The organism is Nocardiopsis oceani (genome assembly GCF_054777395.1).
On the sequence record NZ_BAAHAR010000017.1, the window covers coordinates 1 to 57040 of the forward strand.

The 57040-nt window shown below is 69.9% G+C and carries 51 protein-coding genes and 1 pseudogene (1 of these 52 cut by a window edge); 37 read left to right on the forward strand and 15 right to left on the reverse strand.

The genetic code is table 11. From position 1 onward, the window contains the following. Positions 1-718 precede the first annotated feature (718 nt). Entirely contained in the window at positions 719-1336 is a 618-nt protein-coding gene (locus ACYVDG_RS11630; RefSeq protein WP_460749478.1) for a TetR/AcrR family transcriptional regulator, read from the reverse strand. 287 nt (positions 1337-1623) lie between these two features. On the opposite strand from ACYVDG_RS11630, the gene ACYVDG_RS11635 reads away from it, so the two are divergent. Then, positions 1624-2766 carry an acyl-CoA dehydrogenase family protein gene (locus ACYVDG_RS11635; protein ID WP_460749481.1) on the forward strand — a complete coding sequence of 381 codons (1143 nt, stop codon included), beginning with the start codon at positions 1624-1626 and terminating at the stop codon, positions 2764-2766. Positions 2767-2775: 9 nt separating this feature from the next. Beyond that, the gene (locus ACYVDG_RS11640; RefSeq protein ID WP_460749484.1) at positions 2776-3795 is read left to right on the forward strand and encodes an NAD(P)H-dependent flavin oxidoreductase; all 1020 of its coding nucleotides are present in this window, start codon (positions 2776-2778) and stop codon (positions 3793-3795) included. 105 nt (positions 3796-3900) lie between these two features. Here ACYVDG_RS11640 and ACYVDG_RS11645 read toward each other — a convergent pair. Continuing rightward, positions 3901-5721 (reverse strand): annotated as a pseudogene (locus ACYVDG_RS11645) (AMP-dependent synthetase/ligase). 268 nt (positions 5722-5989) lie between these two features. On the opposite strand from ACYVDG_RS11645, the gene ACYVDG_RS11650 reads away from it, so the two are divergent. Both ACYVDG_RS11650 and ACYVDG_RS11655 read left to right on the forward strand, forming a co-directional pair. Then, positions 5990-7201 (forward strand): acetyl-CoA C-acetyltransferase, encoded by a 1212-nt coding sequence (locus tag ACYVDG_RS11650; RefSeq protein WP_460749488.1) that lies wholly within the window; start codon positions 5990-5992, stop codon positions 7199-7201. Between the two features lie 44 nt (positions 7202-7245). Then, positions 7246-9411 carry a 3-hydroxyacyl-CoA dehydrogenase NAD-binding domain-containing protein gene (locus ACYVDG_RS11655; RefSeq protein WP_460749492.1) on the forward strand — a complete coding sequence of 722 codons (2166 nt, stop codon included), beginning with the start codon at positions 7246-7248 and terminating at the stop codon, positions 9409-9411. 65 nt (positions 9412-9476) lie between these two features. Here ACYVDG_RS11655 and ACYVDG_RS11660 read toward each other — a convergent pair whose 3' ends face one another. Continuing rightward, entirely contained in the window at positions 9477-10148 is a 672-nt protein-coding gene (locus ACYVDG_RS11660; RefSeq protein WP_460749495.1) for a TetR/AcrR family transcriptional regulator, read from the reverse strand. Positions 10149-10418: 270 nt separating this feature from the next. Between ACYVDG_RS11660 and ACYVDG_RS11665 the strand changes: the two genes are divergently transcribed. From ACYVDG_RS11665 to ACYVDG_RS11685, 5 genes are all read left to right on the forward strand, one after another. After that, positions 10419-11639, forward strand: a complete 1221-nt coding sequence (locus ACYVDG_RS11665) for an oxygenase MpaB family protein (protein ID WP_460749498.1) — start codon at positions 10419-10421, stop codon at positions 11637-11639. Positions 11640-11818: 179 nt separating this feature from the next. Continuing rightward, entirely contained in the window at positions 11819-13054 is a 1236-nt protein-coding gene (locus ACYVDG_RS11670) for an oxygenase MpaB family protein (RefSeq protein WP_460749501.1), read from the forward strand. Positions 13055-13193: 139 nt separating this feature from the next. Then, positions 13194-15506: a molybdopterin cofactor-binding domain-containing protein gene (locus tag ACYVDG_RS11675; protein WP_460749504.1), complete on the forward strand. Its 2313-nt coding sequence runs from the start codon at positions 13194-13196 to the stop codon at positions 15504-15506. Positions 15507-15522: 16 nt separating this feature from the next. After that, entirely contained in the window at positions 15523-15999 is a 477-nt protein-coding gene (locus tag ACYVDG_RS11680; RefSeq protein ID WP_460749507.1) for a (2Fe-2S)-binding protein, read from the forward strand. 230 nt (positions 16000-16229) lie between these two features. Further along, positions 16230-16859 (forward strand): GyrI-like domain-containing protein, encoded by a 630-nt coding sequence (locus ACYVDG_RS11685; protein WP_460749510.1) that lies wholly within the window; start codon positions 16230-16232, stop codon positions 16857-16859. Positions 16860-16898: 39 nt separating this feature from the next. Here ACYVDG_RS11685 and ACYVDG_RS11690 read toward each other — a convergent pair whose 3' ends face one another. Further along, on the reverse strand, positions 16899-18524 hold the full coding sequence (locus ACYVDG_RS11690; protein ID WP_460749513.1) for an FAD-dependent monooxygenase: 1626 nt from the start codon (positions 18522-18524) through the stop codon (positions 16899-16901). Positions 18525-18726: 202 nt separating this feature from the next. Between ACYVDG_RS11690 and ACYVDG_RS11695 the strand changes: the two genes are divergently transcribed. After that, positions 18727-19458 carry a GbsR/MarR family transcriptional regulator gene (locus ACYVDG_RS11695; RefSeq protein WP_460749516.1) on the forward strand — a complete coding sequence of 244 codons (732 nt, stop codon included), beginning with the start codon at positions 18727-18729 and terminating at the stop codon, positions 19456-19458. A 9-nt stretch (positions 19459-19467) separates the two neighbouring features. Here the strand turns inward: ACYVDG_RS11695 and ACYVDG_RS11700 are convergent, their stop codons facing one another. The 5 genes from ACYVDG_RS11700 to ACYVDG_RS11720 all read right to left on the reverse strand — a co-directional run bounded on the left by ACYVDG_RS11700 (position 19468) and on the right by ACYVDG_RS11720 (position 25254). Continuing rightward, entirely contained in the window at positions 19468-20343 is an 876-nt protein-coding gene (locus tag ACYVDG_RS11700; RefSeq protein WP_460749521.1) for a shikimate dehydrogenase, read from the reverse strand. 50 nt (positions 20344-20393) lie between these two features. Then, a complete protein-coding gene (locus ACYVDG_RS11705; RefSeq protein ID WP_460749524.1) occupies positions 20394-22292 on the reverse strand; it encodes a TIM barrel protein in 1899 nt (632 codons plus the stop codon). A gap of 87 nt (positions 22293-22379) precedes the next feature. After that, positions 22380-23375 carry a DctP family TRAP transporter solute-binding subunit gene (locus ACYVDG_RS11710; protein ID WP_460749527.1) on the reverse strand — a complete coding sequence of 332 codons (996 nt, stop codon included), beginning with the start codon at positions 23373-23375 and terminating at the stop codon, positions 22380-22382. 68 nt (positions 23376-23443) lie between these two features. Beyond that, on the reverse strand, positions 23444-24718 hold the full coding sequence (locus tag ACYVDG_RS11715) for a TRAP transporter large permease (RefSeq protein ID WP_460749534.1): 1275 nt from the start codon (positions 24716-24718) through the stop codon (positions 23444-23446). Beyond that, entirely contained in the window at positions 24715-25254 is a 540-nt protein-coding gene (locus tag ACYVDG_RS11720; protein WP_460749537.1) for a TRAP transporter small permease, read from the reverse strand. Before ACYVDG_RS11720 ends, ACYVDG_RS11715 begins: the two co-directional genes overlap by 4 nt. Before the next feature lie 152 nt (positions 25255-25406). Here ACYVDG_RS11720 and ACYVDG_RS11725 point away from each other — a divergent pair, with 152 nt between their 5' ends. Beyond that, positions 25407-26432, forward strand: coding sequence for a LacI family DNA-binding transcriptional regulator (locus ACYVDG_RS11725; protein ID WP_460749540.1), 1026 nt, complete (start codon positions 25407-25409; stop codon positions 26430-26432). A gap of 60 nt (positions 26433-26492) precedes the next feature. Here ACYVDG_RS11725 and ACYVDG_RS11730 read toward each other — a convergent pair whose 3' ends face one another. Next, complete coding sequence (locus ACYVDG_RS11730) at positions 26493-27392, reverse strand: Vgb family protein (protein ID WP_460749543.1); 900 nt, start codon at positions 27390-27392, stop codon at positions 26493-26495. A gap of 234 nt (positions 27393-27626) precedes the next feature. On the opposite strand from ACYVDG_RS11730, the gene ACYVDG_RS11735 reads away from it, so the two are divergent. Beyond that, positions 27627-28034 (forward strand): YciI family protein, encoded by a 408-nt coding sequence (locus ACYVDG_RS11735; protein ID WP_460749546.1) that lies wholly within the window; start codon positions 27627-27629, stop codon positions 28032-28034. 8 nt (positions 28035-28042) lie between these two features. Next, positions 28043-29188, forward strand: a complete 1146-nt coding sequence (locus ACYVDG_RS11740) for an RNA polymerase sigma factor (RefSeq protein ID WP_460749817.1) — start codon at positions 28043-28045, stop codon at positions 29186-29188. A 43-nt stretch (positions 29189-29231) separates the two neighbouring features. Here the strand turns inward: ACYVDG_RS11740 and ACYVDG_RS11745 are convergent, their stop codons facing one another. Next, on the reverse strand, positions 29232-29651 hold the full coding sequence (locus tag ACYVDG_RS11745) for a hypothetical protein (RefSeq protein ID WP_460749548.1): 420 nt from the start codon (positions 29649-29651) through the stop codon (positions 29232-29234). A gap of 538 nt (positions 29652-30189) precedes the next feature. Between ACYVDG_RS11745 and ACYVDG_RS11750 the strand changes: the two genes are divergently transcribed. From ACYVDG_RS11750 to ACYVDG_RS11770, 5 genes are all read left to right on the forward strand, one after another. Further along, complete coding sequence (locus ACYVDG_RS11750) at positions 30190-31011, forward strand: helix-turn-helix domain-containing protein (RefSeq protein WP_460749820.1); 822 nt, start codon at positions 30190-30192, stop codon at positions 31009-31011. A 159-nt stretch (positions 31012-31170) separates the two neighbouring features. Next, a complete protein-coding gene (locus tag ACYVDG_RS11755; protein ID WP_460749551.1) occupies positions 31171-32196 on the forward strand; it encodes an iron-siderophore ABC transporter substrate-binding protein in 1026 nt (341 codons plus the stop codon). Continuing rightward, complete coding sequence (locus ACYVDG_RS11760; RefSeq protein ID WP_460749554.1) at positions 32193-33236, forward strand: FecCD family ABC transporter permease; 1044 nt, start codon at positions 32193-32195, stop codon at positions 33234-33236. Before ACYVDG_RS11755 ends, ACYVDG_RS11760 begins: the two co-directional genes overlap by 4 nt. Next, positions 33233-34267, forward strand: a complete 1035-nt coding sequence (locus tag ACYVDG_RS11765) for a FecCD family ABC transporter permease (protein ID WP_460749557.1) — start codon at positions 33233-33235, stop codon at positions 34265-34267. The genes ACYVDG_RS11760 and ACYVDG_RS11765 overlap by 4 nt, the downstream gene beginning before the upstream one ends. After that, the gene (locus ACYVDG_RS11770) at positions 34264-35076 is read left to right on the forward strand and encodes an ABC transporter ATP-binding protein (protein WP_460749561.1); all 813 of its coding nucleotides are present in this window, start codon (positions 34264-34266) and stop codon (positions 35074-35076) included. The genes ACYVDG_RS11765 and ACYVDG_RS11770 overlap by 4 nt, the downstream gene beginning before the upstream one ends. A 125-nt stretch (positions 35077-35201) precedes the next feature. Here ACYVDG_RS11770 and ACYVDG_RS11775 read toward each other — a convergent pair whose 3' ends face one another. Further along, the gene (locus ACYVDG_RS11775; protein ID WP_460749564.1) at positions 35202-36575 is read right to left on the reverse strand and encodes an APC family permease; all 1374 of its coding nucleotides are present in this window, start codon (positions 36573-36575) and stop codon (positions 35202-35204) included. A 231-nt stretch (positions 36576-36806) separates the two neighbouring features. Here ACYVDG_RS11775 and ACYVDG_RS11780 point away from each other — a divergent pair, with 231 nt between their 5' ends. Further along, complete coding sequence (locus ACYVDG_RS11780; protein ID WP_460749567.1) at positions 36807-37817, forward strand: LacI family DNA-binding transcriptional regulator; 1011 nt, start codon at positions 36807-36809, stop codon at positions 37815-37817. 34 nt (positions 37818-37851) lie between these two features. Here the strand turns inward: ACYVDG_RS11780 and ACYVDG_RS11785 are convergent, their stop codons facing one another. After that, positions 37852-38460, reverse strand: a complete 609-nt coding sequence (locus ACYVDG_RS11785; RefSeq protein ID WP_460749570.1) for a TetR/AcrR family transcriptional regulator — start codon at positions 38458-38460, stop codon at positions 37852-37854. 111 nt (positions 38461-38571) lie between these two features. Here ACYVDG_RS11785 and ACYVDG_RS11790 point away from each other — a divergent pair, with 111 nt between their 5' ends. Together ACYVDG_RS11790 and ACYVDG_RS11795 are read left to right on the forward strand one after the other, a co-directional pair. Continuing rightward, positions 38572-40179, forward strand: coding sequence for an amidohydrolase (locus ACYVDG_RS11790; RefSeq protein WP_460749573.1), 1608 nt, complete (start codon positions 38572-38574; stop codon positions 40177-40179). A gap of 195 nt (positions 40180-40374) precedes the next feature. Next, positions 40375-41085 carry a TSUP family transporter gene (locus tag ACYVDG_RS11795; RefSeq protein WP_460749576.1) on the forward strand — a complete coding sequence of 237 codons (711 nt, stop codon included), beginning with the start codon at positions 40375-40377 and terminating at the stop codon, positions 41083-41085. A gap of 46 nt (positions 41086-41131) precedes the next feature. Here the strand turns inward: ACYVDG_RS11795 and ACYVDG_RS11800 are convergent, their stop codons facing one another. Then, entirely contained in the window at positions 41132-41872 is a 741-nt protein-coding gene (locus ACYVDG_RS11800) for a GntR family transcriptional regulator (RefSeq protein ID WP_460749579.1), read from the reverse strand. Between the two features lie 195 nt (positions 41873-42067). On the opposite strand from ACYVDG_RS11800, the gene ACYVDG_RS11805 reads away from it, so the two are divergent. From ACYVDG_RS11805 to ACYVDG_RS11875, 15 genes are all read left to right on the forward strand, one after another. Beyond that, positions 42068-43072: a Gfo/Idh/MocA family protein gene (locus tag ACYVDG_RS11805; protein ID WP_460749582.1), complete on the forward strand. Its 1005-nt coding sequence runs from the start codon at positions 42068-42070 to the stop codon at positions 43070-43072. A 37-nt stretch (positions 43073-43109) separates the two neighbouring features. After that, entirely contained in the window at positions 43110-44087 is a 978-nt protein-coding gene (iolC, locus tag ACYVDG_RS11810) for a 5-dehydro-2-deoxygluconokinase (RefSeq protein ID WP_460749585.1), read from the forward strand. After that, positions 44077-44952: a Cgl0159 family (beta/alpha)8-fold protein gene (locus tag ACYVDG_RS11815; protein ID WP_460749588.1), complete on the forward strand. Its 876-nt coding sequence runs from the start codon at positions 44077-44079 to the stop codon at positions 44950-44952. Before iolC ends, ACYVDG_RS11815 begins: the two co-directional genes overlap by 11 nt. Continuing rightward, positions 44949-45836 carry a 5-deoxy-glucuronate isomerase gene (gene iolB, locus ACYVDG_RS11820; RefSeq protein ID WP_460749592.1) on the forward strand — a complete coding sequence of 296 codons (888 nt, stop codon included), beginning with the start codon at positions 44949-44951 and terminating at the stop codon, positions 45834-45836. The genes ACYVDG_RS11815 and iolB overlap by 4 nt, the downstream gene beginning before the upstream one ends. Next, on the forward strand, positions 45833-47722 hold the full coding sequence (gene iolD, locus ACYVDG_RS11825) for a 3D-(3,5/4)-trihydroxycyclohexane-1,2-dione acylhydrolase (decyclizing) (protein WP_460749597.1): 1890 nt from the start codon (positions 45833-45835) through the stop codon (positions 47720-47722). The genes iolB and iolD overlap by 4 nt, the downstream gene beginning before the upstream one ends. Positions 47723-47761: 39 nt before the next feature. Then, complete coding sequence (locus ACYVDG_RS11830; RefSeq protein WP_460749601.1) at positions 47762-48712, forward strand: TIM barrel protein; 951 nt, start codon at positions 47762-47764, stop codon at positions 48710-48712. A gap of 118 nt (positions 48713-48830) precedes the next feature. Beyond that, positions 48831-49811, forward strand: coding sequence for a substrate-binding domain-containing protein (locus tag ACYVDG_RS11835; RefSeq protein WP_460749606.1), 981 nt, complete (start codon positions 48831-48833; stop codon positions 49809-49811). 2 nt (positions 49812-49813) lie between these two features. Further along, positions 49814-50881 (forward strand): ABC transporter permease, encoded by a 1068-nt coding sequence (locus tag ACYVDG_RS11840; RefSeq protein WP_460749610.1) that lies wholly within the window; start codon positions 49814-49816, stop codon positions 50879-50881. A 19-nt stretch (positions 50882-50900) separates the two neighbouring features. After that, positions 50901-51812, forward strand: coding sequence for an ATP-binding cassette domain-containing protein (locus ACYVDG_RS11845; RefSeq protein WP_460749825.1), 912 nt, complete (start codon positions 50901-50903; stop codon positions 51810-51812). After that, positions 51809-52819 (forward strand): Gfo/Idh/MocA family protein, encoded by a 1011-nt coding sequence (locus ACYVDG_RS11850; protein WP_460749613.1) that lies wholly within the window; start codon positions 51809-51811, stop codon positions 52817-52819. Before ACYVDG_RS11845 ends, ACYVDG_RS11850 begins: the two co-directional genes overlap by 4 nt. Before the next feature lie 2 nt (positions 52820-52821). Then, positions 52822-53190: a sugar phosphate isomerase/epimerase family protein gene (locus ACYVDG_RS11855; protein WP_460749617.1), complete on the forward strand. Its 369-nt coding sequence runs from the start codon at positions 52822-52824 to the stop codon at positions 53188-53190. A gap of 30 nt (positions 53191-53220) precedes the next feature. After that, positions 53221-53355 (forward strand): hypothetical protein, encoded by a 135-nt coding sequence (locus tag ACYVDG_RS11860; protein WP_460749620.1) that lies wholly within the window; start codon positions 53221-53223, stop codon positions 53353-53355. A gap of 69 nt (positions 53356-53424) precedes the next feature. Continuing rightward, a complete protein-coding gene (locus ACYVDG_RS11865) occupies positions 53425-53895 on the forward strand; it encodes an RrF2 family transcriptional regulator (RefSeq protein WP_460749623.1) in 471 nt (156 codons plus the stop codon). Positions 53896-53988: 93 nt separating this feature from the next. Further along, on the forward strand, positions 53989-55200 hold the full coding sequence (locus tag ACYVDG_RS11870) for an MFS transporter (protein WP_460749626.1): 1212 nt from the start codon (positions 53989-53991) through the stop codon (positions 55198-55200). A gap of 49 nt (positions 55201-55249) precedes the next feature. Next, on the forward strand, positions 55250-55639 hold the full coding sequence (locus tag ACYVDG_RS11875) for a RidA family protein (RefSeq protein ID WP_460749629.1): 390 nt from the start codon (positions 55250-55252) through the stop codon (positions 55637-55639). Here the strand turns inward: ACYVDG_RS11875 and ACYVDG_RS11880 are convergent. After that, on the reverse strand, positions 55629-56861 hold the full coding sequence (locus tag ACYVDG_RS11880; RefSeq protein ID WP_460749632.1) for a cysteine desulfurase-like protein: 1233 nt from the start codon (positions 56859-56861) through the stop codon (positions 55629-55631). The two genes, ACYVDG_RS11875 and ACYVDG_RS11880, sit on opposite strands and share 11 nt — an antisense overlap. A 118-nt stretch (positions 56862-56979) precedes the next feature. Here ACYVDG_RS11880 and ACYVDG_RS11885 point away from each other — a divergent pair, with 118 nt between their 5' ends. Next, positions 56980-57040, forward strand: the 5' end (the start) of a protein-coding gene (locus ACYVDG_RS11885) for a PQQ-binding-like beta-propeller repeat protein (RefSeq protein ID WP_460749636.1). The gene runs 1331 nt beyond the window's last position; only the first 61 of its 1392 coding nucleotides appear in the window; it begins with the start codon at positions 56980-56982; the stop codon falls past the right edge of the window.

Sequence of the window (57040 nt, forward strand, 5' to 3'; positions counted from 1 at the left end):
CCAGGTAGTCGGTCAGCAGCCCCTGCGGGGTGGTATCGGTTTCGTGGTGGTGCGGCACATAAGCGAAGCTACCGGTCCGGGGTGGTAGTTCTAATCGCACCGCCGTGAGCAGCCAAAACACACAAAATTAGCGGCATTGGGCCAGGGCTGCGGCACCGGTGGCGAGGAACTTGGTGACCTTCATGGAATGCCTTTCTGTTCCCGGTTCACTGAAAGGATCCTGACCAAATATTGGTCGATGCAGTATTTCCGGGATCTCTGGTTTCTGATGGTTTCCGCGGCCCCTGCATCGGATCGGTGCGAAGCGAATGAAGGGCATTAGGTTTCAAGGTTGGATCAGGATAGGGAAAAGGGGAGTTCGTTCATTCGTGTGGTTGATCGAGGGCCGTGCACAGATTGCAATGCCGGGCAAGGTGAAGGCAAGGAACTGGACTGTCCTCATGCGGCCAGAACCTCGGTGTGCTGTTGCATCCGCGGTGAAGTAGCCGACCACGAACCCCGGATCAGTTCATGACAGAAGCCCTGAACTGCATTTTCAAGGTGTATCGGGTCGGTGGTGGCTTCTCATTTTTTTCGACGGTAGGAGGTCCGAATCCGGCCAGAACCTTTTCCATGGGCCGTACTCGTGCGGGCGAAACCCGTCGGCGGACTCCGGGATTGCGGCACGGAGAACCGAGGCCGGGCGGTCGTCCTCGGCTGCCGGGCGGCGTACCTCAGGTCAGTCGTCCTCGCGCACTGCGGGGAACACGCTCTGCAGCAGGTACAGGACGGACTGAACCAGCATCACGTGTAGGTCGGCGCGGCTGAGCGCGCCGCGCACGAGCCACTCCCGGGATGCGGCCTTGAGCATGCTTCCGTACACGCGGATCATGGCGCGGAGCTTCTCGCGGCCTTCTACGACGTCGGACATCATGGCGGCTTGCAGGATGTGGTCGGTGGCCACCTCGTCGGCCTCGAGCATGATCTGCTCCGTGTCGCGGTCCTGTCCGATGGCCTCGGAGCCGATCGCCGACAACCACAGTTCCTCGTTGCGTTCGACGAAGTTGAGCCAGCGGTCCACGCAGATCGACACCCGCTCCTCGACCGTGGTCCGGGGCAGGTTGTCAGCCACGGAGGTCGGCACGATGAGCATCTGCCGCACGATCTCCAGGTAGAGCTGCCGCTTGCCGCCGAAGTAGTGGTTGACCAGCCCTCGGGCTACCCCCGCCTCCTGGGCGATCTCGGACACCGATACGGCCGAGTACGTGCGCTCGCCGAACAGCGTGCGAGCCACGGCGAGGATCTCGGAGCGCCTCTGGTCGGGCTCGAGCCGCCGCCGCTGCGCAGGAGGTTGCATGGTCTTCCATCCCTTCCTCGGATTGGCGAGGCGCCAATACCAGCCGCAAAAGTATCACCCGCCCGGGTCGCCTGCAGGTCGGGGCGGGGTGCTGCTCGGCAGCTGTGCCGGTCCACGGTCCGGTGTAGTGGTTCCCAGTGCCGAACAGGCGTCAATGATACCGGGAAGGTTTTCGGTGACGGGACCCTTGACGGCCTGCCAGTGCGGGCGTGAGACTCTATTGGCACATGGACAATAGCTTGATGGGATGAGCTCTTGTTTTCGGAGACTACGCAGGAAGGCCCGGCATGCCGAGAGTCCTGACCGACGAACAGAGAGACCTGGTCGATGCGATCAACCGGTTCTGCCACCGCGAATGCGGAACCAAGGACCAACGAGACGAGCTGACCGCCCACGGTCAGGAGCCGCACAACCAGGCGCTCTACGCCAAGATGGCCGACCTGGGCTGGCTGGGGATCGCCGTCCCGGAGGAGTACGGCGGTGCGGGCCTCGGAATGCGGGACCTGTGCCTGTTCCTGGAGGAGACCGCCTACGGCCGGGCGCCGATCAGCGGTTTCGGGACCACGATCATCGCCGCCGCGGCCTACGAGAAGTTCGGTACCGAGCAGCAGAAGCGCAAGGTCCTCGAAGGCATCGTCCAGGGCCGGGTCGAGGCCATCTCGATGTCCGAACCCGGCGCCGGATCCGACGTCGGGGCGCTGGCCTGCCGCGCCGAACCGGTCGAGGGCGGGTACGTGGTCAACGGGCAGAAGACCTGGTGTTCCAACGCGCACATCGCCGACCACATCCTGCTCATCGCGCGCACGTCTAAGGAGGGCTCCAAGCACGAGGGCCTGACCCAGTTCATGGTGCCCGCCGACGCCGAGGGCCTGAAGATCAGCGGTATCGACACCATGGGCGGCCGCGAGGTCAACGACCTCTACTTCACCGACTGCTTCCTGCCGGACTCGGCCGTGATCGGTGTGCCGGGGCAGGGCTGGGCACAGCTCATGGCCGGGCTGAACCTGGAACGCATGATGCTCGCCGCCCTGATGCACGGCACCGCGCGCCGGGCCTTCGACGACACCCTCGACTACGTCCGCCAGCGTGAACAGTTCGGTCGGCCGATCGGTTCCTTCCAGGCGCTCAAGCACCGCATCGCGGACATGGCCACCGAGCTCGAGTGCGCCCGGCTCCTGCTGGACGACGTCGCGGCCGCCATCGACGCCGAGCCGGACCGGGTCTTCGCCCGCGAAGCGTCGATGGCCAAGCTCAAGTGCACCGAACTGGCCAAGCACGTCACCCTCGAAGGCATGCAGATGCTGGGCGGCTACGGTTACGCCACCGAGTACGGCATGGAGTCCCTGCTCCGCTCGACCGTGGTCTCCACCGTGTACGGGGGCACGAGCGAGATCCAGCGGGACATCGTCGGCAAGACCTACGGTCTGTGAGGTGCGGGGGTGCTGAAAACCCGGTTCTGTGAGGCCTTCGGCGTCGAACACCCGATCGTCCAAGGCGGAATGCAGTGGGTGGGCAGGGCAGGCCTCGTCTCGGCCGTGGCCGAAGCGGGCGCGCTCGGGTTCCTGACCGCCCTGACCCAACCGACCCCGGAAGCACTGGTCCGTGAGATCCAGCGGTGCCGGGAGATGACCGACAGGCCGTTCGGCGTCAACCTCACCATCCTGCCGTCCATCGACCCGCCGCCCTACGACGAGTACCGGCGGGCGATCATCGAGAGCGGGATCGAGGTGGTGGAGACCGCCGGTTTCAACCCGGCCGACCACATGCCGGAGTTCCGCGCGGCCGGCGTGAAGGTCCTGCACAAGTGCACCAGCGTGCGGCATGCGCTCACCGCCGAGCGGGTGGGTGTCGACGCGGTGAGCATCGACGGTTTCGAATGCGCCGGGCACCCGGGCGAGGACGACATCCCCGGGCTCGTTCTCATCCCGGCGGCGGCGAGGAGGCTGTCGATCCCCATGATCGCCTCCGGCGGGTTCGCGGACGGCCGGGGGCTGACCGCGGCCCTCGCGCTGGGCGCCGACGGCGTCAGCATGGGTAGCAGGTTCCTGTGCACGGCCGAGTCGCCGGTGCACGAGCGGGTCAAGGAGCAGATCGTCGCCGGCAGTGAGGTGGAGACCGAACTGATCTTCAGGTCCCTGCGCAACACGGCGCGGGTGGCGAGCAACTCCGTCAGTAGGAAGGTCGTCGAGATCCTGGACGACGGCGGCGGGTTCCCCGACGTTCGGGAGCTGGTCGCCGGAGCCCGGGGCCGCAGGGTGTTCGAGGAGGGCGACCTCGAGGCCGGGATCTGGAGTGTCAGCCTGGCTCAGGGCCTCATCGACGACGTTCCTACGGTCAGGGACGCCGTCGACCGTATCGTGGCCGAAGCCGAGGAGCTGGTCTCCCGACGGCTGCCGGCACTCGTGCCGAGCGGCGGCTGGGCCCGGCACACCCACGAGGACATGGGACGGCACGTGTAGTCCCGCTGGCGGCCACCGGTAGCCGCGCCGCGCGCAGGGGGATCGGGTGCCCTCCCGGGAGGGCACCCGATCCCCCTGGCTGACGTGCCCAGTTGGCTGGAGCGCTCAGTACAGCGAGTCGACGACGTCGGCGTACTTCTCCCCGATGACCCTGCGCTTCAGGCTCAGCTTGGGTGTCAGTTCACCGGACTCCGCGGTCCACGGGCCCGCCAGGACCCGGTACTTCTTCACCTGCTCGACGTGTGAGAGGGCCGCGTTCGCCTGTTCGACGGTCTCGTCGAGCGCCTTGAGCACCTAAGGGTGGTCGGCCAGCTCGTCCAGGTCCTCGGTGCCGATCCCCTGCGAACGCGCCCAGGCCGGCGCCCCCTCGTCGTCGAGGACGAGCAGCGCGGTGACGTAGGGCCGGGCGTCACCGATCGCCACCGCCTGCGCGATGAGGGGGTGGGACCTCAGGGAGGACTCGATCTTGGTGGGGGCGATGTTCTTGCCCCCAGAGGTAATGATGATCTCCTTCTTGCGGTCGGTGACGGAGACGATCCCCCGGCCGTTCACCGCGCCGATGTCACCGGTCGCCAGCCAGCCGTCGTCGTCGGTGGCCGAAACGATGGTTCCGTCGCCGTCCAGGTATCCGGGGAAGACCACGGGGCCCCGTACGAGGAGCTCCCCGTCGTCGGCGGTCGTGACCTCCATCCCCGGCCCGGGCCTGCCCACCGCGCCCAGCTGGAAGTCCTCGGGGGTGCTCACGGTCGCGGCTCCGGTGGTCTCGCTGAGACCCCACACCTCGTAGACGGAGAGCCCCACGCCGGCGAGGGACTCCAGGACCGCCGTAGGGATGGGCGCCGCGCCGCTGAAGGTCCGCTCGCACTCGTCGAGGCCGATGGCGGCCCGGATCGGTTTGAGTACCTCCCGGTCGAGGAGTTCGCGCTTCGCGGCCAGCTCCGGCGGCACCTCCCGGCCTTCGGAGCGGAGCCGGAAGACCTGCAAGGCGGTCTCCCGGGCCTGGTCCACGGTGGTGGCGGCCTCCGCGGGGAGCTGGTCGAGCCTGGACCGCAATCCAGCGGCCAGTTTCTCCCACACGCGGGGAACACCGAAGAAGCCGTTCGGCCGGACCGCGAGCAGGGCCGGGAGGAGCTCCTTCTGGTCCGCGCAGATGGTGACGTGTCCGGTGTTGCAGATCGGCATGTAGATGCCGAGCACGCGTTCGGCGATGTGCGCCAACGGCAGGTAGGCCACGGATCGCGGGTGCTCGGGCACCTTGAAGAGCTGGTCCTGCATGAAGGACTCGTGGATGACGTTGCGGTGGGACAGCACGACGCCCTTGGGGTTGCCCGTGGTGCCCGACGTGTAGACGAGGGTCAGCGGCTGGTCCGTGGTGACGGCGTCGGTCAGCTCCTCGAACTCCGGGCTGTCCGACGTGGGCACTGTGTCCCCGCGCAGTCCGGCGTAACTGATGAACCGTCGGTCCTTGGGCTGGAGCAGGTCGCTGTCGAGGACGACGACGGCCCGCAGGTCCGGCAGCTCGTCCAGGACGGGCTGCCAGCGCAGCCACTGGTCCCGGCTTTCCAGGACGATGACTGCGGCCGCGCTGTGATGCGCGATGTAGCGGATCTGTTCGGTGCTCAGAGTCTCGTACGTGGTGCACGCCAGGGCACCGAGATGGATCGCGGCCAGGTCGACGACCCAGTGTTCGGGCCGTTTGGACATCGCGATCAGGACCCGGTCGTTGGGTTGGAGGCCGAGAAGCGCGAAACCGCGCGTGAGGGAGGCGACCTCGTCCCGCAGCCGTGACCAGGTCCACGTGGTCGCTTCGGGGCCGGGGCCGCTGGTGAGGGCGGGGTGGTCGGGGAAGTGCTGGGCGTTGCGGCGCAGCAACCGGGGGATCGTCTGTCCCTCAACGGCGTGCAGCACCTGGTCCGCGGTCGTCACGGATCGGTCCCTTCGTCGTGGGCCGCCAGTGTGAATGGCACCACACTGTATGCCTGTTGTCCTGATGTCAATAGATCAAAATCGATCCCCGTCCAATGTTCAGTAGTGATGCGGAATCATCAGGAAGTCAGGCGCAAGAGACCTTCTTGTTCCTATTGACAATCAGGCAACAAGGGTGATCATGGGTGGAACCATGCGCGCGTCGGCCGTTGCGTCACGCGGACACACAAGCCCGGGCTGGCCCTCGGGAGGAAAGGACGGCACACCAGTGACGACCGAGGTATTCATCTACGACGCGATCCGGACACCGAGGGGCCGGGGCAAGAAGGGATCCCTCCACCGGGTCAAGCCCCTGTCACTGGTGACCGGGCTCATCGACGAGCTGCGTCGGCGCCACCCCGCACTGGACACCGACCGGATCGACGACGTCGTCCTGGGCGTGGTCTCACCAGTGGGCGACCAGGGCATGGACATCGCCAAGACCGCCGCGTTGGCCTCCGACCTGCCCGACCACGTCGCCGGGGTGCAGGTCAACCGGTTCTGCGCCTCCGGGCTCGAAGCGGTGAACACGGCCGCGCAGAAGGTCCGCTCCGGATGGGAACAGCTGGTGCTCGCCGGCGGCGTGGAATCCATGTCGAGGGTGCCGATGGGCAGCGACGGCGGGCCGATGAGCGACGACCCCGAGACCAACTACGACACCTACTTCGTCCCCCAGGGCACCGGCGCGGACCTGATCGCCACCATCGAGGGCTTCTCCCGGGAAGACGTCGACTCCTACGCGGTGGGTTCGCAGGAGCGGGCCGCCCGGGCCTGGTCGGGCGGCTACTTCGAGAAGTCGGTGGTCCCGGTCCGCGACCGCAACGGTATTCCGCTGCTGGCCCAGGACGAACACATGCGCCCGGACACCACCGTGGACGGTCTCGCCGCGCTCAGGCCCTCCTTCGCGGACATCGGCGACATGGGCGGCTTCGACGCCGTAGCGCTGCAGAAGTACCACTGGGTCGAGCGCATCGACCACGTGCACACACCGGGCAACTCTTCGGGGATCGTCGACGGCGCCGCGCTGGTCCTGGTCGGGTCCGAACAGGTCGGGAAGGACCTCGGGCTCGAACCCCGCGCCCGGATCGTGACCGGCGTGGTCAGCGGCGCCGACCCGACGATCATGCTCACCGGCCCGGCGCCCGCCACGAGGAAGGCCCTTGATCTCGCCGGGCTGACCGTGGCCGACATCGACCTCTTCGAGATCAACGAGGCCTTCGCCTCCGTCGTGCTCAAGTACGTCAGGGATCTCGACCTGCCCTGGGACAAGGTCAACGTCAACGGCGGAGCGATCGCCATGGGGCATCCGCTCGGTGCCACCGGGGCGATGCTGGTCGGCACCGTCGTGGATGAGCTGGAGCGCCGAGAGGAACGACGTGCCGTGGTCAGCCTGTGTGTGGGCGGCGGCATGGGGATCGCCACGGTGATCGAGCGCCTGTGAGCCCCGCACCCGTGAAAACGATGTCGAAAGGATGCACCGTGCCGATGCCCGACACAGACATGTTCGCTTGGGACCGGGGGGAGGACGGCGTCGTCGTGCTGACGATGGACGACCCGGACCATCCGGTCAACACCATGAACGGGACCTACGTGGACTCGATGGCGGCCGTGGTCGACCGGTTGGAGGCCGAACGGGAGTCCATCACCGGTGTCGTGCTCACCTCCGCGAAGAAGAGCTTCTTCGCCGGCGGTGACGTCGCCGCCATGATCCGGGCCCGACGGGAGGACGCGGCGGACCTCAGCGAGCTGTGCGCCACGATGAAGGCCCAGTTGCGCCGTCTGGAGACGCTCGGCCGTCCCGTGGCCGCGGCGGTCAACGGTACGGCCCTGGGCGGTGGGTTCGAGATCGCGCTCGCCTGTCACCACCGGGTCGCGTTGGACGTGTCGGACAGCCGCATCGGCCTGCCGGAGGTGACTCTCGGCCTGCTCCCCGGGATCGGGGGCGTCAGCCGAACGGTCCGGCTCCTGGGGCTGGAGAAAGGGCTGACGGACGTCCTCCTGCGGGGTCAGCGGTACAGTCCGGCCGATGCGCTGGCCGAAGGCCTGGTGCACGAGCTGGCCGACTCGCCGGAGGAACTGCTGGCCAAGGCCCGGGAATGGGTTCTGGCACACCCGGAGGCCGCGCAGCCGTGGGATCTCCCGGGCTACCGCATGCCCGGGGGCGCACCGACGCACCCCAAGGTCAGGGCCATGCTCCCCGCGTTCCCTTCGAACCTGCGCAAGCAGATCAAGGGCGCGAACATGCCGGCCCCGCGCAGTATCCTCGCCGCCGCGGTCGAGAGCGCGCAGCTGGACCTCGAGACGGGCCAGGAGGTCGAGACGAGCTACCTGGTGGAGCTGATGACCGGCCAGGTCGCGAAGAACATGATGCAGGCCTTCTTCTACGACATGCAGCACATTGAGAGCGGCGGCAACCGACCGGCCGGGCACGAGGAGTTCCGGCCCCGGACGGTGGGGGTCCTGGGCGCGGGCATGATGGGGGCCGGTATCGCCTACGCGTGTGCGCGGTCCGGCCTGCGGGTCGTGCTGAAGGACGTCGAACAGTCAGCGGCCGAACAGGGGAAGCGGTACTCCGAGAAGCTGGTCGCCAAGGCCGTGGCCAAGGGCCGGATGTTCGAGGAGGACGCCGCCGACCTCCTCGCACGGATCCTTCCGACCACCACCGTGACGGACCTGGGCGACTGCGACCTGGTGATCGAGGCGGTCTTCGAGGACCCCGACCTGAAGCACAAGGTCTTCGGCGAGGTCGAGTCCGCCGTCACCTCCGGCGCGGTCCTGGGCTCCAACACCTCCACGCTGCCGATCACCGGGCTGGCCGAAGGGCTGGAACGCCCGGAGGACTTCATCGGCCTGCACTTCTTCTCTCCCGTGGACAGAATGCCGCTGGTGGAGATCATCACCGGGAGCCGCACCAGCGACGCCACCCTCGCCAAGGCCGTCGACGTCGCCCAGCGGATCGGCAAGACCCCCATCGTGGTCGGTGACGGCCGGGGGTTCTTCACCAGCCGCGTCATCGGCACGTTCGTCAACGAGGCCGTCGCGATGCTCGGTGAAGGACTGCACCCCGCCTCCATCGAGCAGGCAGGGGCGCAGGCGGGCTACCCGGCACCGCCGCTGCGCCTCATGGACGAGCTGACCCTGTCCCTGCCGCGCAAGATCCGGGAGGAGACCAAGGCCGCGGTCCTGGCCGAAGGTGGACAGTGGCGGCCGCACGCATCGGATGCCGTGGTGGACCGCATGATCGACGAGTTCGCCCGGGGAGGGCGCGCGTCCGGGGCGGGCTTCTACGAGTACGTGGACGGCGAACGCGTCGGGCTCTGGCCCGGGCTGCAAGAACACTTCACCGTTCCCGGGCACGTCATCCCGTTCAAGGACATGAAGGAGAGGATGCTGTTCGCCGAGGCTCTCGACACGGTGCGCTGCCTCGACGAAGGGGTGCTGCGGTCGGTGCCCGACGCCAACGTCGGCTCGCTCCTGGGTATCGGCTTCCCTCCCTGGACCGGAGGCGCACTGCAGTACGTCAACGGCTACCCGGGCGGCCTGCCCGGCTTCGTCTCCAGGGCCGAGCAGCTCGCTTCCTCTTACGGCGACCGGTTCGAACCGCCGGAGTCCCTGGTGGTCAAGGCCGAACGAGGCGAACGCTACGGGTGAGGCCTGCGGATGCCGGCGGCGCGGACCCGTGGGGCAGCTCCCACGGTCCGTGCCGCCGGTCCCCGTCAGTTTCCGGAGCGGCCCCGGCCCTGTTCCGGACGGTCGAGCATGGGCACCAGGAACTGTTCGGCTATGGCGTGGAGCTCCGCGTCGTCGTCGAGGTCGACGAGGTGGCTGGGGACGATCAGGAAGGAGGCGGAGACGCGGACCATCAGTTCGGCCACGCGATCGACCTCCAAGTCGGGAGAGATGGTGCCCGCCTGCTGTTCGAGGCGGAGTTGCCCGGCGACGAAGGCGCGCACGGTCGCCAGGGTGCGCCCGCCGTCACTGATCATGGAGGGCACCACCACGTCCGGTTCGGCGTCCAGGAGGACACCGATCAGCGGATGCGCGCGTATAGCCCGCAGGGAGCTGGCGAAGCCGAGTATCACGCGTTCGGCGACCGACTCCGCCCGTTCGATGTCGGTGAGGAACCGGTCGAAGTAGCGGCGGAACTCCCGGCGCACCACGTTTTCGACGAGGGCGTCCTTGGTGGTGAAGCGGCGGTAGACCGTGATCCTGGAGACCCCGGCCCGTCGGCCGACGTCCTCCATGGTCGAACGCCGGATACCCATGCGGCAGAACTGTTCATAGGCGGCGTCGAGTACTCGTGTCGTGGTCGCGTCGTGTTCCTCCGCGTGGCCGACCGCGTCGGCGTACGCGCGTTCCAGGAGCGATTCCGATTCTGAGGGCGCCATGAGAACAGAGAGTACAGGGTCCAACGTCGTTTCCTTGTCTGTCGGGGACGGCAGGTGGGGAACCAGCGCGGGTACCGGGCGCCACTGCGCCGGGTCCCCTTTCCGGGTTGGACAAAGGTTCCAGCCGGGGGCCGGGTTCCCATAAGAGTGGTGAATCCATTGGACAGCGGGTCTGGCGTTCCGGGAAAACGTGTGTTTCGCTGATGATACGAAGTAGCAAGTCGCGTATCACAGTATCAATCGATCCTATGTTTCGAGAGGAAATCACCCATGGGGCAGGTCAGCAGGCGTCAGGCCCTGATTGCGGCCGGCGCGTTCGGTGCGCTCGTGGCGGCGGCACCGGCTCAGGCACGGTCGATGGTCGGTTGGACCTGGTCGCCTACCAACTCGGTAGCCGGCTCCGGCGCCGGCCTCGACCCGCACCAGGTGTGGGACACGGTGGCGGACCCGCTTCTGGAGTCGCTGCTGGAACGGGGTGCCGTCCCCGAGGTCAACGAACTGCTGTGGAACTGGGAGACCAACGAACAGCCGCTACCCGACGGGCTGCCCTCGGATCTGCGGGACTTCATGGAAGAGGCCCGCCAACTGCCCTCATGGGTCAACCACGACAAGCTCGCGGCCGCAGCCGAGTTCAACAAGACCCACGGGCTCTACCTCAACCTGTCCAACGGCCCGGGCGGGGGCATGCTCGCCTGCGCCATCCCCCAAGAGGCGCGTTCGGTCTATTACTCCCAAGGCGGCGCGGACATGGAGAGCCGTGTGGCCAAGACGAGCATCTTCGGTTTCTCCGTCGGTTCGCTGGACGCCTTCCAGCCCGAAGGCACGTGCGTGGTCGAGTGCGTGAAGACCAGGCTGGTGCACGCGGCGGTGCGGCACCTGTTGCCCCAGTCCGAGCACTGGCGGGAGTCGGCGGAAGAGGACATCCCGATCAACCAGGAGGACATGCTGGTCACCTGGCACACGTTGCCGACCTTCGCCATGCGCAAGATGGCGGAGTGGGACGTCTCGATCTCCCAGGACGAGGCAGAGGCCTATCTGCACGTGTGGCAGGTCACCGCGGCCGTCCTCGGGATCTCCGAGGAGTACATCCCCGCCACCTGGGAGGCCGCCTACGAACAGGCCGACCAGATCATGGCCCGGAACATGGGGCCGACCGAAGAAGGCGTCGTCCTCGCCGACACGCTGCTCGGCCAGCTGTCCGACCGGATCGGCAGTGCCTCCCGCCCGCTGGTCAACTCACTCGCCCGGTTCCTGGTCGGTGACGAGACGGCCGACTGGATCGAGATCCCGCGTGAAGACCGCTGGGACGATCTGATTCCCCGGGCTTGGCCCGCGTTCGTGAAGTTTCGCGAAGGAGTGATCGACCGGCCGATGGTGCCGGAGATCGCGTGGACCCTTGAGGAAATGATCCGGCAGTACAACCTGCTCGCCCTTACCGACGGCGAGGAGACCAAGATCGAAATCCCCACGAAAAACCGCCCCGACTACTGATGCTGCGTCAGGTCCTGACGCGTTCGGTGAATGGCGGACACCCTCCCCGAAAAACCCTCCCGAACAAACAATCCGGTTAACCCGGCCCTTAACCCGATTTCGCAGACTCACCCCTGCCAACTCACCCCCCCTCTTTTCGGGCCTCGGCAGCCGACCGGCCCGGCGAAGGAGTTACCGGCATGAAGGAAATCAACAGACGGACGATACTGGTCTCCGGTGGTGCTCTGGGAGCGCTCGGAGCCATGAGCATGATCTCTCCGGCCCGAGCACGGTCCCTGACCGACTGGACCTGGCCCGCGGACCAGTCCGTGGCCGGTTCCGGAACCGGCGTCGACCCCCGGCTGATCTGGGACGAGAAGGCCGACCCCGTGGTGTCCTCCCTCCTGGAGGACGGCATGGTCCCCGAAGTCAACGAGCTGCTGCGCCAGTGGACTCGCAACGACCAACCCCTGCCCGACGGCCTGCCCAGCGAACTCCGCGAGTTCATGGAAGAGGCGCGCGAACTGCCCTCGTGGACCGACCAGGACAAGCTGGCAGCTTCGGTGGAGTTCAACGAGAAGCGCGGCCTCTACCTCGGTGTCCTGTACGGGCTGGCGAGCGGCATGATGGCCACGGTCATCCCGCAGGAAGCCCTGTCGGTCTACTACTCCAAGGGCGGCGCGAACATGAAGGCGCGCATCGCCAAGACCGCGAAACTCGGCTACGACATCATGTCCCCCAACGGCTACCAGCCCGACGGCGAGATGATCGTGACCGCGGTCAAGACCCGGCTGGTCCATGCCGCGGTGCGCCACCTGCTTCCGCAGTCCCCGCACTGGGTTGAGGCCGCACCGGAGGAGATCCCGATCAGCCAAGCGGACATCATGGTCACCTGGCACAGCCTGGCGACGACGGTGATGCGCAACCTGGTGGAGTGGGAGGTGCCGATGGCGGACGAGGAGACCGAGGGGTTCCTGCACACCTGGCAACTCGGTGCCCACATGCTGGGGGTCGACGACGAGTTCATCCCCGCCTCCTGGGACGCCGCCGACGAACAGGCCGAACAGGTTCTCGACCCGATCCTCGCACCCACCCGCGAAGGAGTCGACCTGGCCGACCTCCTCCTCGGCCTAGGGGAGGAAGTCGACGCCGGCATCGTCTCCCGGCCGGTCCTCGGCGCGTTCACGCGCTACACGCTCGGCGACGAGATCGCCGAGTGGTTGGAGATCCCCAGGGAACCAGTATGGGACCGGGCGCTCGACCGCTTCTGGGAGCCGTTCATCGCCGTCCGGGAGGGTGTGCTCGACACGTTCCCCGGCACGAGCACCCTCTACTGGAACTTCGACGAGATCCTGCGCCGAGCGACACTGCTCTTCCTCTCGGAGGCGGAGCCGATCAGCATCGAGATTCCCACGGCCAACCGCCCTGACTACTGAGCCCACCCCGCCGACGCCCCGTCCAGCGGCAGCGGGTGGATCCGCGGGTCTGCAGTACACGGTCGAGGTGCCGCAGACCCGCACCCGGGCCAGCGCCCGCCATACGGCCGCGACGAAAAGGAATGACGAGACCGAACCGATGAGCGAACCCGCAGAACCCCCTGAACCACGGCCCGGCCCGCATGTCGTCGGAAGGCGGCGCTTTATCGGGTACGTGCTGGCCGGAACGACCCTGGTCACCGCGGCCGACCTCGGCCCGACCAGGGCCGCATCGGCGGACGAGGCCGACGAGGCGCAGACGTCGGACGTCACCGAAGTCGTCGACCTCAACGACGTGATGACGCTGGCGGCCAAACCGACGTCGAACCTGATCAGGGTCGAGGTCCACGAGGACAACACGGTCTCGTTCGATCTGCCGCGCGCAGAGGTCGGCCAAGGCATCAACACCTCGACCGCCATGTTGATCGCCGAGGAACTGGACGTGCCCGTCTCCCAGATCCGGGTCACCCTGGCCGACGCCAGACCGGAACTGGTCTTCAACCAGCTCACCGGGGCCTCGAACACGACGATCTCGACCTACACGCCGATCCGGACCGCCGCTGCCATCGCACGTGTGCGGTTGATGGAGGCGGCCTCGAACGAACTCGGCTCACATGCCGATGATCTGACCCTGCGGGACGGCATGGTCACCGACGGCTCGGGGCAGAGTATGGAGATCGGCTCCCTCGCGGCCAAGGCCGCGAGCGAGAGCACCGAACAGGTCAGCGTGGAACTCAAAGCAGAGGAGGACTTCAGCGTCATCGGCCAGCCGCAGAGCCGCATCGACGGAGCGGACGCGGTGACCGGGCGCAAGAAGTTCGCCATGGACCTCGACGTGCCCGACGCCCTGCCGACGATGATCGCCAGGGCCCCGACCATCAACGGCACCTCCGAATCGGTCGCCAACACCGGCGAAGTCCTCGAGATGCCGGGCGTCACCGACGTCGCCGTCATCACCACCGGGGTAGCCGTCAGGGCCGAGACCTTCGGGCAGTGCATCGACGCCGTGCGTGCCCTGGAGGTGTCCTGGACCTCGGGCACCGTCGAAGGGCTGTCCGACGAGGACGTGCGCCAGGAGCTCGAAGACGCGGAGCTACCGATGCGCCCGGCACCCCCGGGCAGCTCCACGGTGGACGAGAGGTTCACCTTCCACTTCCGCAACAGCAGCGCCCTGGAACCCAACTGCGCGATCGCCGACGTGCGCTCGGACAGCGCCGAGATCTGGTCGGGTCTCAAAGCGCCGATCGCCGCGCGGGGCGCGATCGCCGAGAAGATCGGTCTCAGACCGAGCGCGGTCACCGTGCACGTCACCGAGAGCGGCGGTTCCTTCGGACGCAAGCTGTTCTTCGACGCCGCGTTGGAGGCAGCGGAGGCGTCGCAGGAGATGGGTAAACCCGTCCGGCTCATGTGGCACCGCGCCGACGACGCCCGGCAGGGCCGCACCCAGCCCATGGCCACCTCGCGCGTGCGCATCTCCCACATCGGTGACCGCGTGCTCCGCTACGACCAGAGGCACACCAGTGTCTCCACCGACCTGAGCCACGGGTTCGGCGACGTCGTCACCGCCATGGCCGCGGAGATACCGGGGCTCGACGGCACGTTCGCGCAGGTGTTCTTCCAGCTCTCCCAGGCCCTGTCCTACGATTTCGGCAGCAGCAGCCGCCTGCTCCACGAGGTCAACCGGGGATTCAACACCGGCAGCATGCGCAACGTGTACTCACCGAACGTGGTGTGCGCACGCGAGCTCATGGTCGATCGACTGGCGCAGGAGTTGGACCGCGACCCCTACGAGTTCCGGCGCGAACTCCTGACCGGCGAGAGCGCTCACGCGGTTCTGGACAAGGTCGCCGAAGTCGGCGAATGGGGCCGGGAGATGCCCGCCGACACGGCACAGGGCATCGCCTACATGCACGAGTACAAGGCCGAGTGCGCCGTCCTGGTCGAGATCGACTGCCGGCCCGAGACCGTCGAGCGCCCCGTTCAGAACGGTGCGGCGGGCCCGCGCGTGACCAAGGTGGTCCTCGCCGTGGACGTCGGCCTCGCGGTCAACCCGCGCGGGCTGGAGGCACAGATGCAGGGCGGCATCATGGACGGCATCGCGCTCGCCCTGACCTCCAGCCTGCACCTGGAGGACGGCCACTTCCTGGAGACGAGCTGGGACAACTACTTCTACACCCGCCAGTGGAACACGCCGTCGAACGTCGAAGTCATCGTCATGCCGGCGACCGGAGAGCCCGGCGGCGCGGGAGAACTGGCCGTCGCACCGGCCAAGGCCGCAGTCGCCTGCGCCTACGGGCGGGCCACCGGCACCATGCCCACCCGTTTCCCCATCAACCACGGGGACGTGTCCTTCGACCCGATACCGACCGTGCCACCGATCCCCGCATCGCCCACCGACGGCCTCGAGGACTAAGAGCGAGGAAGCCCCCATGCCCGAGCACACCTTCCACCTCAACGGCGAGCAGGTCACCGTGGACGTCGCCGACGACGTGCGGCTGCTGTGGGTCCTGCGCGACCTCCTCGGCGTCACCGGGCCGAAGTACGGCTGCGGCATCAGCGTCTGCCGGGCCTGCGTCAGCCACGTCAACGGCAGGGCGGTCACGCCGTGCAGCGTTCCGGTCGGCGACATCGACGAAGCCGACGAGATCACGACCATCGAAGGGCTCCCCGACACCGTCGGCCAGGACCTGCACCCCATGCAGGAAGCCTGGTTGGAACAGGACGTCTCCCAGTGCGGCTACTGCCAGCCCGGCCAGATCATGACCGCCGTGGCGCTGGTTCGCAGCGCCGCCGACGAAGGGCGGGAGATCACCGACACCGACCTGGACGGTATCCGCAACATCTGCCGCTGCGGCACCTACCTCCGTATCCGGGAAGCGATCCGGAGCGGCGCCGCACACATGTGAGGCCGTCGGCCGTTTCCCAGGGCCGCACCGCAGGGGGTTCTTCCAGGGGTGCGGTCGCCTACGGGTTCTATGCCTGCTGGGGTGACGGTTTCTGAAGGGTGGTAGCTGCTGGGGCTGGGGATGGTACGCGCGTGCTTCGCCACCCGGGGTCGGGCCTTGGGGCTCGGTGGTGGGCGGTCCACGGCCGATACTGTCGTCTGGCACGGATCGACGAAGAGCTCAGGTGCCCGATGGCCGACAAGACCGATTTCAAGAAGTCTCTCGACGCCTACCAGGCGCGACGGGGCCGGTTCCGGGTCGTGGACGTGCCCGATATGCGGTACCTGATGGTTGACGGGCACGGCGACCCCAATACCGCTACGGCGTTCGTCGGCGCGGTGGAAGCGCTGTATCCCGTGGCGTACAAGCTGAAGTTCGCCAGCAAACGCGATCTCGCGCGGGATTACGTCGTTCCGCCCTTGGAAGGCCTGTGGTGGGCCGAAGACATGGACTCGTTCACCACCGAGCGCGACAAGTCCCGGTGGTTCTGGACCCTGATGCTCATGGTCCCGGACTGGATCGAGGCGGGCATGGTCGACGCCGCCGTCGAGCAGGCGGGCGCGAAGAATCGGCCGACGCGCCTCGATGACGTCCGCCTGGAGAACCTGTCCGAGGGGCGGTGCGTGCAGACGCTGCACGTCGGCTCCTTCGACGACGAAGCTCCTGTCCTGGCGCGGTTGCACCACGAGTTCGTTCCCGAGAACGGACTGCGCATGGTCGGCAAGCACCACGAGATCTACTTCAGTGACTTCCGCAAGACCGCACCCGAGAAGCTGCGCACTCTCCTCAGGCAACCGGTCACCGAGGCATCCGAACGGTAGGGCTCACAGCGGTCCGGGGCTCCACATGCTCGATCATGGTCAAGCAGTCGTGTGGCGGCCAGAGTGCCCGCCGGGGCGGCCCAGGGCTTGGCGGGCGGCGGGGGCCAGCCCTTCGGAGCCGGTGCGGGCCCAGGCCACGTGGCGGTCCGGCCGGACCAGGATCCACCCCTGCCGCGCGCCGAGCAGCGCGCGCAGGGTCCCGGAGGGGTCGCGGTAACCGCCCGGGCCGACGTGCAGAACCGGCAACCCCTCGGTCTCCGCGAGCCGGGCGGTCTTCCCGGCCGACACTTCTTGGTCGTCGAGGTGCAGGAGCGCGGCTCCGGCGGGCAGTGCGCCGTGCAACCGGAGGCGCTCACCTTCCGGTCCGCGGAGTTCGGGGTCGGGCAGCCGCACCCCGGCAGCGCGGTCGGCCGGGTCCAGCAGTGGTGAGGCGCCGTATCCGCGGTCGAGCATGGCGAGGCTGCGCAGGCTCCGGTTGCGTGCTGCGGGCACGGCCAGCGCGAGCCGCATCACCGCCAACATCGCGGAGCGCACCGCCCGGGGTGCCTGGACCCCCAGCCGCGCGCGGCGCTCCACGTACCGGGAGACGGCGCCCACGGCGTGTCGGCGCTCCTCGTCATAGGAGGCAAGCAGGGGCTCGGCGTCCCCGCCGTCCAGCGCGGCGGCGAGCTTCCACGCGAGGTTGTGCGCGTCCTGGATCCCGGCGTTCATGCCCTGGCCCATGACCGGCGGGAAGACGTGGGCCGCGTCCCCGGCGAGCAGGACCCGCCCCATGCGGTAGCGCGGCGCGGAGCGCCGCTGGAACTGGAAGCGGCTCGCCCAGATCACCGGTGCGGGGCCCGGACCCAGCACTTCGCGTACCCAGCCGCCCACCTCCTGCTCAGTGACGTCCCCGTCCCCGGTCCCGGCCCGGGTTCGACCGCCCTTCGCCGTTCTGATCGGGGAGGTTCCCTGCGACTCCACCCTGATCAGGCGCCAGTGCCCGGGCGCCAGGCGCTGTGCTCCGGTGATGCCCCGCGCCCCGTTGTGGTTGCGCGGCCACGGCAGGCCGTCGCGGTCGTCCGTCACCCGCACGTCGGCGAGCGTGGCCCGCACCGGCAGCGTGGCGCCGTCGAAGGAGAGCCCGAGGGAGGCGCGGACCATGCTGCCCGCTCCGTCGCAGCCCACCGTGTAGCGCGCGTGCACCACGCGGCTGACCCCCTCGTCCGTGTAGGTGACGGCCGTGCTGTCCGTTCCGGGTTCCACCGAGGTGACGTCGGCGCCGAAGCGAATGTCGCAGTGCCCGGTGGCCCGCAGTGCTTCCAGGAGCAGGCGCTCGGTACTGCCCTGTTCCAGGAAGAGGATCCCGGGCCGTTCGGCCTCCCCGGCCAGTCGGGTGAAGTCGAACTCCAGCATTCGGCGCCCGGAGGCCGTGTACACCGGCATCGTCTCCAAGAGGGTTCCGGCCTCCCGAAGGACGTGCTCCACGCCCCACTGCCGCAGGATCTCGCGGGTACGCAGGTGCAGGGCCGGGGCCTTGGAGCGCTCGCTGGTCGTCCGCTCGCGTTCCAGCAGCACCGAGCGGACCCCGTGCCGGGCCAGGCCCAGCGCCAGGCTCAGGCCGACCGGGCCCGCTCCGATGATCACTACGGGGACAGTCTCCGGCTTGTGGCTGTGAAGGGTCATGTTCTGAACGCTAGAATCAATTTCCCCGTCCGTGAACACTCTGCCAGGGGTGGGTCTGAGCCATGGGAAAGCGAACCCGGTATCAAGTCCGCATAAGAGTGGCATATGAGAACTGTGCCACCTGTTGCACGCGGCAGAGTATTGCAATGATCGTCGTCAATCATCCATGCTCATTGCAACGAACCCTCGAGGGAGATGCCGTATGCCGGGCGCACGGCTGACCGCGAGAGAGCGCGAACGCATTGCGGCCGGTCTAGGCAGTCGAGAAGGCTATGCCGCCATCGCGCGGGATCTCGGCCGACCCACCTCCACCGTCAGCCGGGAGGTGGCGCGCAACGGCGGGCGCGCGGGCTATGCGCCCGATCGCGCGCAGCAGGAAACGCACCGGCGTGCCCGCAGGGGACGAAACGATCTCCACCGGGCCGCACACGCCACTCCGCGGACCGCCCCGGCCGACACAGAGACCGACACGGGACGCGTACGCGATTTCGCCGAGGACTTCGCGGGCGTCATCATGCTCTCCGGTACACCGCGCATGCCCGCCCGCGTCCTCGCGCACCTGCTGGTCACCGACGCCGGGGCCCTGAACGCGCACGAGCTGTGCGTGAGACTCGCGGTGAGCCCCGGAGCCGTCTCCAAAGCGGTGCGCTTCCTGGAGGCCTTCTCCCTCGTCCGGCGGGAACGGTTGCCGGGCCAGCGGCGGGAGCTCTACCGGTTCAGCGGGGACTGGGTGGAGACGTTCGCCCGGCGCGAGGAACTCTTCGCCCCCTGGGAGGACGGAGCCCGACGCGGCGCGCACCTCCTGGGTCCGGGGACCCCGGCCGGGGCGCGGATGGCCGAACTCGCCCACTTCATGCGGGTCGTGCGCGGCACCATCGTCCAGATACGTGAACGCTGGCGCCGCGCACGGCACCGCAAGGCACCACAGGGATAGCCGCCCGGTCTACCCGAGCGAGCCGAAGTGGGCCATCATGCGGTCGTGGTCCGGTGCGATACCCGTGATGAGCTCGAACGCTTGGGCCGCCTGGAACACCGCCATGCCTCCGCCGCTCAGGGTCGGGCAGCCGATCCGCTCCGCCTCGGTGAGGAGCTCGGTGCGCAGCGGACGGTAGACGATGTCTGCCACCCACAGAGAAGGGCGCAGGTGTTCGACCGCCACCGGCATCCCCGGGTGGTGGGCCATCCCGATCGGGGTCGCGTTGACCAGTCCGTCCGCGCCCGCGAGGTGCTCGCCCACCTCAGTGGTTGAGGAGGCGCGGCAGCGCTGTCCGGGGAAGCGCGTCTCCAGGTCCCGGGCCAGGGCGGTGGCGCGCTCTCCGTCCACGTCCGCGATCACCAGCTCGCGCACCTTCGAGGACAGCAGGGCGTGGGCGACCGCGGCACCGGCCCCGCCCGCGCCCAGCTGGACCACGCGGTCCCTGCCCGCACCGGGCAGGCCGAGTTCGAGCGAGCGGGCGAAGGCCGACCAGTCCGTGTTGTGCCCGACGGCGGTGCGGCCGTCGAACACCACCGTGTTCACCGCACCCAGGGCCGCGGCGTCCGGGGTGAGGCCGTCCAAGTAGGGCAGGACGAGCTGTTTGCAGGGGTGGGTGATGTTGAGCCCGTCGAAGCCGTAGTGGGGCGCCGAGCGCACGAGTTCGCCCACGGCCTCCGGCGGCAGGTTCAACACGTCGATGTCGATCCTGCGGTACACCAACCGCCGCCCCAGTTCGGCCGCTTCCCTCTCGTGCATGGGCGGCGTCAGGGAGGGGCCGATCCCCGAACCGATCAGCCCCACCAGGAACGAGGCCGTCTCGTCCCTGCCCGTCGAAGTGCCCATGGTCGTACCGTTTCCCCTGCTGGTCATCGTGGCGTTCCCCGTACTGGTCGTCATGCGGTGCGCCCCGCTCGGTGCGCCGCCATGCGGACCGGGGTGTTGACGGCCCCGTAGCCCTCGTATCCGCCGATCCGCTGTACGACCTCGAAGAACAGGCGGCCGTCCAACAGCGGCGAATAGAGGTGCAGGAACTCGCCCGCCATGTCCCGGTCGTGGAGGATCCCCAGTCCCCGCAGCTGTTCGCACCGCGCCGGGGACAGGTCCGTCCTGGCGGCGAGGTCGGCGTAGTAGTTGTCGGGGACACGCAGCGGCGGCTCACCGGCAGCGACCATGGCCTCGGCCACCGCGACGATGTCGTCACAGCTCAGCGCGATGTGCTGAGCCCCTCCGGCGGCGTCCGCCTGGTGCCCGCGGCCGAGCACGGACACGTTCAGCGCGATCCGCGGACCGGTCGCGGGCTCCTCGCGGGTCAGCACCCGGCTGCGCACCAGGCCGTCGGGCGAGGCCAGGTCCGTGCTCTCCGACGGGTGGAGGCCGAACAGCGCTTGGTAGAACAGGGACGCCTCGTCGAAGTGGTCGAAGGGCTGGTGGAGCCCGACGTGGTCGATGCCCGTGACCGGGGTCGCCGTGCCCTCGCGGGCGTTCTCCACCGCCGGGGCGGAGAAGTCCTCGGACCAGGTCATCTCTTCGGAGGCACCGGACGGGCACAGGAAGACGGCGGTGCCGTCCGGGGCGGCGACGGCGCGCAGCTTGGCCTCGGAGGGGTCGCGCCTGCGCGGCAGGGGAGGGGCGGACAGCCGTTCGGCCCGTGCCGCGGCGCGCTCCGGTTCGGCGACGCGGATCCCCAGCGCGGTGACGGCGGCGTCGTCGCTCCAGGTGTGTCCGAGGTGCGGGTCGGCGGCGTTGAGGAGGATCCGCGTCCGGCCGTGCTCCCACAGTTCCACGGGCTTGGAGCGGTGGTCGCGGGTGTGCGCGAAGCCCAGGGCGCCCAGGACCGCGCGGGTACGCCGCGCGGCGGGTTCGGCGGCGGCGACCTCGACGAACCCGAAACCCTCGGTGGGCGTCGGGTCGGGCAGCCGGTTGAGTGCCACGGAATCGGAACCCGGGGCCCCGGCGCTACCGGACTCGGCGGGCTCCCGGAGCCGGGCCACGGAGTCCTCCAAGGCCGTCAGGGAGCGTAGGGCGTCCGCGGCGGTCCGGTCGGGGTCGGACGCCCGGAAGATGTCGTTGAACACCTCCAGGGAGAGGGGGCCCTCGTAGCCGGCCGCGATCACGTGGTCGGTGAACGCGGTCAGGTCGAATCCGCCCTGACCGGGGAAGCAGCGGTGGTGGCGGCTCCACTGGAGGACGTTCATGTCCATCCGCGGAGCGTCGGCCAGCTGGAGGAAGAAGATCCGGTCACCGGGGATGTCGCGGATCCCGGCGGGGTCGTCGCCCCGGGACAGGATGTGGAAGCTGTCCAGGCACACCCCGAGGGAGGGGTGGTCGGCCTCGGCGACGAGCTTCCACGAGTGCCCGTAGGTCGAGACGTGGCGCCCCCAGGCCAGGGCTTCGTAGGCGATCCGCACCCCGTACGGCTCGGCGGCCTCCGCCAGGGCACGGAGCTGGGCGGCCGCCCGCGCGTCGTCGTCGATCGCCGCCGCGGTGGCGTTGGAGCAGACCAGGACGGTGTCCACACCGAGATCGACCATGAGGGAGAATTTGGCCTCGGCCCGGCGGAGGTTGGCGGCCAGGCGAGCGTCGTCGACCCCTTCGAAGTCCCGGAAGGGCTGGTAGAGGTCGATGCTCAGCCCCAGCTCCTCGGTCAGCGCGCGGATCTCGCGCGGTGCCATGGGTGAGGCGATGAGGTCGTTCTCGAAGATCTCCACACCGTCGAAGCCGACCCGGGCGGCCGCTCTCAGTTTCTCTTCCAGGGTTCCGCTGAGCGAAACCGTGGCGATGGATCGCCGCATGTCCTTCAAACTCCGATTCCGTTCGTGGGCGGGCGCACGGGGACGCCGCCAGGGGAGCGCGGTGGCCCTCGCCACCGCGCCGGCGAGCTACTCGGCGTCGCGGAAGGCCTCGAAGAGCTCCAGCTCCTCGCCCTCGAGGGTGTCGAGGAAGTGGGCGTGGGACTGCTCGCGGAAGGTGTCCACGTCCACGTCTTCGACGACCTCCATGGCGCCGGAGGCCTCCCACTCGGTGAGGACTTCCTCCTCCGCTTCCTCCATGCAGGCGCGGTTCTCCTCGCGGACGTCGCTGACCGCCTCCTGCAGCACCTCCTGCTGTGCCTCGGAGAGCTGCTCCCAGGTCTGGCCGGAGACCACGATCATCTGCGAGCCGACCTGGTGCCCGGTGAGGCTGACGTGGGACTGCACCTCGGAGTAGTTGTCGGCGTCGATGGTCGCGATCGGGTTCTCCTGCCCGTCGACGGTCCCCTGCTGGAGGGCCATGTAGACCTCCTCGAAGGCGACCGTGGTGGGGCTCGCGCCCATCGCGTCGGCGTTGGCGAGGGAGATGGGCGAGTCCGGGAAGCGCATGCGCAGGCCGGCGAGGTCGCCCGGGTCGGTGATGGGCTCGTTGGCGGTGAAGTGGCGGTCGCCGAAGTACCAGATGTCGAGGATCTTGGTGTCGGTGGCCTCCTCGAAGCCCTCCTTGACGTCCTCGGAAGCTTCCGAATCGAAGAACGAGAACATGTGGTCGGCGTCGTCGAAGGCGTAGGCGGCGTCGAAGACCCCGATCGGCTCGTAGGCCGAGCCCAGGGCGGCCGACCCCTGCACGTCCATGTCGATGTCGCCGGACATCACCGAGGCGAAGGTTTCGGTGTTGTCGCCGAGCTGGCTGTTGGGGAAGGTGTCGACGGAGAAACCGGCGTCAGCGTCCTCCACCTGGTCGGCGACGAGGTCGATGCCGCAGCGGGTGTGCGGGTGGTCGTCGGTGTAGCTGTTGGAGAAGGTCAGGGTGGGGCCGTCGCTGTCGTCACCGCCCGAGCCGCAGGCGGTGAGGACGAGAGCGGCGGCCGGGACGAGTGCCGCGATGCGGATTCCGGTGTTCATGGTGGGACCTTCCTTGGGGGATGGTGCGCGGTTGAGGTGTGGCTGGAGGCCCGGGTGTCAGGGCGCGGCTACAGCCCGAGGTATCCGGGGAGGAACAGGACGAGGTCGGGGGCGAGGATCAGCAGGAGGAGCACCGCCAGCAGCGGGATCAGGAACGGCGCGGTACCGCGGAACACCTCGTGCATCGGGGTGCGCGTGGCCGAACCCAGGACGAAGAGCACTCCGCCGATGGGCGGGGTGAGCAGGCCGATCATCAGAGTGATGATCGTGATCACGCCGAAGTGCACCGGGTCGATCCCGAACTGCAGCGCGATGGGCAGCAGGACCGGGACGGTGATGACCAGGGCGGCGATCGGCTCCAGGACCGTGCCGACGAGGATGAGCGCCAGGCTCACCAGGAGCAGGAGTACCACCGGGCTTTCGGTGAAGCCCAAGAGGAACGAGGCGATGTCCTGGGGCACCCGCTCCCGGGCAAGGACCCAGCCGAGTAGTCCCGATGCGGCCAGGATGATGGCGATCGACGCGGCGGTGGTGGCGGTCTCGAGCGCGATGCGCCACAAGGAGCGCAGGGTCAGGCGGCGGTAGCAGAAGCCGAGGAAGATGACGTAGGCGACGCCGACCGCGGCTGCTTCCGTGGGGGTGAAGAACCCGCTGAGGATGCCGCCGAGGAGAACTACGGGTGCCCCCAACGGGCCGATGACGCGCAGCGCCGCGGTGCGGAACTCGCCCGGTGCGGCCTTGCGTCCGGCAAGCTGGGACTGTCGGCGGCTCCAGATGAAGACGTACAGCGCGAGGCCGCCCGCGATGAGGAACGCGGGCACCACCGCGGCGGCGAACAGCGCCGCCGTGGACACGGCGGCGACCGACGCGTACACGATCGCGGGGATGCTCGGCGGCATCACCGGGCTGATGAGACTGGAGGAGGCGGTCAGGCCCAGGGCGAACCTGCGCGGGTAGCCGCGGCTCGTCATGGCCGGGACGAGCATCTTGCCCATACCCGCCACGTCGGCCAGGGCGGTGCCGCTGATCCAGGAGAAGCCGACGCTCACGCCGATGTTGACGTAGCCCAGGCTGGCTCGGACCCGGCTGAACAACACCTGCGCGAAGGCGAAGATGCGGTCCGCGATGCCCGTGTGGTTGGCGACCACACCGAGCAGGATGAACAGCGGGACGGCGAGCAGGGGGAAGCTGTTGACCTCCTGGGCGGCGGTGCGCAGGCTCAGACCCGTCGATTGGTCGGTCACGACCATGTAGAGCAGGGTCGGTCCCAGGATCGCGAAGGCGACGGGCACACGCAGCAGGAGCAGGACGAGGATGCCGGTGACGACCAGGGCGGCGCTCATTCGACACGCTCCTCGGGAAGGGACTCCAGGGCCGGGGGTTCGGGCAGGAGCGTGTTCGCGAGGGCGCGCAGCGCTGCCAGTGCCAGCCCGACCATGGGGATGACGTAGGTCCAGGACATGGGGATGTTCATGGCGGGTGTGGTCTGCGGGGTACCGCCGAAGACGAGCTCGGCGGACTCGACCACGAAGCCGATCGACACCGCGGCGATGACGAGGTTGGCCAGGATCCAGACGGCGCGCAGGACCCAGCCGCGGGCGACGTGGTCGACGAGCTTCAGGGTGATGTGCTCGTCGCGGCCGACCAGGTATCCGGCCAGGGAGAAGGCCAGCCACACCAGGCCGAACCTGGCGAGCTCGCCGGTCCAGACCCACCCGTCCACCGGAAGGTGCCGCTGGGTGGCCTGGATGAGCATGAGGACGAAGATCACCGCCAGCAGCAGGGCGCCCGTGGTGAGTTCGGCTTTCTCCAGCCAGCGGATCAACACCGGTTTGGCGGGCGGCGGCCCGGTGTCGTTCGGGTCGGGGGGCTTACTCATCCCAGTCGGCTCCAGTCGGCAAGGCACGGCTTTTCGCTGATCAGCGGCCGTGTGTGTGACGTGCATCAAACTTTCGTGAACTCTAGGTTTCCGGCCCATGTCGTGGCAAGCGATTGCCAAAAGTTGTCATCCGGGGGTAGAAATGGGCCGAGATGAACACTCCCAAGCGCACGACCATCTACGACGTCGCCACCGAAGCGGGTGTGGCGGCCTCGACGGTCTCCCGAACCTTCAGCAACCCCCGGCGGGTGAACGCCACCACCCGGGAACACGTGCTGCGCGTCGCCGAACAGCTCGGATACCGCCCGAACCCGCTCGCCACCGCCTTGCAGTCCGGGCACAAGGCGACCATCGCCCTCCTGGTCCCCGACATCACGAACCCGCACTTCTTCGGCACCATCCGCGGGGCCGAGCGGCGCGCCAGCGAGGCCGGGGTCACCTTCATCCTCAGCAACACGGAGGAGTCGGCGGCCAACGAGCGCAACCAGATCGAACGGCTGGACCACTCGGTGGACGGTTTCGTGCTGGCCGCCAGCCGCATGAGCGACGACACCACCGTCGAGGTCGCCCAGAACCACAACCTCGCCCTGGTGAACCGGCAGGTCGACGGGCTCCCCGGCGTAGTGGTCGACAGCGGGCCGGGGAGCTGGCAGATCGTCGAACACCTGGCGTCACTGGGGCACCGGTCGATCGTCTACCTCTCCGGGCCGCAGCAGTCCTGGCTGGCCAGCGAGCGCTGGAAGGCGCTGAAAGGCGCCGCGCAGGAGCGGGGTATCGCCGCCACCCGGCTCGGCCCGTTCCCGCCCAAGGTCAGCGGGGGCGGGGCCGCGGCCGACGCGGCTCTGGTCTCCGGGGCGACCGCCGTGGTGGCCCACAACGACCTGCTCGCCATCGGCGTCCTGCGCCGGCTCGCCGAACGGGGCGTCGGCGTTCCCGACCGGGTCAGCGTGGTCGGCTACGACGACATCTTCGGCGCGGACCTGTGCGTACCCACCCTGACCACCCTCGGGGGGCCGGAGGACGAGGCGGGCAGGGTGGCGGTCGAACTCCTGCTCCGCAAGGGCTCGCTGTCCACCGCACACCCGGCGCCCCAGCGGGTGGTCCTCCCCTCCCACCTGGTCATCCGCGATTCCACGGGCCCGGCCCCTGAACCTCCGGCGGACACCGGCGGGGGCTGACCCGTGCATACGGGGTCAGGTTTCCCGGGCCTGCGGTCTCCTGGTCTCTGAGCCCCTGGGTCACGGCTCCAGGGAGACGACGCTTCCGGACTGCAGGGCCACCCAGACGACACCGTCGTCGGTGAGCGTGATCCCGTGGGGTTCGCTGGCGTGCGCGGGCAGGTCGAACAGCTCGATGCTGCCCTCCGCCGTGATGTGGCCGACCCGGTTCGCGCCCCACTCGGTGAACCAGCATCCGCCCGCCGGGTCGGCGGCGATCGCATGGGGGCGCGCGTCGCGGTCCGGGAGGGGGAATTCGCGGATGTCACCGTCCCTGGTGATGCGGCCGACCTGCCCCGCGTGGATCTCCACGAACCACACCGCGCCGTCCGTCGCGGTGGTGATGCCGACCGGGCCCGCCTCGGGGGTCGGTAGCGGATGGACGGTGACCTGCCCGTCGAGGGTCACGCGGCCGATGGCGTTGGCCTGGTTGAGGGTGACGTAGAGGTCCGCGTCAGGTCCCGGGGTGATGAACGAAGGGAACGCGCCATGTATCGGCAGGTCGAATTCGGTGACCTCGCCGTCCGCGGTGATGCGCGCGACGCGGTCGGTGTTCAACTCGGTGCACCACAGGGCCCCGTCGGGCCCGACCGTGATCCCGAAGGGAGTGCTGTCAGGAGACGGCAGCGCGAAGGAGTCCGACTGGCCGTCGAGGGTGATGCGCCCGATCCGGTTGTCACGCATGCGGGTGAACCAGAGCGCCCGGTCGGGGCCCGTCGTGATGATCGAGGGGCCGCACGTACCCGAGTCCAACGAGTACAGGGTCGCGGAACCGTCGCGAGTCAGGTGCGCGATCTGGCCGTCGTGGACCAGGGTGGCCCACAGGGAACCGTCAGGCCCGACGGCGATGCCGTAGGGGCCCGATCCAGGATCGGGCAGCGGGTGTTCGCGGACGGACCGGGGCCGTGCGTGGCGTGTCAACGCTGTTCTCCGTTCGCGTGCTGGTGGGGGAGAGAAGGTCGCCCTCGCATGCTCCGCCCAAGCCATCGTGCTGGTGTTGCACGGTCCCCGCAACCGGGTTTTCCGGTCCGCTCCGCGCGGTCGCAGGCGCCGGACACGGAACCATGACCAGCCGATGTCGAGAACGCGTGGTGGGCTCCGTCCCAGGGGTGAACGCGACCACAATGGGTCGTACCAGCACCGAGGAGAACCGTCATGGCCAAGTACCTGCTTCTCAAGCACTACCGCGGCGCCCCGGCCCCGGGCAACGACGTGCCCATGGACCAGTGGACTCCCAAAGAGATCTCGGACCACGTCCAGTTCATGCAGGACTTCGCGGACCGGCTCGAGGAGACCGGCGAGTACGTCGACAGCCAGGCGCTCGCCCCCGAAGGGCAGTTCGTCCGGTACGACGGCGAAGGCCGACCGCCGGTCACCGACGGCCCCTTCGCCGAGACCAAGGACCTCGTCGCCGGGTGGATGGTGATCGACGTCGACAGCTACGAGCGCGCCCTCGAACTGGCCGGGCAGCTGTCGGCCGCCCCCGCCGCGGGCGGGGAACCGCTTTACGAGTGGCTCGAGGTGCGCCCGTTCCTGACCGCGCCGCCCACCATCACGGAGTGACCTCGGAGATGGACGAGCTCTTGCTCCGGAGCCTCACACCGAGTGTGCTGGGCGTCCTCGTCCGCCGCGGAGCCAGCTTCGCTGCGGCCGAGGACGCCGTGCAGGACGCCCTGGTCGAGGCGGTCCGGACCTGGCCGGGCGATCCGCCCAGGGACCCCAAGGGGTGGCTGGTCACCGTGGCCTGGCGCCGCTTCCTCGACACGAACCGCGCCGAAACCGCCCGCCGACGGCGCGAGGACCTCGTCGAGGAGGAGCCGGAGCCCGCGCCCGCCACCGCGCTGGACGACACCCTCCAGCTCTACTTCCTGTGTGCCCACCCGTCGCTGACGCCGTCCTCCGCGGTCGCGCTCACACTGCGCGCCGTCGGCGGGCTGACCACCCGCCAGATCGCCCAGGCCTACCTGGTGCCCGAAGCGACCATGGCGCAGCGCATCAGCCGGGCCAAACGCACTGTCTCCGGTGTGCGGTTCGACCGTTCCGGTGACGTCACCACTGTCCTGCGCGTCCTCTACCTGGTCTTCAACGAGGGCTACTCCGGCGACGTCGACCTCGCAGCCGAGGCTATCCGGCTCACCCGGCAGCTCGCGGGCGCGATCGACCACCCCGAGGTGGCGGGGCTGCTCGCCCTCATGCTCCTGCACCATGCACGGCGCAACGCCCGGACCGCACCCGACGGCAGCCTGGTGCCGCTCGCCGAGCAGGACCGCCGCCAGTGGGACACCGGGGCGGTCGCCGAGGGCGTCGGCATCCTGCAGGCCGCCTTGGCCCGCGACCGGCTGGGCGAGTTCCAGGCCCAGGCCGCTGTCGCGGCGCTGCACGCCGACGCGCCCACAGCCGAGGAGACCGACTGGGTGCAGATCGTCGAGTGGTACGACGAACTCGTGCGCCTGACAGGCAGCCCGGTCGTCCGCCTCAACCGCGCTGTGGCCGTAGGCGAGGCCGACGGCCCTCGTGCCGGTCTGGCCGCGCTCGGGGAACTGGACGAAGCACTACCCCGCTACGCGGCGGTGGCGGCCCACCTGTACGAGCGCGACGGCGAGGTTGAGACGGCGGCACGGCTGTACGCCGAGGCGGCGCAGAAGGCCCCCAACCTCGCCGAGCGCGACCACCTGAACCGCCGGGCCGCCCGGCTCAACACGAGCCAACAGCACTGAAACCGACCCGGACACCGCGTCGGACAGACCGGGGTCCACAGCGCTAGGTACCCCGGGCCGGATGTGGTGAGTCGTGTCCGAGCTGACTGTTGCGCGCGGTGCGACCGGTCGCCCACAGATAGAAAACAAGGAAAACGATGGGGATGGTGTGGGCAGCCACGCCGATCCAGCTCTGCGCGTCGAACACGCCATTGGCGATATTGGTGGTGGAAATAGTTGCCGGGACCATGTTCATCAGGATGTTGACCCATAGCGCCTGCCGTATGAGGCTCGTGGACTGGTAGCTGATGATCCAGTTCATGGCGCCGATAGTGACGAGGTATCCGCCGAGGACCCGCGCGACGAATTCGGCATAGGCATCGGGGTTCTCGCCCAGCCCGGTCTGCGGCGTGATGAGCCACACGGCGCCGAGCGGTAACGCGTAATACACGGCGAGAACCCTCAGGAACGTCTGCACTCGCATGATTCGCACCTCGTTCACTCTTGGCTGGGGTTCGGTAGCTGATCTCAATTCGCTGTCCAGGCTCCGCGCGGGCCATGACTACCTCCCGAGTTCCTCTGGGGATGACCGCTTCATGTTAACCGGGACGTGCATCCCGAAATATACGGGACGTGCGTCCCGGTTGTCAACGAGTTCGCTTGGGAAGGAGGCGCTCCGGCTTGGAAATGGGTCGCTGGAATGCGCTGTAAATACAAGACCACGAGTGAAGTCGGTGTCCAATGCCGATCGGCTGCCGACCGCGCTGGTGCAGTGCCGGTTCGCGCCCGGGCTGACCCATGGTCGCGATCCGGGCTACTTGGCCGTGGTCGTCGCCGCCATGGTCAAGGTGGCCATGTGCAACTGTGAACGGCACCGGACAGCCGAATCCGGACTGACAACTCATCGTGCACGCTCTTGGGTGAGGCAACCCTCGGCCCTGCCCGTTCGGGTGACTCCATGGAGAGCGGAGCAGGCGCATAACCTGGTCGCTGTGGCCAGAAGAGAAACGGCGCCGACCCCGGTGAGCGGGTGCGGCGGCACCCGGAAGGGCGGGCGCGGGGCCCGGGACGGCGGGGTCGACAACCGCAGGCTTCCCCTCTACGCCGCGGGCGAGCTCGACGTGCCCTTCGTCATGTACGGCACGGACGAGGTGATCGCCCGGGACACGTTCTGGGAGGAGCACTCGCACCCCACGCACGAACTGCTGTGGAACCAGCGGGGCGCGTCCTCGGCGACGGTCGGGAAGCGGATCTGGACGATCACCCCCTCGATCGGGCTGTGGATCCCGGCGGGCACGCCGCACTCGGGGTGGACGCCCGCGGGGACCTGGCACCACAGTGCGCAGTTCAGCATCCACGCGGTCCCGGCGATCGCCGACACCCCGGCCGCGGTGGAGATCACGCCGCTCCTGCGGCTTCTTCTCGAGCGGCTCAACACGGAGGGCCTGGCCGCCGACTCGCGCGCGAAGACGGAGGCGGTGGTGCTGGACCTGCTGGCCCCGGCCCGGGTCGAGCTGTTGCTCCAGGTCCCGGAGTCGCCGCTGCTGGCCCCCATCGTCTCCGCGGTGCTGGACGACCCCGCCGACGCCACCACCCTGGCGGCCTGGGCGTCGCGTCTCGACGTGAGCACCCGCACCGTCACGCGCGCCTTCCGGGCCGAGACCGGACTCGGGTTCAGCCAGTGGGTGGCCACCGCTCGGGTGCGGCACGCGGTCGCGCTGCTCTCCGGGGGAGAGGAGATCGAGGAGGCCGCCGAGCGTGTCGGTTACCACTCGGCCAGCGCTTTCGGCGCGGTCTTCCGGCGGGTGACGGGCATGAGCCCGGGGCGGTTCCGGGCGCAGTAGCGGCACGGCAGCACCCGCCCCTCGTGTCCTTTTCGCGACAGGGAATGTCCCAATCGCACGATTGCGGACCAGGTGAGTGCATCCTAAGTTTGGTTAGGCAAACCTCATTCCTGGCTCTGGCTGTGGCTCCGCCCGCCGGGCCGCCACCGGAAGGAAACCATGCCCCGCGTCTCACGGCTGGCCGCCCTCGCCACCGCCGCGCTGGTCCCCCTCGCCCTCGCCGCCTGCTCCACCTCCACCGCGGGGGAGGGGACCGAAGAGGCCGGGGACTGGACACCCGTCACCATCGAGCACGCTCTCGGCACCACGACCGTCGAATCCGAGCCGGAGCGGGTCGCGACGGTCAACTGGGCCAACCACGAGGTCCCCCTGGCCCTCGGCGTCGTCCCGGTCGGCATGGCCGCGGCCGACTTCGGCGACGACAACGACGACGGTGTACTCCCGTGGGTCGACGAGAAACTCGACGAACTGGACGCCGACACCCCGGTCCTGTTCGACGAGACGGACGGGATCGACTTCGAGGCGGTCGCCGACACCCAGCCGGACGTCATCCTCGCCGCCTACTCCGGGCTCACCCAGGAGGACTACGACACCCTGACCGAGATCGCCCCCGTCGTCGCCTACCCGGAGACCGCCTGGGGAACGCCCTGGCGCGAGACGATCGAACTGAACAGCGCGGCCCTCGGCAAGGCCGACGAAGGCGAAGAGCTCATCGCCGACCTCGAGGCGGAGATCGACGCGGCGGTCGGGGAGTACCCGCAGATCGAGGGCCGGTCGGCGATGTTCCTGACCCACGTGGACACCACCGACCTCAGCGAGGTCAGCTTCTACACGGCCCACGACACCCGGGCCCTGTTCTTCGGCGACATCGGCCTGGGCACCCCGGAGAGCATCGAGACCGCCACCGAGGAGACCGACCAGTTCTCCCTGACCCAGAGCGCCGAGCAGGCGGACACCTTCGACGACGTCGACATCATCGTCACCTACGGCGGCGACGAACTGGTCAGCGCCCTCGAAGGCGACCCGCTGCTGTCGCAGATGCCCGCCGTGGAGAGCGGGTCGGTCGTCAACCTCCCCGGGGACAGCCCGCTCGGCACGGCCGCCAACCCCACCCCGCTGTCCATCTCGTGGATCCTCGACGAGTACCTCTCCCTCCTGGCCGCGGCGGCCGACGAAGCCCAGTGACCGTCCAGGACCAGTCGCCCGTTTCGGGCGCCGCCGACGCGCGGCGCCCGAAACGCGGCAAGACAGCCTGGCTGCTCGCCGTCCTCGGGGTGCTGCTCGCGCTCTCCTTCGCCTCGATCACCGTCGGAACCCGCGGCGTACCGTGGCCCGACATCGCCGCGGCCCTCGGCGGCGGCACCGACGGCTTCGGCCAGGCGGCGGTCGCCAAACGGATCCCCAGGACTCTGCTGGCCGTACTCGCCGGCGCCGCCCTCGCCGTCTCCGGTGCTGTCATGCAGGGGGTGACCCGCAACCCGCTGGCCGACCCGGGCATCCTGGGCGTCAACATGGGGGCCTCGCTCGCCGTCGTCACCGGTATGGCCTTCTTCGGCCTGACCACCGCGACCGGCTACATCTGGGCCGCGATCACCGGAGCGGGGGCCACCGCCCTGTTCGTCTACGTGATCGGCTCCCTGGGGAGGGGCGGCGCGACCCCGCTCAAGCTCGCCCTCGCCGGGGCGGCCACCTCCGCCGCACTGGCGTCCTTCGTCACCGCCGTCGTCCTCCCGCGCAACGACATCGCCGGCGGGGTCCGGTCCTGGCAGATCGGCGGGGTCGGCGGCGGCACCTACGACAGCATCTCCCACGTGCTGCCGTTCCTCGCGGTCGGGTTCGCCGTCTGCCTGTTCTCCGCGCGCGGCCTCAACCTCCTCGCTCTCGGCGACGACCTCGCCGCCGGGCTGGGCGAACGCGTCGCCCTCGCCCGTGCAGCCGCCTCGGTCGGCGCCGTCGTCCTGTGCGGGGCGACCACCGCCGTCACCGGGCCGATCGCCTTCGTCGGGCTGGTCGTACCGCACGTGTGCCGACTCCTCGTCGGGGTCGACCACCGCTGGCTGCTTCCCTTCTCTGCCCTGGTCGGCGCGGCCCTGCTGACCGCGGCCGACGTCGTCGGCCGCATCGTGGCCCGCCCCGAACAGGTCGACGTGGGCATCGTGACCGCCCTGATCGGCGCCCCGTTCTTCATCTACATCGTCCGACGCCAGAAAGTTCGTGCCCTGTGAGCGTCTCCACCGTCGAGGTCGTGGTCTGCGGCCGGGTACGGCGCGCCCGCCGCCGAAGGGTCGTCATCACCGTCCTCTCCGTCCTCGTCGCGGCCGTGTTCGGCGCGAGCCTGATGGTCGGCCAGACCTTCTACCCACTCGGTGACGTCCTGCGCGTCATCCTGGGGGAGCAGGTCCCCGGTGCCTCGTTCACCGTCGGAACGCTCCGCCTGCCGAGGGCCGTGCTGGCGGTGGCGGCGGGCCTGTGCTTCGGGCTCGCCGGGGTCACCTTCCAGACCATGCTCCGCAACCCGCTGGCCAGCCCCGACATCATCGGCATCAGCTCGGGGGCCAGTGCCGCGGCGACCTTCGCGATCGTGGTGCTCTCGCTCGGCCGGACCGGGGTGTGGGTGTTCGCGATCGCCGCCGGACTGGCCGTGGCCGTGGCCGTGTACGCGCTCTCCTTCAAGGGCGGCGTCGCCGGAACCCGGTTCATCCTGGTCGGCATCGGTGTCGCGGCGATGCTCGACAGCCTCACCTCCTACGTCCTCGACCGGGCCGCCGAATGGGACCTCCAAGAGGCGATGCGCTGGCTGACCGGCAGCCTCAACGGCGCCACCTGGAACGAGGCGGTCCCGGTCCTGATCGCCCTGTGCGTGATCGCGCCCGTGCTCCTGTACCAGTCGGCCCACCTCGCCCAGTTCCCGCTCGGCGACGACACCGCCTCGGCCCTGGGGGTGCGGGTCGAACGCACCCGGCTCGTCGCGATCGTCGGCGCCGTAGGGCTCATCGCCTTCGCGACCGCCGCGGCCGGCCCCATCGCGTTCGTCGCTTTCCTGTCCGGGCCCATCGCCGCACGCGTCGTGGGGCGCGACGGCTCCCTCCTCGTGCCCGCCGCCCTGGTCGGGGCGCTCCTCGTCCTCGTGGCGGACCTGGCCGGACAGTTCGCGTTCGGAACGCGGTACCCGGTCGGGGTCGTCACCGGCGTGCTCGGCGCCCCCTACCTCGTCTACCTGATCATCCGCACCAACCGCGTGGGAGGCTCCCTGTGACCGCGGACCACACGCTCCTCGTCGAGGAACTCACGCTCGGGTACAAGGACCGCGACGTCATCGAATCCCTCGACCTCGCCGTCCCGCCCGGACGCATCACCGCGATCGTCGGCGCCAACGCCTGCGGCAAGTCCACCCTGCTGCGCTCGATGTCCCGGCTCCTGGCGCCCAAGAGCGGGCGGGTCCTCCTCGACGGCCGGGAGGTCCACGGCATGCCGCCCAAGGCCGTCGCCCGTACCCTCGGCCTCCTCCCGCAGTCGCCGGTCGCTCCGGAGGGGATCGCCGTGAGCGACCTCGTGGGGCGCGGCAGGCACCCCCACCAGCGGATGCTCTCCCGCTGGAGCAGGGAGGACGACGAAGCGGTGGCCGAAGCCCTCGAGGCCACCGGGACGGTCGACCTCGCCGACCGGCCCGTGGACGAGCTCTCCGGCGGGCAGCGCCAGCGCGTGTGGATCGCCATGGCCCTGGCCCAGCGCACGGACCTGCTCCTGCTGGACGAACCGACCACGTTCCTGGACGTCAGCCACCAGGTCGAGGTCTTGGACCTGCTCACCGAGCTCAACGAGTCGCGCGGGACCACGGTCGTGCTGGTCCTGCACGACCTCAACCTCGCGGCCCGCTACGCCGACCACCTCATCGCGCTCGCCGACGGCCGGCTGCACGCGTCGGGGCCGCCTGAGCGGGTGCTCACCCCGGAGACCGTGCACGAGGTGTTCGGCCTGCGCAGCCGGATCATCACCGACCCCACTTCGGGCAAGCCGCTCATGCTGCCCCTCGGCAGATACCACCGGGCGGCGCTGGCGGACTGACGGGCGGGCTGACCGGGGAAGTGGCGAGCAGCCGGATTGGCGGGCTGACCGGGGGAGTGACCGAGGGCGGCCCCACCGGGCCCCGCTCTGCCGGTGGGGCCGCCGGCCAGTGGTCACGCTGTCCGTCACCGGCCCTGGTCGGCCGGTTCCGCGTTCTCGGTCAGGTCCAGCGTGGGCGCCGAACGGCGGAAGCCCCGGGTGACCCAGGCCAGGTAGGCGAGGCCGGCCGCCATCCAAGTGAGCCCGATGAGCAGGGTGAACGGGGCCAGGCTGGTCCACAGCCACACCGTCAGCAGGAAACCCGTCCCGGGCAGGACCAGGTACACGACCGTGTCGCGCACGCCGTCGCGGCGCCGCTGGTCGATGTAGTAGTGCTTGACCACGGACAGGTTCACCGCGGAGAAGGCGGCCAGCGCGCCGAAGCTGATCATCTCCGCGATCAGGGCGAGGTCGACCACCACGGCCATCAGCGAGACCGCCGCGACCACGAGGATCGCTCCGACCGGGGTGGCGAAGCGGGCCCACAGCCGCCCGAACACGCGGGTGGGCAGCACGCCGTCGCGGCCCATCGAGAACAGGATGCGCGACACCGAGGCCTTCGAGGCGACCGCCGAGCCCAGGCACCCGGCGATGTAGGCGGCGGTGAACAGGGTGGCCAGGAGCTGTCCGCCCGCGGCGAGCATGACGTCGAGCGCACCGGAGTCGACGTCGGTGAAGTCGTTGGACGGGAACACCAGCTGGGCGACGTAGGACAGCAGGACGTAGAGGAGTCCGGCGCTGATGGTCGCGATCACGATGGCCTTCGGCACGTCGCGGCGGGCGTCCTTGGCCTCCTCGGCCAGCGCGGAGACCGCGTCGAAGCCTAGGAAGGACAGGCACAGCACCGCGGCGCCGGTGAACAGGGCGGCGTTCTCGGCCACCGTCCCGTCCCCGGTGAAGGGGGCCAGCAGGTCGACGTGCCCGGAGAGTGAACCGAGGCCGAGCGCGAGGAAGACGACGATGAAGAGGCCCTGGGCGGCGATGATCGCGAAGTTGGCCCGGGTCACCGACACGATGCCGACGATGTTGAGTGCGGTCACCAGGGCGATGGCCGCGATGATGAACACCCACGGCGGCACGGCGGGGATGGCCGCGCTCAGGTAGATGCCGATGAGGAGGTAGTTGATGGTGGGCAGGAACAGGTAGTCCAGGAGCAGCGACCAGCCCGCCATGAAGCCCAGCCCCGGGCCGAACGACTTCTGCGTGTAGGTGTAGGCCGATCCCGCGTACGGGAAGGCGCGCACCATCCGGGCGTAGGAAAGCGCGGTGAAGGCCATGACGGCCAAGGTGATGAGGTAGGCGGCGGGGACACGGCCTCCGGTGATCTGCGTGACCAGACCGTAGGTGGTGAAGACGGTCAGCGGCACCATATAGACGAGGCCGAACAGGACGAGGGCGGGCACGCCCAGCACCCTGCGCAGGCCGGGACCGGTGGAGCCCGGCGCGGTGGTGGAACTCAAGGGGGTCAGCCTCTCTGGCCCGGAACTCGGGCCGGTGGGTCAGGTAGCGCGGCGGTGAGGAGCCGCGTGGGCCTTCACGTTCGGCACACCGGTCGGGATCGCGCCGGGCCCTGGCGTGACCTTTGGTGAATCGATTCCGCACTGCTTGGTGCAGGAGTTTAGGCGCAGCGCTCCGGGTGGTGTCAACGCCTACTGGGCGGAAACTTCGACCGGCGCTGTTACGGTGTGACCGTGCCGAAGGACCCCGTAGTGACCCTCAAGGACGTCGCCAGACATGCGGGGGTGTCGCGCACGACCGCCTCCCTCGCCCTCTCCGGAGGCGGACGGATCTCCCAGGCCACCCGCGACCGGGTGCGCGCCGCCGCCCGTGACCTGCGCTACGAGGTCCACGTCGGGGCGCGCAACCTGCGCAAGGAGCGCTCCGGAGCGGTGGGGCTCCTCCTGCCCCGCCACACCTCGTCGCTCGCCTACTACATGGAAGTCGCCTTCGGTGCCGTCGACGCCGCCCAGCGTGGTGAACTCAGCGTCACCTTGGTCTCCTCCCAACAGGCTGAGCAGGCCCCCGGGTCGCTGCACGCCGACGGGTTCCTGGTCGTGGACCCGCTGGCCGACGATCCCGCTGTCGCCGCCCTCCTGGAGGGCCGCCGCCCCGTGGTCTCCGGAGAGGACGTGCCGCCGGAACTGCCCGCGCCCGCCGCGACCGTCTCCTCCGACCACCGCCGCGGTACCCGTCTCCTGCTGGACCACCTGGCCGAACAGGGGGCGGGCAGGCCCGCGCTCGTGGCACCCGGGCCGTCCTCCTCCTGGGGGCGCGCCCTGCGGGAGGCCCACCGCGACTGGTGCCGCGAGCGCGGCATCGGACCGAGCGTGGCGGAGGTCCCGTTCGCGGCGACCGCCGACGACATGGCCCAGGCCACACGTGAGCTGCTGGGCAGGGCCGACGCGCCGGACGCGCTCGTGGCCGCACCCGACGGCGGCGCGCTCGCGGCGGTGGCGGCAGCCCGCGAGGTGGGCCGCCGGCCGGGAGAGGATCTGCTGGTGGCCTCCTGTGTCGACAGCACGGCGCTGCGCCTCTCCTCGCCGCAGATCACCGCGTTGGACCTGCACCCGCGCGCCCTGGGCGCCGAAGGGCTGCGGGTGCTGCTGGACGTGCTCGAGAACGGGGCGCCCTCGGATTCCGGCCCGGCCGCGCGGATACCGATCGACCTCCGGGTACGTGCTTCTACGTGCGCGGACGCCTGACTCGCCCAGGCGGGCCGGGCACCTTGGCACCGGCTCAGGTGCGCGGGAACCGGCAGTCGAGGACCGCCTCCGCGTAGGCGCACACCAGGTCCAGCGCCCGTGCGCGCCCCATGGATCCGTCGCCGGTGACGATCTGGATGCCGTAGGCGTCCTCCAGGGCGACCAGGTGTTCGCCCACGGTGCGCACCGGCAGCCGCGGAGCGAACACCCCGGCCTCCGCCCCGGCGGCCACCACCTGTTCGAACATCCCCACCTGGCGGTCCCAGAACGCGGTCACCGCCTGTGCGTGCCGCTCGTCGGTGCGGGCCATGCCGAACATCCGCACGACGGCGGCGACGAGCGTGTCGTCCCTGCCGGTGGGCAGTCCGGCCGCGACCAGCGCGACGAGGAGCGCGGCTGGATCCCCGGCTCGCGCGGCGATCTCCTCGCGGGCGACGCAGAAACGGCGTACGGCGTCGTCGCGGACGGCGGCGGCCAGGTCGTCCATGCGCGGGTAGTAGTACATGACCGTGGGCGGGGAGACGCCCGCCCGAGCGGCGACCTGGCGCGCCGAGAGCGCGTCCGTGCCGCGTTCGGCGATGACGGAGGTGGCGGCGTCGAGCAGGGCGCGCCGCTGCCGCTCCTGGTTCCGGGGCCGAGCCATGTTCCTCCCCCCGGTCGACCGCATCGATCCTAGCGCCCCCAACCCTGGTGTGTTGGGGGCCACAGCGGTTACAGTTCTTCGAACGATCGTTCAGATAATGGAGGGGGCCGTATGGAGGACGTGACGCTCTGGACCGGAGGCACCGTACGGACGGGGCGCGGCGACACCAGCGCGCTGGCCGCCTCGGGCGGCCGGATCATCGCCCTCGGGGACGAGGCCGCGGCCCAGCGCTCGCGGGCCGCGGAGGTCATCGACCTGGAGGGCGGCCTGCTCATGCCCTCCTTCGGCGACGGTCACGCCCACCCGGTCTTCGGCGGCATGGAGGCCCAGGGGCCGCCCGTGGGCGGCCTGACCGACCCCCGCGCGATCGTCGACGCGGTCGGCGCGTGGGCGGCGGAGCGGCCGGAGGCCGAGTGGATCGTCGGCGGCAGCTACGAACCCGCGATCGTCGCCGACGGGGTCCTGGACGCCCGCTGGCTGGACGCCGCCGTGCCGGACCGTCCCGTGGTCCTGCGGGCCGCCGACTACCACACCGTGTGGGTCAACTCCGAGGCGCTGCGCCGGGCCGGGATCACCGAGCACACCCCCGACCCCGCCAACGGTGAGATCGTGCGCCGCGAGGACGGCAGCCCGGCCGGGACCCTGCGCGAGTGGGGCGCGGTGAACCTGGTCATGGACCTGGTGCCCGACCCGGGACCGGAAGCCCGCGCACAAGCCCTGTCCCTGGCCGGAGAGCGCTACGCGCGGAGCGGGCTCACGTGGTACCAGGACGCCTGGGTCGAGCCCGACCTGGCCGAGGTGTACCTGGCCGCCGCCCGGCAGGGCACGCTCACCACCCGCGTCGACCTCGCCCAGCGCGCCTCCCCCAACCGCTGGCGCGAACAGCTGCGCACCTTCCCCGAACTGCGGGAACGGGTCCGCGCGGAGCCCGGGGCGCGGGACATGCTCACCGCCCGGACCGTGAAGTTCTTCGCCGACGGGGTGATCGAGTCCGGGACCGCCGCCCTGCTGGCCCCCTACGCGGACTGCCCCCACTCGCACGGGATGCCGGTGTGGGAAGCCGCCGAACTCGCCGAGGCGGTGGCCGCCTTCGACCGCCTCGGTTTCGGTATCCACATCCACGCCATCGGTGACGCGGGGATCCGCATCGCCCTCGACGCGGTGGCCCACGCCCGCGAGCGCGAACCCGGCCGCGAACGCCGCCCGGTCATCGCCCACACCCAGCTGGTGGACCCCGACGACCTGCCGCGCTTCCGGGAACTGGGGGTGATCGCCAACTTCGAGCCCTACTGGTCCCAGCCCGACCCCCTGCAGACCGTCCTGACCGTCCCGCGCCTGGGCGAGCGCCGGGCCGCGCTGCAGTACCCGACGGCCACGCTGCTGCGCGCCGGGGTACCGATCAGCTTCGGCAGCGACTGGCCGGTGAGCAGCGAGCGCCCCCTGGACGGGATCCAGGTGGCGGTCACCCGCCGCACCTTCGACGGAGACCCGGAGGAGGGGTGGCTGCCGCACGAGCGCCTGACCGCGGAGGAGGCGTTGCGCGCCTACACGTCCGGTGTCGCCTACCAGGCCGGCGCAGAGAAGTTCTGGGGGACCCTGAGCACGGGTGCCTTCGCCGACCTGGTGTGGCTGGACCGCGACCCGCGCGCGGTCGACCCCATGGAGATCGCCGGGATCACCGAACGCGGCACCTGGTTGTCGGGTGCGCGCCTGTACTGACCCGGTCCGACCGTCTGCTCGGCTCCGTCTCAGGGGCGGAGCCGAACGGGCCGCCGACCCGCCCCGGCTGGACACGGACACGCCGGAACTGGCACTCTCCCGGGGCATGCCAAGGGAACTCGGGCGGCCGGACGACCGCGACCTGATCACCGCGGTCTTCGCCGAACACCGGGATCGTCACCGGAACACGGCACGATGACCGGCGGTTTCCTCGTCCTGCTCGCGGCGACGGTCGCGGTCGCGGCGTTCGTCCAGGGGACGAGCGGCCTGGGCTTCGCCCTGATTGTGGCGCCCGTCGTGGGAATGGCGGCTCCGGAGCTCCTCCCGGGGTTCCTGCTGGCCGTCATGGTCCCGCTCAACCTGTACATCGCCTGGCGCGAGCGGGAGGCGCTGGACTTCCGAGGGGCCAGCTGGATCACGATCGCCCGTCTGGCCACCACGCCGGCCGGTGTCCTCCTGCTCGCCGCGGTCTCCGAACGATCGCTGGAGTTCCTGGTCGGACTGTCCATGGTCCTCGCCGCCCTGGTGAGCCTCGCAGCCCCCGTGTTCGTCCCCGGCCGGAGGACCTTCCTCGCCGCCGGGGCCGTCACCGGTGTCACCGAAACCGCGACCGGAATCGGCGGCCCGCCCCTGGCCCTCGCGTACCAGCACCGCCCGCCGGCGGAGATGCGCGCCACCATCTGTGCCTGCTTCCTGGTCGGTCAGGTCGTCTCCCTGGCCGTGCTGGGCGCCGCCGGACAGGTGCACGCGGAACAGTTCCGGTCGGCCGGGCTGGTCCTGCCTGCCCTGGCCGCAGGGGTAGGGCTGAGCCGCCTCCTGCACCACCGAATAGACGCGTCCACACTCCGGTTCATCGTGCTGGCCTTCGCCGTCGTCTCGGGAGGCGTCCTCATGGTGGGGCTGTGACCTGTGTTTCCGGGACGTGGGCCGACCGTAGACGGGTAAGCCGGTCTCAGCCGGTCAGGGTGAGTTCGAACGAGTAGCGCGAGGCGCGGTAGAGGTGTGAGCCCACCTCGATGACGCGGCCGACGTCGTCGTAGACGGTGCGGTCCATGGTCAGCAGCGGCGCTCCGCGGGACTCGTCCAGGACCCTGGCCTCAGCGGCGGTCGCGTTGCGTGCGCTGATGCTCTGCGAGGCGATCTTCAGGCTCAGGCCCGCCCCGCGCAGCAGCCGGTAGAGGCCGCTGTGGGACAGCTTGTCCCGGTCGAGCTCCACCAGACCGAGGGGCACGTAGTTGTGCATCAGCGCCAGGGGTTCGTCGCGGGCGTAGCGCAGCCGCTCGATCACGTACACCTCAGTGCCCGGTGCCACCTCCAAGAGGGCGGCGACCGCGTCCGGCGGTGCCTGCTTCTCCAGGTGCAGCACCTCGGTGCGCGGCTGTTCGCCGACCCGGTCGAGGTCGTCGTAGAGGCTGGACAGTTCGACCGGCCGACGCACCCGGGGGCGGACCACCTGGGTCCCCACCCCGCGTTTGCGCACGAGCATGCCCCGGTCCACGAGGTACTCGATGGCCCTGCGCAGGGTCGGGCGGGACAGTCCGATGCGGTCGGCCATGTGCAGCTCGTTCTCCAGCTTGGTGCCCGCCGGTATGTCGCCTTCCAGGATGCGGTGTTCGAGTTCCTGGGCGACCTGGAAGTAGAGCGGCACGGGGCTGCTGCGGTCCAGGGCGATCGACAGCGGGGTCTGGGTCACGAGCACGTCCTTTGTGTCTTTGCGGGGGTTTCCCCGAGGCCAGTGTAGTCAACATACTGATGGCTTGATATTAGGACGTATATATGTCTAGACAAAGTGTTGACACTGATATGTCGCCAGCGTGACCATGGGGTTCCGCATGTGGCGCACGCGACACACGGGTGAGACCTGAGGCACGATGAGGCAAGGGGAGCTATGCGTATTGGCTTGGTGGGAACCGGACGCATCGGACACGCGCACGCGGCGGCGGTGAGCGCGCGGCCCGAGGTGGAGGAGCTGGTTCTCGCCGACGCCGACCCCGAACGCGCGCGGGGCACGGCGCTGCGCGTAGGCGGCCGGGCCGTCGAGCGGGTCGCGGAGCTTTTCCACCCCGGCACCGTCGACGCCCTGATCATCACGGCCGCCACCGACGCCCACCCCGACCTCATCCTGGCCGGTGTCCGCGCCGGACTCCCGGTCTTCTGCGAGAAGCCCGTCGCCTCCACCATCAAGGAAACCGTGCGCGTGCGGGACGAGGTCGAGGATGCCAAGGCCCAGGTCCACATCGGCTTCATGCGCCGCTTCGACGCCGGATACCGGCGCGCCCACGAGGCCGTGCACTCGGGGGAACTGGGCGACGTGCACCGTATCCACGCCGTGACCTGCGACATGGCCCCGCCGCCCGCGGAGTACGTGGGCACCTCCGGCGGTATCTTCCGCGACTGCCACGTGCACGACTTCGACATCCTGCGCTGGCTGACCGGCCGCGAGGTGGCGGAGGTCTACGCGCACGGCGCCAACCGGGGCGCGGACTACTTCACCGAGGCCGGTGACGTCGACACCACCGCCGCCGTCCTGCGCCTGGACGACGGCACCCTGGTCACGCTCCAGGGGTCGCGCTACAACGGCGGCGGCTACGACGTGCGCATGGAAGTGGCCGGGTCGCGCGCCACGATCGCGGTGGGCTTGGACGACCGTGCGCCCCTGCGCTCGGCGGAAGCCGCCACGGCCTTCCCGGGCCAGGCGCCCTGGGAGGAGTACTGGTCGCGCTTCACCCCCGCCTACGAGGCGGAGATCTCCGCCTTCATCGCCATGGTCCGCGACGGCGGACCCAGCCCCTGCACGGTGTCCGACGCTCTGGAGGCGGTGCTGGTGGCCGACGCCGCCGACTTCTCCCGCCGCGAGCACCGCCCCGTACGCGTAGCGGAGGTCCGGCCCTGAACCGAACCGGCCCAGACCAACGAGGCAAGGAGTGACCTTGGACAGCACGCAGAGTTCCGACGGCGGGGACCCACTGGAAGTCATCACCATGGGCCGGGTCGGTGTCGACATCTACCCCGAGCAGATCGGTGTCGGCCTGGACGCGGTGCGATCCTTCGGTAAGTTCCTGGGCGGCAGCGCGACCAACGTCGCCGTAGCCGCCGCCCGGCACGGACGCGCCTCCGCGGTCGTCACCCGCACCGGAGAGGATACCTTCGGCCGCTTCGTCCACCAGGCGCTCGGCGGGTTCGGTGTGGACGACCGCTACGTGGGGGCGGTGCCCGGGACCGCCACCCCGGTCACCTTCTGCGAGATCTTCCCGCCCGACGACTTCCCTCTGTACTTCTACGGCCGGGACCCCGCCCCGGACCTGCTCATCGAGGCCGAGGAGCTGGACCTGCCGGCGGTGGCCGGGGCCGACCTGTTCTGGGCCACGGTCACCGGGCTGTGCCGCGAACCCAGCCGCACCGCCACCCTGACCGCCCTGCGGGCCCGCGAGCCGGGGCAGTTGACGGTCCTGGACCTGGACTACCGTCCGATGTTCTGGGACGCCCGTGAGGAGGCCCGGCGCTGGGTGGCCGAGGCGCTCCCGCTCGCCACCGTCGCCTGCGGCAACCTCGACGAGTGGGAAACCGCCGTGGGTACTCGTGACCCGGAGGAGGCCGCCCGGTGCGGCCGTGACCTGGGCCTGTCCTTGGCCGTGGTCAAACAGGGCCCGGGCGGGGTGCTCGCCGTGGACGACACGGGCGCCCACCACGTGCCCCCGGTCCCGGTGGACGTGGTCAACGGTCTGGGTGCCGGGGACGCCTTCGGCGGGGCGCTCTGCCACGGCCTGCTGTCCGGCTGGCCGGTCGAGCGGGTCACCCGGTTCGCCAATGCGGCCGGGGCCGTCGTCGCCTCCCGGCTGTCCTGCTCGGACGCCATGCCCACCAGCGCCGAGGTGTGGGAAGCGCTGGAGGTGGCCCATGCTGGCTGATCGGCTCCGCGAGATCACTCAGACCCGGCTGCACCGGCCTTCGGCCATCGCCGAGGCCGCCGCCCGCAGAGTCCGGCCCGGCTCGCCGGTGGGCGACTCCGGGCGGGCGATGATCGTCGCCGCTGACCATCCGGCGCGCGGGGCGCTGCGTTCGGGTGACCGCCCCATGGCGATGGCCGACCGCGCCGACCTGCTGGACCGGCTGCGCACCGCCCTGTCCCGGCCCGGCGTGACCGGGGTCCTGGCCACCGCCGACATCGTCGAGGACCTCCTGCTCCTCGGTGCGTTGGAGGGCAAGTCGGTCTTCGGCTCCATGAACCGGGGCGGACTGGCCGGAGCCCCCTGGGAGATCGACGACCGCTTCACCGGTTACACCGCTGAAGGGCTGATCCGCTCCGGCCTGGAGGGCGGCAAGATGCTGCTGCGCCTGGATTACTCCGACGAGCGCACCGCCCGCACCATGGCGAGCTGCTCCCAGGCGGTCAACGAACTCAGCGACGCCGGTCTGGTGGCGATGGTCGAACCGTTCATCTCCCACCTGACCCACGGCGTGATCCGCAACGACCTGTCCGCGGACGCCGTCACCAGGTCGGTCGCGATCGCTTCCGGCCTCGGCCATACCTCAGCCCGTACCTGGCTCAAGCTCCCGGTGGTCGGGGACATGGAGCGCGTCATGGCCGCCACCACCCTGCCCACCGTTCTGCTCGGCGGCGAGGTCAGCAACGACCCCGACGCCGCCTACGCCCGATGGTCCAAGGCCCTCGAACTCCCGACCGTCGTGGGGCTGACCGTGGGCCGTTCGCTCCTGTACCCGGCCGACGACGACGTCGAGGCCGCCGTCGACACCGCAGTGGAGTTGCTGTGACAGACAATAAGCACCACCTTCCGGCGCTGAGTACCGCGGCGCCGCCCTTCCGCACGGTGATCACCCCGGACACGGCGGGATGGGGCTACTCGGGGCTGCGCGTGCTCGAACTGGCGCCGGGGCAGTCCGCCGAGGTGCACACCGGGGACTCCGAGACCCTCGTCCTGCCGCTCAACGGCGGGTGCACGGTCGCCCTGCCCGGCACGACCTTCGAGGTCCAAGGGCGCGACGACGTGTTCTCCCGCGTCACCGACTTCGTGTACCTGCCTCGGGACGCGCGCGCCACGGTCGCCAGCGGGGGCGGCGGCCGGTTCGCGCTACCCGCCTCCCGCTGCGACCTCACCCTGCCCGCCCGCTACGGCCCCGCTGAGGACGTTCCGGTGGAGCTGCGCGGCGCCGGGCAGTCCAGCCGCCAGGTGAACAACTTCTGCGTGCCCGGGGCCTTCGACGCCGACCGGCTCATCGCCTGCGAGGTCCTCACCCCCGGCGCCAACTGGTCTTCCTACCCGCCGCACAAGCACGACGAGGCCACCGCGTCCGAGGTCGAACTGGAAGAGATCTACTACTTCGAGGTCGCCGAGGGGCCAGAGGGCCCCGGTGTCGGCTACCAGCGCGTCTACGGCAGCACCGACCGGCCCATCGAGGTGCTGGCCGAGGTGCGCTCGGAGGACACCGTCGTGATCCCGCACGGATGGCACGGCCCGTCCATGGCCGCCCCCGGCTATGACCTGTACTACCTCAACGTGATGGCAGGACCGGGCAGCGAGCGCGTCTGGCGGATCAGCGACGACCCCGCCCACGGCTGGGTGCGCCGCACCTGGGAGGACCTGGACATCGACCCGCGGCTTCCGCTGTGCACCGCCCAGGGGAGGGGAGGCCGATGATGAGCGAGGAGACCGTCCGCCTCACCACGGCCCAGGCGCTGGTGCGCTTCCTGGCGGCCCAGTACACCGAGCGCGACGGCGACCGCCACCGCCTCTTCGCCGGCGTGTGGGGCATCTTCGGGCACGGCAACGTCGCCGGGCTCGGCCAGGCCCTGCTCCAAGCCGCGACCACCGGGGAGGCCGACCTTCCGTACCACCTGGCCCGCAACGAACAGGCCATGGTGCACGCCTCGGTCGGCTACGCAAAGACCCGCGACCGCCTGTCCACCTTCGCCTGCACCGCCTCCACCGGGCCCGGCTCCACCAACATGGTCACCGGCGCCGCCCTGGCCACCACCAACCGCATCCCGGTCCTGCTGCTGCCCTCGGACATGTTCGCCACCCGCGTCCCGGACCCCGCCCTGCAGCAGCTGGAGGACACCCGTGCGGGCGACGTCACCGTCAACGACGCACTGCGCCCGGTCTCCAAGTACTGGGACCGCGTCACCCGCCCCGAACAGCTCGTCCCCGCCGCGCTCGCGGCCGTGCGGGTGCTCACCGACCCTGCGGAGACCGGGGCGGTCACCCTGTGCCTGCCCCAGGACGTGCAGGCCGAGGCCTTCGACTGGCCCACCGCCCTCTTCCGTGAGCGGGTCTGGCACGTGGGCCGCCCGCTGCCCGAACCCGGCGCGCTGGACCGCGCCACCGAGGTGATCCGTGGCGCCCGGCGCCCGCTGCTCGTGGCCGGGGGTGGGGTGGTCTACGCGCGGGCGACAAGGGAACTGCGCGCCTTCGCCGAGGCCACCGGCATCCCGGTCGCCGACACCCACGCGGGAAAGGGCGCCCTGCCCTGGGACCACCCGCGCGCGGTCGGCGGACTCGGCTCCACCGGGGCCCGCAGCGCCAACGAACTCGCACGCGAGGCCGACGTGGTCATCGGCGTCGGCACCCGCTACAGCGACTTCACGACCGCCAGCCACACCGTCTTCGGCGACCCGGACGTGCGCTTCGTCAACGTCAACGTCGCCCGCCCCGACGCAGCCAAGCACGCCGCCACCCAGGTGGTCGCCGACGCCCGCGAGGCCCTGACCGCCCTGTGCACGGCGCTGGACGGGTGGCGGGTCGATCCCGGGCACGAAGAGCGGTCCGGGGAACTGGCCCGGGCCTGGGCGGGCGAGGTGGACCGGTGCCACCGGGCGCGCGGCCGCGACGGCCTGGTCGCGCAGACCGCCGTCATCGGCGCGCTCAACGACGTGCTGGACGACCGCGACGTGGTCATCAACGCCGCCGGGAGTATGCCCGGCGACCTGCAGATGCTCTGGCGCGCCCGGGACCCCAAGGCCTACCACGTCGAGTACGCCTACTCCTGCATGGGCTACGAAGTGGCCGCCGGGCTCGGGGTGAAGATGGCCGCACCCGACCGCGAGGTCGTGGTCCTGGTCGGCGACGGCTCCTACCTGATGATGGCCCAGGAGATCGCCACCACGGTCTCCGAGGGCGTCAAGGTCGTCATCGTCCTGGTCCAGAACCACGGATTCGCCTCCATCGGCGGCCTGTCGGAAGAGTTGGGATCCCAGCGCTTCGGGACCGGCTACCGCTACCGCGACCCCGACACCGGACTTCTGGACGGGGCCGTCCTCCCGGTCGACCTGGCCGCCAACGCCGCCAGCCTCGGCGCGCACGTCATCCGCGCCGAGGACCTCACCGGTTTCCGCGAGGCCCTCGCCAAGGCCCGGGCCGCCGACACCACCACCCTCGTCCACGTGGAGACCGACCTCTACGGCCCCAACCCGCCCGGCAGCGCCTGGTGGGACGTGCCGGTCAGCGAGGTCTCCGCCTTGGACTCCACCCGCGGGGCCCGCGAAGTCTACGACGGGCACAGAAGCGGGCAGCGCCACTACCTGTGAGCCCGCCAAGACGCACCACCCGGAAAGGTCACACCCTCCATGACAGCCACCGACGACACCGCCGCACTCCGGACCGCCAAGGACCGCCTCGTCCTGGGGTCGGCCCCCGACTCCTGGGGCGTGTGGTTCCCCGACGACGAACACCAGACCCCGTGGCACCGGTTCCTGGACGAGCTCGCCGAGTCCGGCTACGACTGGCTCGAACTGGGCCCCTACGGCTACCTGCCCACCGACCCGAAGCGCCTCAACGACGAGGTGGGCCGACGCGGCCTGAAGGTCAGCGGGGGCACCGTCTTCGGAGACCTGCACAACGCCCGCAACTGGGAGGACACGGTCGCCACCGTGCGCGCCGTCGCCGAGCTGACCGCCGCCGCCGGCGCCCACCACCTGGTCTTCATCCCGCCCATGTACCGGGACGAGAAGACCGGCGAGTTCTCCGAGTCACCCACCCTGGACGCCGACCAGTGGGCGAACCTGACCCGGTCGGCCGACGAACTCGGCCGGATCCTGCTATGCGACTACGACGTGCGCCTGTGCCTGCACTCGCACGCCGACTCCCACATCCAGACCCAGCCGGAGATCGAGCGCTTCCTGGACGGGACGGACCCCGATCTCGTGTCGTTGTGCCTGGACACCGGCCACGTCGCCTACGGGGGCGGCGACGCCGTGGACCTGATCCGCCGCTACCGCGAGCGGATCGGCTACGTGCACATCAAGCAGATGGACCCGGAGGTCCTGCGCCAGGTCAACGACGAGAAGCTCAGCTTCGGCGAGGCCGTCAAGCGCGGAGTGTGCGTGGAACCGCCTGCCGGGGAGCCCGCACCCGCGGCCGTCGTGGACGCGCTCGCCGACGTGGACGCCCGCGTGTTCGTCATCGTCGAGCAGGACCTGTACCCGTGCGCACCCGACGTGCCCCAACCCATCGCGCTGCGCACACGCAAGTACCTCAACAGCTGCGGCCTGGGGGCGCGCCACCAGAAGAGCCCCTGAAACACCACGAGTAACCGACGAGAGAACAGTACGGCACCGACACCGGCAGCCCGGTGTCCACCGCGGCGGGAGCCGCCACACGCACCACGGACATCCCCCAGAGCGAAAGTTGTCGACCATGAAACGTGCACACATCACCACAGGACTCGCACTCGGCTCCGCCGGGGTCCTCCTGCTCGCCACCGCGTGCAGTGAGGAGGGCGGCCGCGAAGAGGCCGCCGAAGGGGCCGACACCCCGGAGATCACCATCGCGATGATCACGCACGAGGTCCAGGGGGACACCTTCTGGGACATCGTCCGGTCCGGCGCGGAGGTCGCCGCGGAGAAGAGCAACGTCGACCTGGAGTACGCCTCCGACCCGGAGGCGCGAGAGCAGGCCAGCCTCGTGCAGAACGCCGTCGACCGCGGGGTCGACGGTATCGCCGTGACCCTGTCCACCCCCGACGTTCTCGAAAGCGCCATCGAGGCCGCCACCGAAGCCGACATCCCGGTGGTCGCCTTCAACGCGGGCATCGACGAGTGGGAGGAGATGGGCGTCCAGCAGTACTTCGGCACCGACGAACACCTGGCCGGAACCGCCTTCGGTGAACGTCTCAACGAGGAGGGCGCTGAGAACGTCATCTGCGTCATCCAGGAACAGGGCCACGTCGCCCTCGAAACACGGTGCGCCGCGCTGGAGGAGGAGTTCGAAGGCGACTCCGAAGTCCTCTACGTCGACAGCGCCAACATGCCCGAGGTCCGGACCAGCATCGCCTCGCGCCTGGAGGAGTCCGCCGACATCGACCACGTCGCCACCCTCGGCGCACCCATCGCCATGACCGCCACCGACGCCGTCGACGACGCCGGCAGCGAAGCCGCCATCGCCACCTTCGACACCAACGCCGAACTGGTCGGCGCACTCGAGGACGGCGACGTCCTCTGGGCTGTGGACCAGCAGCCCTACCTGCAGGGCTACCTGGCCATCGACTCGCTGTGGCTCTACAACACCAACGGCAACACCTCCGGCGGCGGCACCGAGCCCGTCCTGACCGGCCCGGCGTTCATCGACGACACCAACATCGACGAGGTCGCCGAGTACGCCGAGGAGGGGACCCGCTGACCATGGGACAGACACTGGCACCCCAGGTGCCGCCGCCGGCGGGCAGCGGGGGGGAGAAGTCCCTGCGCGTCAGCGCCCGGAGCCCGCTGCGCCGCTTCATGACCCGGCCCGAGGCCGGCTCCCTGCTGGGCGCGGTGGTCGTCTTCACCGTGTTCTTCAGCATCGCCGACCCCTTCCGCACGGGTTCGGCCCTGGCCACCATCCTGTACGCCAGCTCCACCATCGGCATCATGGCCGTCGGGGTGGCCCTGCTGATGATCGGCGGCGAGTTCGACCTCTCGGCCGGGGTCGCGGTCATCAGCTCCGCGCTGGCCGCCTCCATGTTCGCGTGGTGGTTCTCGGTCAACGTGTGGGTGGGCGCGCTCTTCGCGCTCGGGGTGTCACTGACCATCGGGTTCGCCAACGGGTGGATCCTCACCCGCACGAGACTCCCGAGCTTCCTGGTCACCCTGTCCATGTTCCTGATGCTCCAAGGCATCAATATCGCGGTGACCCGGCTGGTCACCGGCAGCGTGTCCACACGCAACATCGCCAATATCGACGGCTTCGACTCGGCCCGCGCCGTGTTCGCCTCCAGCTTCAACATCGCCGGGATCTCGGTCCGGATCACTGTGCTGTGGTGGCTGCTGTTCGTGGCGCTGGCCACCTGGGTGCTCATGCGCACCCGCGTCGGCAACTGGATCTACGCGGTCGGCGGCAACCAAGAGAGCGCCCGCGCCGTGGGTGTGCCGGTGACCAAAGTCAAGATCGGCCTGTTCATGACGGTGGGCTTCATGGCCTGGTTCTCCGGCATGCACCTGCTCTTCGCCTTCAACACCGTGCAGTCCGGCGAGGGCATCGGCAACGAGCTCCTCTACATCATGGCCGCGGTGGTGGGCGGGTGCCTGCTCACCGGCGGCTACGGCACCGTGATCGGCGCCGCCATCGGCGCGTTCATCTACGGCATGACCCGTCAGGGCATCGTCTACGCGGGCTGGGACAACAACTGGGTGATGTTCTTCGTCGGGGCGATGCTGCTGTCCGCCGTGGTCATCAACGGCTGGGTCCGCACACAGGCGAACAAGAGATGAGGTAGGGCTGGTGAGTACTGTGAGCAGTGCCGCGACCGCGGACACCACCGCACCGGGGGACGCCGAGACACGCGCCCCGCTGCTGGAACTCAGCGACATCGACAAGTCCTTCGGCAACATCCGAGCGCTGGAGGGCATCCACCTCAGAGTCCACGCGGGTGAGGTCACCTGCATCCTGGGCGACAACGGCGCGGGCAAGTCCACGCTGATCAAGATCCTCGCCGGGCTGTACGCACCGTCCGCGGGCACCTACCTGGTGGACGGGGAGAAGGTGGCATTCTCCTCACCGCGCCAGGCGCTGGACCGCGGCATCGCCACCGTCTACCAGGACCTGGCGATGGTGTCCCTGATGCCGGTGTGGCGCAACTTCTTCCTCGGATCCGAGATCCGCCGCGGGTTCGGCCCCTTCATGATGCTCGACACCCCGCGCATGCGCGCCATCGCCGACGCCGAACTGAAGAAGATGGGCATCGACCTGCCCGACATCGACGCCCCGGTGGGCAACCTCTCCGGAGGGCAGCGCCAGGTGGTGGCCATCGCCCGCGCCATCTACCTCGGCGCCCGGGTGCTGATCCTGGACGAGCCCACCGCCGCGCTGGGCGTCAAGCAGTCCGGGGTGGTCCTGAAGTACGTCAACGCCGCCCGCGACGCCGGGCTGGGGGTCGTGTTCATCACCCACAACCCCCACCACGCGTACATGGTCGGCGACCACTTCGCCATCCTCAAGCTCGGCCGGACCGAGCTGGACGAGCCGCGCGAGCGGTTGAGCCTGGACGAGCTGACCCACCACATGGCTGGCGGTGCCGAACTCGACACCCTCCAGCACGAACTCGAACGCGAAGGGCCGCCGCCGGTGGAGCCCGTACACGACGACAACTCCAAGGGGTCCTCCGTGGTCAGGCCGCGTGAGGGAGAACAGGAGCAGCGATGACGGTGGGAATCGGTGTCATCGGTACCGGATGGATCGGTACCGAGCACATCCACAGGATCACGAGCGCGATCGGCGGCGCCGACGTGGTAGCGGTCTCCGACATCGATCCGCGGCGGGCGGAGAGCGCGGCGGAGGGCACCGGCGCCAGAGTCCTGGCCGACGGCGACGCGGTGGTGACCCACCCGGACGTGGACGCGGTCGTGGTCGCCTCCTGGGGGCCGGCGCACGCCGAGTCGGTCCTGTCCGCGGTCAAAGCGGGAAAGCCGGTCCTGTGCGAGAAACCGCTGGCGACCTCGGTGGATGACTGTTTGAGGATCCTGGAGGCCGAGGGCGCGCACGGGTACCGCCTGGTCCAGGTCGGGTTCATGCGCCGCTACGACAACGGCTACCTGGAGATGAAGGGGGTCGTCGACTCCGGTGGTATCGGCAGGCCGCTGATGGCGCACTGTGTGCACCGCAACGCGACCGTGCCCGAGTCCTACCACTCAGCGATGGCTGCACGGGACACCGCTGTGCACGAGGTCGACATCCTGCGCTGGCTGCTGGGGGAGGAGATCACCTCGGTCCAAGTGCTCACGCCCCGCAGCACCTCCTTGCGCCACGAGCACCTGCAGGACCCGCAGATCCTGCTGATGGAGACGGCGGGCGGTGCCCGGATCGACGTGGAGGTCTTCGTCAACTGCCAGTACGGCTACGAGATCGGTTGCGAGCTGGTGGGGGAACGGGGCACGGTGCGCCTGCCCGAGGTACCCGCACCGGTGGTGCGGTCGGGCGGCCGGGCCAGCACCGAGGTCCCCCAGGGGTGGGAGGCGCGGTTCCGGTCGGCGTTCAACGCCGAGTTCACCGAGTGGGTGGACACCGTGCGCAGCGGCGCCCCGCCCGGTGGTGCCAGCGCCTGGGACGGCTACGCGGCGACGGCGGTGACCGACGCTTCGGTCGAGGCACTGCACTCGGGGGAGCCCGTGCGCGTAGGCCTGGGACCGCGTCCCGCCCTCTACGGAGGATAGGCATGAAGATCGCCCTGGACCCGTTCATGTTCAGGTATCTGCCGAAGACCGAGATGGTCCGTACCGTCGCCGATCTGGGCTACGAGTACATCGAACTCTCGCCGCGCGAAGAGTTCATGGCGTTCTTCCGCCACCCGCGCGCCGACGACGACCGGGTCGCCGAGCTGAGGGCGGTCCTGCGCGAGACCGGCGTCCAACTGGCCAGCATGCTGCCTCTGTACCGGTGGTCGGGCCCCGACGAGGAAAAGCGCCGGGCCGCTGTGCGGTACTGGCGCAGGATGATCGAGATCGCCGTGGAGCTCGGAGTGACGCAGATGAACTCCGAGTTCAACGGCCGCCCCGAACGCATCACCGAGGAACTGGCGCCCTGACGTCTCCGTACCCGTGCGGCGGACGCGCCGGTGGGCACTCAGCGGGCCGAACAGACGATGGCCGAGGCACTGGTGCACTTGTACCATCCGGCACAGCTGCGTGTGCTGAAGCAGGTGAACGAGCTCTTGGCGGAGGCTGCCGCGAACGACGGCGCACCGGGTTGAACCGGGGGGAGCGCGCTCTCGTCCTCTTGCGGGGTTAGTCCTGGATAGTTAATATCCATAATTATGCGAATGAGCGAAGGGGTCGAGTGGGCGCTGCACAGCTGCCTCAACCTCGCCTGGGCCGGTCCAGAGCGGGCGGTGACCAGTACGAGACTGGCCGAGTACTACCAGCTGCCCGCCGCCTACATGAACAAACAGCTCCAGGCGCTGGCCAAGGCCGGGATCGTCTACTCCACCCCCGGGCCGGGCGGGGGGTTCCGGCTTGCCCGCGTGCCTGAGGAGATCACGCTCATGGACGTGGTCTCGGCGATAGAGGGGCGCGACCACGCCTTCCGCTGCACGGAGATCCGCCAGCGCGGGCCCGGTGCCGCCGATCCCGAGCCCGGAGACCTCTGCCAGATCGACCGCGCCATGCGCCGTGCCGAGCTCGCGTGGCGGCGTGAACTCGGTGCGCAGACCCTCATGGAGGTGAAGACCTCCGTGGAGAAGGAGGCGCCCGAGGTGCCCGTGCGCACCCGCAGCTGGTTCGCGACCCGCTGACCCGCCCACGCCCGAAACAACCCGTACCAACACCAGCCCCTCCGCGGAGGGGCTCAGAACGGAGGTAATTCTAGATGTTATATATCCAGATTAATGGCGGGGGAGGACGTGGCCGTGTCCGCCCAGTCGACCACCCCTGAGCAGGGGCCACCGCCCAAGGCCACCCCGTCGGCGCGGGCGGCCGTGGTCACTGTCGCCTTAGGGATCTTCACGCTCATGACCACGGAGCTGCTCCCCGCCGGGCTCCTCAGCCCGATCGGCGCCGACCTGGCGGTGAGTGACGGCGCCGTGGCGCTCATGGTGACCGTGCCCGGTTTGGTCGCCGCCGCCTCCGCGCCGGTGGTCACCGTGATCCTCGGGCAGTGGGACCGGCGCACCGTGCTCACCGGCCTCATCGCCCTGATGACCGCGGCCAACGCCGTGTGCGCGTGGACCGACCAGTACTGGATCGTGCTGGCCGCCCGGGTCCTGGTGGGGGTCAGCATCGGCGGGTTCTGGGCCATCGCCGGAGGACTGGCTCCCCGGCTCGTCCCCGAACGCCACGTTCCGCGCGCCACCGCGATCGTCTTCGGTGGGGTGTCCGCAGCCTCCGTCCTGGGCGTCCCACTCGGCACGCTCCTCGGGGACCTGCTCGACTGGCGGGCGGCCTTCCTGGCCGTCGCGGGGCTGGGACTGGTCTCGTTCGTGCTGCTCCTGGCCCTGCTGCCCCCACTGCCAGCACGGACGGCGCTCCGATTCGCGGACCTGTCCGCGCTGCTGCGCCGACACGGGGGAGTGCGTGCGGGGGTGCTGCTTACTTTCCTGCTGGTGACCGGCCAGTTCTGCGCCTACACCTTCATCCGACCCCTGCTCACCGATGTGGCGGGTCTGGACCCTGCACTCACCGGGGTGCTGCTCTTGGGCTACGGCGCGGCCGGTCTCGCCGGTAACTTCCTGGCCGCTGCCGGGCGCGACGTCCGGCGCACGCTCTTCACCATCACGGCCCTGCTCACCCTGGCGCTGGCGGCGTTCGTCCTGCTCGGCGGCGCACCCGTGGCCGCCGTCGCGGCGCTGCTGCTGTGGGGCCTGGCCTACGGAGGTGTGTCCGTCAGCCTCCAGACCTGGATGCTGCGCACCGCGCCGGAGACCACCGAGGCGGCGACGTCGCTGTTCGTCTGTGCTTTCAACCTGTCCATCGCCCTGGGCGCACTCCTGGGCGGCCTGGTGGCCGACTCGCTCTCCGTGGCCGCCACCCCGTGGCTGGGGGCAGCGTTCTTCGTCCTCACCGCGACCGTCCTCGCTTTCGCCCGTCCGAACCCCCGCTGAACACGTCCGTCCGAACACGCGCGTCCGAATATTCGCAGAAGGAGTCACCATGCACATGATCAACCCGGCCGACCTGCACAATCCCGTTCCCTTCGGGTACTCGCACGCCGTCGACCCCGGCACCGGACTGGTCTCCGTCGCCGGCCAGTACGCCTCGGATTCGCAGGGGCAGGTGGCGGTGTCGGAGTTCGGCGCCCAGGTGGAGCTGGCCTTCGCGCACCTGGGCGCCGCCCTGCGCGCCGCCGGTCTGGACTACCGGCACGTGGTCCGACTCGGTACCTACGTCGTCGACCACGACACCGACCGCTTGGCCGTGGTCGGAGCCCACGTCAACACCCTCTGGAGGGGTAACCTTCCGGCCCAGACCCTGCTCGGGGCCGCCTCGCTCGCACTGCCGGGGATGCTGTTCGAGGTCGACGCCCTCGCGGTCAGGACGTGAGGTGGTCTCCCAGGGCGTTGAGCAGGCGATCGACTTCCCTCTCGGTGGTGTAGGGGGCCACGCCCACGCGCAACCCGGCGTCGTCGTCCAGGTTCAGGCGGGCGAAGGCCTCGTGGGCGTAGAAGCTGCCCGCGGGGGCGAGGATGTCCTGCCTGGCCAGAGCCTGGGAGACGTCGCCGCTGCGCCGCCCGGGAAAGGTCATGTACACGGTCGGGGTCCGCTCGGCCGCCCGCGAGTGCACCACCACCCTCCCGCCGAGGTCGGCCAGCCCCGCTTCCACTCGCTCACGCAGCGCCAGTTCGTGCTCCTCGATCAACCCCTGGACGGCGGTCACGCTGGCGCGCCGGGAGGCGCCGGGAACCGGGTCCGGGGCGAGGTCGGCCAGCAGCTCGACCGCCTCGGTGGCGCCCGCCATGGTCTCGTACGGCAGTGTGCCGAACTCGAACCGCTCCGGCACGGCGTTCGTGGAGGGCAGAAGCTTGTCCGGGGACAGGCTCGCCAAGAGGGCAGGACTGGCCGCCAGGACCGCACAGTGCGGGCCCAGGAACTTGTACGGGGAACAGACCAGGAAGTCCGCGCCCAGCGCCCCGGCGTCCACCACACTGTGCGCCGCGTAGTGCACGGCGTCCACGTACACCAGCGCACCCACCCGGTGGGCGCGCTCGGCGATGGCGCGCACCGGGGGCCGGGTCCCGAGCAGGTTCGAGGCGGCGGTCACCGCGACCAGCCGGGTGCGTTCGTTGACCACGGTGTCCAGGTCGGACAGGTCCAGTTCGGCGGTGTCCGGGTCCAGGTCGAGCCAGCGCACCGTGGCGCCCGCCCGCTCGGCCGCCTGGATCCACGGCCGCACGTTCGAGTCGTGGTCCAGCCTGGTCACCACGACCTCGTCACCCGGGCCCCACCCCCGGGAGTCCTGGCTCACGGCCAGGTGGCGGGAGAAGTCGTAGGTGATCTGGGTGGCGCTGCGGCCGTAGACGATTCCGGAGGGGTCGGTGCCCAGCAGGTCGGCGTAGGCGCTCCGAAAGGCGTGGACTGCGGCCTCGGCGTTGGTCTCCGAGGCCAGGGTGGTGCCCCGGTTGGACAGGGGACCGGTCAGGGTGCGGGCGACGGCTTCGCCCACCCGCGCCGGGGTCTGGGTGCCCCCGGGGCCGTCGAAGTGGGCGATTCCGGACTTCAGGGAGGGAAAACCGGATCGGAACGAGGCGAGGTCGAAGGCGGGCATGCGGCTCCTTCTGGGCTGAGGGCACTCGGCGACCAGATTCGCACACCGCCCCGAACGGCCGAGAAGGCCGGTCGGGGGTGGTCGAAGGGCCCCGTTCCGGCCCCGCTACGATGCGCGCATGCTCTCCCCTGCCCGCTTCCGCACCACACCCGCGCTCATCGCCGTCGGCGCCCTCGCCC

Excerpts from the sequence above, each read along its gene's own strand:
- ACYVDG_RS11680 (WP_460749507.1), top strand. The coding sequence starts at position 15,523 with ATGCCCGAGCACACCTTCCACCTCAACGGCGAGCAGGTCACCGTGGAC.
- ACYVDG_RS11865 (WP_460749623.1), top strand. The coding sequence starts at position 53,425 with ATGAGCGAAGGGGTCGAGTGGGCGCTGCACAGCTGCCTCAACCTCGCC.
- ACYVDG_RS11705 (WP_460749524.1), bottom strand. The coding sequence starts at position 22,292 with ATGCGGCGATCCATCGCCACGGTTTCGCTCAGCGGAACCCTGGAAGAG.
- ACYVDG_RS11850 (WP_460749613.1), top strand. The coding sequence starts at position 51,809 with ATGACGGTGGGAATCGGTGTCATCGGTACCGGATGGATCGGTACCGAG.
- ACYVDG_RS11655 (WP_460749492.1), top strand. The coding sequence starts at position 7,246 with ATGCCCGACACAGACATGTTCGCTTGGGACCGGGGGGAGGACGGCGTC.
- ACYVDG_RS11630 (WP_460749478.1), bottom strand. The coding sequence starts at position 1,336 with ATGCAACCTCCTGCGCAGCGGCGGCGGCTCGAGCCCGACCAGAGGCGC.
- ACYVDG_RS11745 (WP_460749548.1), bottom strand. The coding sequence starts at position 29,651 with ATGCGAGTGCAGACGTTCCTGAGGGTTCTCGCCGTGTATTACGCGTTA.
- ACYVDG_RS11660 (WP_460749495.1), bottom strand. The coding sequence starts at position 10,148 with ATGGCGCCCTCAGAATCGGAATCGCTCCTGGAACGCGCGTACGCCGAC.
- ACYVDG_RS11740 (WP_460749817.1), top strand. The coding sequence starts at position 28,043 with ATGGACGAGCTCTTGCTCCGGAGCCTCACACCGAGTGTGCTGGGCGTC.
- ACYVDG_RS11755 (WP_460749551.1), top strand. The coding sequence starts at position 31,171 with ATGCCCCGCGTCTCACGGCTGGCCGCCCTCGCCACCGCCGCGCTGGTC.
- ACYVDG_RS11870 (WP_460749626.1), top strand. The coding sequence starts at position 53,989 with ATGGCGGGGGAGGACGTGGCCGTGTCCGCCCAGTCGACCACCCCTGAG.
- ACYVDG_RS11835 (WP_460749606.1), top strand. The coding sequence starts at position 48,831 with ATGAAACGTGCACACATCACCACAGGACTCGCACTCGGCTCCGCCGGG.
- ACYVDG_RS11685 (WP_460749510.1), top strand. The coding sequence starts at position 16,230 with ATGGCCGACAAGACCGATTTCAAGAAGTCTCTCGACGCCTACCAGGCG.
- ACYVDG_RS11675 (WP_460749504.1), top strand. The coding sequence starts at position 13,194 with ATGAGCGAACCCGCAGAACCCCCTGAACCACGGCCCGGCCCGCATGTC.
- ACYVDG_RS11805 (WP_460749582.1), top strand. The coding sequence starts at position 42,068 with ATGCGTATTGGCTTGGTGGGAACCGGACGCATCGGACACGCGCACGCG.
- ACYVDG_RS11855 (WP_460749617.1), top strand. The coding sequence starts at position 52,822 with ATGAAGATCGCCCTGGACCCGTTCATGTTCAGGTATCTGCCGAAGACC.
- ACYVDG_RS11725 (WP_460749540.1), top strand. The coding sequence starts at position 25,407 with ATGAACACTCCCAAGCGCACGACCATCTACGACGTCGCCACCGAAGCG.
- ACYVDG_RS11830 (WP_460749601.1), top strand. The coding sequence starts at position 47,762 with ATGACAGCCACCGACGACACCGCCGCACTCCGGACCGCCAAGGACCGC.
- ACYVDG_RS11635 (WP_460749481.1), top strand. The coding sequence starts at position 1,624 with ATGCCGAGAGTCCTGACCGACGAACAGAGAGACCTGGTCGATGCGATC.
- iolD (WP_460749597.1), top strand. The coding sequence starts at position 45,833 with ATGATGAGCGAGGAGACCGTCCGCCTCACCACGGCCCAGGCGCTGGTG.
- ACYVDG_RS11815 (WP_460749588.1), top strand. The coding sequence starts at position 44,077 with ATGCTGGCTGATCGGCTCCGCGAGATCACTCAGACCCGGCTGCACCGG.
- ACYVDG_RS11790 (WP_460749573.1), top strand. The coding sequence starts at position 38,572 with ATGGAGGACGTGACGCTCTGGACCGGAGGCACCGTACGGACGGGGCGC.
- ACYVDG_RS11875 (WP_460749629.1), top strand. The coding sequence starts at position 55,250 with ATGCACATGATCAACCCGGCCGACCTGCACAATCCCGTTCCCTTCGGG.
- ACYVDG_RS11785 (WP_460749570.1), bottom strand. The coding sequence starts at position 38,460 with ATGGCTCGGCCCCGGAACCAGGAGCGGCAGCGGCGCGCCCTGCTCGAC.
- ACYVDG_RS11665 (WP_460749498.1), top strand. The coding sequence starts at position 10,419 with ATGGGGCAGGTCAGCAGGCGTCAGGCCCTGATTGCGGCCGGCGCGTTC.
- ACYVDG_RS11840 (WP_460749610.1), top strand. The coding sequence starts at position 49,814 with ATGGGACAGACACTGGCACCCCAGGTGCCGCCGCCGGCGGGCAGCGGG.
- ACYVDG_RS11710 (WP_460749527.1), bottom strand. The coding sequence starts at position 23,375 with ATGAACACCGGAATCCGCATCGCGGCACTCGTCCCGGCCGCCGCTCTC.
- ACYVDG_RS11735 (WP_460749546.1), top strand. The coding sequence starts at position 27,627 with ATGGCCAAGTACCTGCTTCTCAAGCACTACCGCGGCGCCCCGGCCCCG.
- ACYVDG_RS11670 (WP_460749501.1), top strand. The coding sequence starts at position 11,819 with ATGAAGGAAATCAACAGACGGACGATACTGGTCTCCGGTGGTGCTCTG.
- ACYVDG_RS11880 (WP_460749632.1), bottom strand. The coding sequence starts at position 56,861 with ATGCCCGCCTTCGACCTCGCCTCGTTCCGATCCGGTTTTCCCTCCCTG.
- ACYVDG_RS11715 (WP_460749534.1), bottom strand. The coding sequence starts at position 24,718 with ATGAGCGCCGCCCTGGTCGTCACCGGCATCCTCGTCCTGCTCCTGCTG.
- ACYVDG_RS11690 (WP_460749513.1), bottom strand. The coding sequence starts at position 18,524 with ATGACCCTTCACAGCCACAAGCCGGAGACTGTCCCCGTAGTGATCATC.
- ACYVDG_RS11720 (WP_460749537.1), bottom strand. The coding sequence starts at position 25,254 with ATGAGTAAGCCCCCCGACCCGAACGACACCGGGCCGCCGCCCGCCAAA.
- ACYVDG_RS11795 (WP_460749576.1), top strand. The coding sequence starts at position 40,375 with ATGACCGGCGGTTTCCTCGTCCTGCTCGCGGCGACGGTCGCGGTCGCG.
- ACYVDG_RS11700 (WP_460749521.1), bottom strand. The coding sequence starts at position 20,343 with ATGGGCACTTCGACGGGCAGGGACGAGACGGCCTCGTTCCTGGTGGGG.
- ACYVDG_RS11695 (WP_460749516.1), top strand. The coding sequence starts at position 18,727 with ATGCCGGGCGCACGGCTGACCGCGAGAGAGCGCGAACGCATTGCGGCC.